Here is a 43608-nt window from a genome sequence, read left to right as displayed (position 1 = left end):
GGGCGCGCGGCGGCCGGCGGGGGGGCCCCGGGGGCCGCCGCCGCGCCCCCCCCGGGGGGGGGGCGGGGCGCCCCGCCCCCCCCCCCCCCGGGGGGGGGGGGGGGGGCCCCGGCGCCCCCCCCCGCCTCCCGTCCGTCGTGTGGACGCCTCAGCGACGCAGCGTCGCCCTGGCGAGCCGGTTGCCGATGAACTGCCCGAGCTGGACGATCACCACGATCGCCGCCACCGACACGTAGACGATCCACCAGTCGTACCGCTGCGAGCCGTACACGATCGCGTACTCGCCCAGGCCGCCGCCACCGATCAGGGCACCCTGCGCCGTCATGTCGACGATGCCCACGAAGATGAACGTGTAGCCGAGGATGAGCGGTCCGACGCCCTCGGGGATGAGGACCGTCAGCAGGATCGACACCGGGTGCGCACCGGATGCCCGTGCGGCCTCGACCACCCCGGGGTCGACCGCGAGCAGGTTCTGCTCGACGATCCGGGACACCGCGAAGGACGCCGCGAGCGAGATCGCGAAGGTCACCGCGGGGACGCCGATGGTGGTCTGCACGGCGACGCGGGACAGCGGGGCGATCGCGGCCAGGAAGATCACGAACGGGATCGGGCGCACGATGTTCACGAGCACGTTGACGATCGTGTAGACCGCCCGGTTGCCGAGCAGGTTGCCCGGACGGGTCGCGTACAGGACCAGTCCGAGCGCCAGGCCGATCACACCGGCGAACACCAGGGAGACCAGGGTCATCACGAGGGTGTCGCGGATCGCGGCGAAGAACACGTCGGACGTGTCGATCACGCTCTGGAAGCCGTTGCCGTTCACGCTGCAGCCTCCTCGTCGACGGTGATCCGTCCGTCGCGCAGGGCACCGAGCGCGCGGTCGACGGCCGCGGGGTCGTCCGCGGTGAGCTCGTAGGTGAGCGAGCCGATGCGGCGTTCGCGGATCTCGCCGACCCCGCCGAACACGAGTTCGGCGGACACGCCTGCCGTGCGGAACGCGGCGTCGATCCGGTTCTGCAGGCCGACCTCGTCGGTGATCTGCACCGTGACCAGCCGGCCGCGGTGGTGCTGGCGCAGCCGGGCGAGCTGCTCGCCGGACGGGCGGTCGTGCAGGGCCGTGCGCACGAAGCGCTGGGCCGCCTGCGTCTGCGGCGAGGCGAACACGTCGTAGACGTCACCGACCTCGACCACGCGGCCGTTCTCCATGACGGCGACGCGGTCGGCGATCTGCCGGACGGCGTCCATCTCGTGCGTGATGACGACGATGGTGACGCCGAGCTCGCGGTTGACGCGACGGAGGAGCGCGAGGACCTCGGAGGTGGTGTCCGGGTCGAGGGCGCTCGTGGCCTCGTCGGCGAGCAGCAGCTCCGGGTTCGAGGCGAGCGCACGGGCGATGCCGACGCGCTGCTTCTGCCCGCCGGACAGCTGCTCGGGAAAGGCGTGGGCGCGCTCGAGCAGCCCGACGAAGTCGAGGAGCTCGGCCACGCGGCGGTCGCGCTCGGCCTTCGCGACCCCCGCGACCTTGAGCGGGTACGCGACGTTCCCGGCGATGGTGCGGGAGCGGAACAGGTTGAACTGCTGGAAGATCATGCCGATCTTCCGACGCGCCAGACGCCGTTCCTTCTCCGGGATCGCGGTGAGTTCCCGGCCACCCACCGTGACGCTGCCCGACGAGGGCAGCTCGAGGGCGTTGACGAGGCGGACCAGGGTGGACTTGCCGGCGCCGGAGTACCCGATGACGCCGAGGACCTCTCCCTGGTGCACGTCCAGGGAGACGTCCTCGACGGCCACCACGGTCTCGCCGGTGTCGGCGCGGCGGTAGTGCTTCGAGACGCCGCGGAGTTCGACGAGGGCGGGCACTACTGCTTGGCCGCCTTCGCGTCCTGCTCGACCTTCGCGAGCTCGTCCTGGAGCTTCGTGGCGCTCTCGTCGCGTGCGACGGCCTCGGGCAGGTCCTTCTTGAAGGCCTGCTGCACGGCGTCGTCCTGGAACAGCTTCGCCAGGTCGAGGTACGTCTCGTTGTCCTTGTCGGCGTCGCGGACCGCGAAGACGTTCACGTAGGGGGCGGCGCTCGCGCTGGCCGGGTCGTCCTGGAAGACGATGTCGCTGGTGGGGAGCTTCGCGGCGGTGGCGAAGTTGTTGTTCACGACGGCGGCGGCGACGGAGCCCTGCTGCAGCGCGTTCGCGGTCTGCGAGGCGTCGAGCGGCTGGACGTCGACCTTGGACGACTCGATGTCGGTCGTGGTCGAGAAGGCGGACCCGCCGTCCTTGAGTTCGAGCAGCTTCGCCGACTGCAGGATGAGGAGTGCACGCGCCTGGTTGATCGAGTCGTTCGGGATCGCGACCTTCGCGCCCTCGGGCAGCTCGCTCGGCTTCGAGTACTCCGTGGCGTACAGCGGCAGCGGGTACACGGCGGTGGAGCCGATCGGCTGCAGGTCGTCGTTCGAGGTGACGTTGTAGTCCGCCAGGTACTGGATGTGCTGGAACTGGTTGATGTCCAGCTGGCCGTCCTTGAGCGCGGGGTTCGGCAGCGAGTAGTCGGAGAAGTTGGTGAGCTTGACCGTGACGCCGAGCTCGTCCTTCGCGAGCTTCGTGTAGGTGCTCCAGTAGCCGAGCGACTTGTCGGCGACACCGATCGTCACGGTCTTGCCGGCGCCGTCACCGGAGGCAGCGCCGTCGGACCCGCCGGAGCGGACGGCCGCGACGACGACGGCGACGACGATCGCGACCACGACGACCACGGCGGCGATGATCCAGCCGACGGGACGCCTGCCCTTCGGCTTCTCGGGCAGGACGGGTGCTACGGACATGGGTGCTCCTCGTGGGGGACGTGCCCGGACGGGTGGCGCGGGACCGGGCGTGGCGGGCCCGGACGTCGGCGTGCACGGGCGGTGCGGTGGGGTGCCGCGGGCTGCGCGGCCAGGTTCCGAGTGTGGCTGCCCGCGGCGCGACACGCACGATGCGTTCCGCCGTGTTACATCTCCGCCGCCGTCCACGGGCGCCGCGTGGCGAGCGCGCGACCCTGCGCGGCTTGGTTGACTCGGAGCGTGCGCAGCATCGAACTCGTCCTCGACCCCGACTCCGACGCCGCCGTGCGCGCCGCGTGGGACGCCCTGACGGCAGCCGACCTGCCGAGCCTCGGCCGGTCGGGGACGAACGACCCGCACGTCACGCTCGCCGCGGGCGACGCGCTGCCGGTCCCGCAGGGCTTCGACGCACCCGTGCCGACGACGCTCCGGCTCGGCGGTCTCCTGCTGTTCCCCGCGGGTGCCGGACGGTCCGTGCTCGTCCGGGCCGTCGTCGCGGACCCGGTGCTGTCGGCCTTCCACACCGCGGTCCACCGGGTCGCACCGGACGCCGTGGAGACCTCGCTGCCCGGTGCCTGGTCGCCGCACGTCTCCTTCGCCCGTCGGGTGCGCGACGAGGACCTGCCCGCCGCCGTCGCGACGCTCCGGGCGACCCCGCTGCCCGAGACCCTGACGGTCGGCGGTGTCCGCCACTGGGACGGCGTGACGAAGACGGTGACGCCCGTCGGGTGATCGGTGGTCGCGCCCGTCGCGTGGTCCGCGGAGCGTGCGGATCCGGCCGGGAGGCGCGGCTCAGGTCCGCAGGACCCGCTCGCCGAACGCGGACGCGAACCGCCGCTCCGGGTCGGCCGCCGCCACCAGCCGCCGGAAGTCGGCCAGGCGCGGCCAGAGTGCCTCGACCGCGTCGGCGTCGAGCGAGCTCGTCTTGCCCCAGTGCGGTCGCCCGTCGAAGGGCGCGAGGCGTGCCTCGAGGTCCGGCAGCAGCGCTGCGACGGCCTCCGGGTGCTTCCGCCAGGTGAAGGCGATGCAGAGCACGTCCTCGCCCTGGGTGGGGCTGAGCCAGAACGGGTCGGCGGCCATCGTCCGGAGCTCGCAGACGTGCAGGTGCGGCTGGATGCGGTCGGCGAGCCCGCGGAAGGCGTCGAGTGCGGCGGCCGCGTGCCGCAGCGGGACGAAGTGCTCGCTCTGCACCTCGGACCCGACGCTCGGCACCGCGTCGATCGGGAAGTGCGGCAGCCGGTCCCACCACGGTCCCACCGTGCCGTCGCGGGCCGTGACGTGGCCGTCCGCCGGACGTCCCGGCAGCCTGGGCGCGCCGAGCAGTGCCTCCGGGACGTCGACGTCGTCGGCCCCGTCCGGTACGCGGGACTTCAGCAGCACCTCGCTGATCGCGTCCCCGAACACGGTGTACGAGCACACCGAGTAGGCGGCGGCGTGCACGTCGGCCACGTGCGCGACGAACCGGTCCCAGGGGATCGGTCCGTAGGAGTCCTGCCGCATCCGGTAGGACGGTTCGACGTCGACCTCGACGCGTGTGACGATACCGAGCAGCCCGAGGTGCAGCACGGCGCCGTCGAAGTCGTCGTCCCCGCGTCGGATCGTCCGCACCGTACCGTCCGCGCCGAGGAGCTCGAAGGACCGGACGGCGGTGCTGAGCGACCCGAGCGTCGTGCCGGAGCCGTGCGTGCCCGTGGCGATCGCGCCGCCCAGCGAGATGTGCGGCAACGAGCCGGTGTTGTGCAGGGCGACCCCGGCGGCGTCGAGGCGCGGCGCGACCACCCCGTACCGGGTGCCCGCACCCATCGAGGCCGTGCCGGCCGCGGTGTCCACGACCAGGTCGGTGGGGAGCCCGGTCAGGTCGAGCAGCACTCCGTGGGCGTCGGCGACGTCGTTGAACGAGTGGCGGGTGCCGAGCCCGTGCACCCGGGGTGACCGCGTGACGACGTCGGCGGCTTCCTCGAGGGAGCACGGCCGTTCCACCCGTTCGGCCGAGTAGGTGACCGTGCCGGACCAGTTGACCTCGCGCGCCGTCGACCGCATGCCGTCCACGATGCCACGCCGTCGTCGACGGGGCATCGCGGACCGCGGCCCGGTCCGGTGGTGTCCCGGGTCAGTGCATCGCAGGGGCGCCGGCGGAGGCGCCCTCGGGCGTGGCCGGGCGGCGGACGAACGCCGACGTCAGGATGCCGACGACCGAGATGACACCGCCGACGAGGAACGCGGTCCGCACGCCCGAGGCGGTCGCTGCGGCCACCCCGGCGGCGTCCGCGTCGGCGCCCGCCGTCGCGGCACCGATGGTCAGGAGCGTGACGAAGAGCGCCGTGCCCGCGGCACCGGCCAGCTGCTGCGCCGTGCCGAGCACCGCGCTGCCGTGCGAGTACAGCTTCGGCGGCAGGCCACCGAGCGCGGCGGTGAAGAGCGGCGTGAACGTCAGCGCGAGGCCGATGCTCAGCACGACGTGGGCACCGAGGACGAACCACACGCTCGTGTCGACTCCGACCGTGGAGAGCGCCCAGAGCACGGCACTGATGATGATCGATCCGGGGACGAGCAGCACCCGCGGTCCGCGGCGGTCGTAGATGCGACCGACCACGGGGGAGAGCAGCCCCATCAGCAGACCGCCCGGCAGCAGCAGGAGCCCGACGGTCAGGACCTCGAGCCCGAGCACGCGTTCGAGGTAGATCGGCAGCAGGATCAGCGTGCCGAACATCGCCATGAAGCTGATGCCCATCGCCACGATCGGGACGGTGAAGCCCTTCGTGCGGAAGGTGCGGAGGTCGAGCAGGGCGCTGTCGGTGCGCTGCAGGCGGGTCTGCCGGACGACGAAGAACGCCAGCGCCGCGAAGCCCACGACCAGGGCGAGGACGGGGACGAGCGGACCGGTCGAGCCGGCCTCGCCGAAGCTGGACAGTCCGAAGACGATCCCGCCGAACGCCACGGCGGACACCACGACCGACAGGACGTCGAGCGGCGCACGTCGGGGCGTGGTCACGTTGCGGACCTTGAGCACGCCGAGCACGAGCGCCGCGATCGCGATCGGCAGCACGAACCCGAACAGCCAACGCCACGAGAACGCATTGAGGATCAGGCCGGAGATCGTCGGGCCGACCGCGGGCGCGACCGAGATCACGATCGAGATGTTGCCCATGATCCGGCCGCGGTGGGCCGGCTCGACCAGGTTCAGGACGGTCGTCATGAGCAGCGGCATCATGATCGCGGTGCCGCTCGCCTGGACGATGCGACCGACGAGCAGCACGGGGAAGCCGGGGGCGGCCAGGGCGACGAGCGTGCCGACCGAGAAGAGCGCCATCGCCGTGATGAACACCTGCCGGGTGCTGAAGCGCTGCAGCAGGAACCCGGTGATCGGGATCACGACGGCCATGGTCAGCAGGAAGCCGGTGGTGAGCCACTGCCCGGTCGCCGCGGAGATGTCGAGGTCCTCCATGAGCCGCGGCAGCGCCACGCCCATGATCGTCTCGTTGAGGATGACGACGAACGCCGAGACGAGCAGCAGCCCGATCACGAGCCTGGTCTCGCCGGCGGAGGGCTGCGAGACGCTCCCGGTGCGCGGGGCGGAATCGACGGCCTGGGTCATGCGGGGCTCCTGGGAGTGACGGGGGAGTGACGACGGAGTGAAGGTGCGCACGGGAGTGACGGCGTGCACGACGGCACGGACTGCGCAGACGAGGCAACAGCCTGAACGGATCCGAGTATTCCGCTTCCGTGTGTCGTCCTCGTGAACACCCGACCCCGCGCGTGGTCAGCGCAGGATCGCGAACCCGTCGCCGTCGCCGTGCGGCACGACGTCGCGCCGGGCGACCTCGGTCACGGTGGCCGTCGGCGGGCCGGTGTGCAGGAACGCCAGGAGCGCCTCGACCGACTCGGACGGCCCCTCGGCCTCGACCTCGACCGTCCCGTCGAACAGGTTCCTGGCGTAGCCGTCGAGCTCCAGCCCGTCTGCCTTGCGCGCGGTCCAGTACCGGAAGCCGACCCCCTGCACCGAGCCGGACACCACGGCGTGCACCCTCGTCACCGTCGTCATGCGGTCACTGTAGGCACGCGTGGTCCCGGACACGTTACGGCTCTGTTCCGGTCTCGTGAACGGTGATAGTGTCATCGCAACCCGAACACTTAGAGTCATGATGACACGAACAGATCCCACCAGCATCCGCGTCGCGGTCTCCACCGTGATCGTCGCCCTGCGCCCGCACCCGGACACGGGTGCTCCGGCGCTGTGGATGCCGTTGGTGCGCCGCGTGACCGACCCCTTCGAGGGCTCGTGGGCGCTGCCGGGCGGTTGGGTCGGCCCGGACGAGGGGCTCGAGGACTCCGCCGCCGCGCGCCTCCGCGAGACGACGAACGTGCAGCCGCGCTACCTCGAGCAGCTCTACGCGTTCGGTGACGTCGACCGCTCGCCGAGCCGGGTCGTGTCGATCGTCTACTGGGCGCTCGTGCACCCGGACGAGGCCGAGTCCGTCCCCGACGACTGGAACGTCCGGTGGTTCCTGGCCGACGAGCACCCCGCGCTCGCGTTCGACCACGACCGCATCGTCGAGTACGCCCTGTGGCGCCTGCGCAACAAGATGTCGTACTCGCGCATCGCGCAGGCGTTCCTCGGCGACCGGTTCACCCTCGCCGAGCTCCGTGGCGTCTACGAGGCGGTGCTCGGCCGCACGCTCGACCCGGCGAACTTCCGCCGACAGGTCGCGCAGTCCGACGCCGTCATCGCGACGGACGAGACCACGAGCGGCGACCGGCACCGCCCGGCTCGGCTGTACCGCTCGAACCCCGACCTGGCCTACGCGGACAACGGCCCGCTGCAGCCCGCCCGCCCCCGGCCGTACCACCCGCAGAACCGATAGGAACCACAGTGTCCATCGCCACCACGATCGAGCTCATCTCCAACGGCAAGGCCGACGGCAGCACCTGCACGCCCGACCTCGCGGTGCCGACCTGGGACTTCGACGCCCGCCCCGGCTACGGTCCGGGTTCGTCGATGTCCGACGTCATCCCGACCTCGGCGCCGCGACAGGGACAGCTCCCGGACGAGTACAAGACCGCGAGCGACGACGAGCTGCACGCGCGCATCGAGCGGGCGAAGGCGACCCTGGGGGACCGCGTCGTGGTGCTCGGGCACTTCTACCAGCGCGACGAGGTCGTCCGACACGCCGACTTCCTCGGCGACTCGTTCCAGCTCGCGAACGCCGCCCTGACCAAGCCCGACGCCGAGGCCATCGTGTTCTGCGGGGTGCACTTCATGGCTGAGACGGCGGACGTCCTCGCCCGCGAGGACCAGCGCGTGATCCTGCCGAACCTCGCCGCGGGCTGCTCGATGGCGGACATGGCCGACATCGACAGCGTCGAGGCGGCCTGGGCCGAGCTCACCGCCGTCTACGGCACCGAGCCCGACGCCGACGGCCGCGTGCCGGTGATCCCCGTCACGTACATGAACTCCGCCGCCGACCTCAAGGCGTTCTGCGGCCGGAACGGCGGCATCGTCTGCACGTCGTCGAACGCGTCGACCGTGCTCGAGTGGGCGTTCGAGCGGGGGCAGCGCGTGCTGTTCTTCCCCGACCAGCACCTCGGCCGGAACACCGCGAAGGCCATGGGGATCAGCACCGACCGCATGCCGATGTGGAACCCCCGGAAGGCGCTCGGCGGCAACGACGAGCAGACCCTGCTCGACGCGCAGGTGGTCCTCTGGCACGGCTTCTGCTCGGTGCACCGCCGGTTCACCGTCGAGCAGATCGAGCAGGCCCGGCGTGAGGACCCGGGCGTGCAGGTCATCGTGCACCCCGAGTGCCCGATGGCGGTCGTCGACGCCGCGGACGCCGCCGGCAGCACCGACCTCATCCGCCGCACCGTCGCGGCCGCCACCGAACCGACGTCGTTCGCGATCGGCACCGAGATCAACATGGTGAACCGGCTCGCGGCCGAGTACCCGCAGCACCGGATCACGTGCCTCGACCCCGTCGTCTGCCCGTGCTCGACGATGTACCGGATCCACCCGGGCTACCTCGCCTGGGTGCTCGAGGCACTCGTCCGCGGCGAGGTCCTCAACGAGATCACGGTCCCCGCCGACGTCCAGGCCGACGCCAGGGTCGCGCTCGAGCGCATGCTCGCCGCGAAGCCCCGGGGCTGACGGACCGGCGGCCGAGGACACCGGAGAACGGGGACCGCACCGTGCACGTCGTCATCGTCGGGTCCGGCATCGCCGGGCTCACCACCGCGATCCGCGCCAGCGCCCGCCACGACGTCACACTGGTGACGAAGGGCGCGCTCGCCGACGGCGCCACCGCCGCCGCGCAGGGCGGCGTCGCCGTCGCGCTCGGAGCCGACGACACCGTCGCGCTCCACGAGCACGACACCCACACCGCCGCCGTCGGGAGCGCCGACGCGCGTGCCGTCGCGCTGCTCTGTGCCGACGGGCCGGCCCGGGTGCGCGACCTACTCGCGCTCGGTGTGCCGTTCGACCGGACGACGGATCCCGACTCCCTCGAGCGCCACGGCGACGACCTCGCCCGCGGGCGCGAGGCCGCCCACGGCCGCTGGCGGGTCGTGCACGCCGACGGCGACGCCACCGGTGCCGCGATCGAACGCACCCTGGTCGCCGCCCTGCTCCGCCGTCACGTGACGGTGCTCGAGCGGACGTGCCTCACCGACCTGGTCGTCCGGGACGGCGCGGTCGTCGGCGTCGACGTGCTCGACCTGTTCGGCGAGCCCCGACGCATCGATGCGGACACGGTCGTGCTCGCCTCCGGTGGCGCCGGCCACCTGTACCGCGAGACGACGAACCCGCTGGTCGCCACGGGCGACGGGGTCGCCGCCGCCTGGCGCGCCGGTGCCGTCCTCGCCGACCTGGAGTTCGTCCAGTTCCACCCGACCCGCCTGGCCGTCCCCGACGGCGGACTCCTGTCCGAGGCGGTCCGCGGCGAGGGAGCCGTCCTCCGCGACGCGGCCGGTCGACGGTTCATGACCGCCGTGCACCCGGACGCCGAACTCGCGCCGCGCGACGTCGTCGCCCGTGGCATCGCGGCCGCCGTCCGCGACCAGGGCGGCACCCCCGTGCTCCTGGACGCCACGGGGCTCGGAGCGGACCGGCTCGTCACGCGGTTCCCCGGCCTCACCCGCGCCACCCGTGCGGCCGGCTACGACTGGACCCGCGAGGGCGTCCCCGTCGCCCCGGCCGCGCACTACGCGATGGGCGGGATCGCGACCGACAGCGAGGGCCGCACCAGCCTCCCCGGACTCCTCGCCGTCGGCGAGGCCGCCTGCACCGGCGTCCACGGCGCCAACCGGCTCGCGTCCAACTCGCTGCTCGAGGGACTCGTGTTCGGCGTGCGCACGGCCGACGCCGTCGACACGCCGCGACCCGCCCGGTTGCGCCTGCGCGGCGACGCGGGCCTGCCGGTGCACACCGTGCCCGACGACCGGGTGGGCGTGGCGGCGGACCCGCACCGTGCCTCCCGGCCGGACGGGACTGCACCGGACGGGCCGGAACCGTCGGGATCGGAGCCGTCGGGACCGGACCCGACCCGGCACCGGACGGACGACGAGCGACTGCCTGGAGGCCCGCCCCGCCCCGACCGTGCCACCCACCTCCGGCAGGCGGTGCAGACCGAGATGACGGAGCGGGTCGGGCTGCTCCGTGACGCGGACGGACTGGCGGCCGCGCGTCGCGCGCTCGCCGCGCTCCGGCCGCCGGTGGCGCGCTCCGTGCGGGACCACGAGGACCGCGCCCTGCTCGACCTCGCGCGGATCACGGCGCTCGCCGCCGAGGCCCGCACCGAGTCCCGCGGCGCGCACGCCCGGACCGACCACCCGGACACCGACCCCGCCGCGCCGGTGTCGGTCGGGTGGTCCCGGGCCGTCGGCGACCGACACCCACCGACCGTCCACGCCGCCGCGTCCGACCGTTCCGCCCACGCCCAGCAGGGAGTCCCCGCATGACCGCCACCGTCCCCGCCACCGACACCGACGACGTGTCCGACCACGTGTCCGGCGTCCGGCCCGCCGGACCGTCCGACCCCGGGGCCGTCCCGCCGCACGCCCTGCGCCGGGTGATCGAGACCGCGCTCGAGGAGGACGCTCCGTGGGGAGACGTCACCAGCGAGACCCTCATCCCCGTCGAGGCCCGCGCGACCGCGACCCTGACCGCCCGCGAGCCAGGCGTGCTGTCCGGCGGCGAGGTCTTCGCCGCCGTGATGCAGGCCGTCGACCCCGCCGTGCGGACCGAGCTGCACCTGTCCGACGGTCGGACGTTCGCGGCCGGGCAGGTCCTGGCGACCGTGGAGGGGCCCGCGCGCTCGGTGCTCCGCGCCGAACGGGTCGGGCTCAACCTGGTGCAGCGGATGTCCGGCATCGCGACCGTCACCGCGCAGTACGTCGCGGCGGTCGCGGGGACCGGCACGCGGGTCGCCGACACCCGCAAGACGACGCCGGGCCTCCGCGCCCTCGAGCGCTACGCCGTGCGCTGCGGTGGTGGGCACAACCACCGGAACTCGCTGTCCGACGCCGTCCTCGCCAAGGACAACCACCTGGCCGTGCTGCTCGCCGGCGGCACCTCGATCGGCGACGCCGTCCGCGATGCCCGCGGTCGGCTCGGGCACACCGTCCACCTCGAGGTCGAGGTGGACCGGCTCGACCAGGTCGAACCCGTCGTGTCCGCCGGGGTCGACACGATCATGCTCGACAACTTCACGCCGGAGCAGCTCGTCGAGGGGGTGCGCCTGGTCGCCGGCCGGGCGCTCGTCGAGGCCTCCGGCGGGGTGTCGCTCGAGACCGTGGGCGCGATCGCGCGGACCGGGGTCGACGTGGTGTCGGTCGGGGCGCTCACCCACTCGGCCCGGGCGCTCGACCTCGGGCTCGACATCGACGTCACCGCTGCGCTCGCCGGTGACGGCGCCCGGGTGACCGGCGGCTGACACGGTGTTCTACCTCGACCGCGCCGCGACCACGCCGGTCCGCCGTGAGGTGCTCGAGGCGATGTGGCCGTACCTGACCGGCGTCTTCGGCAACCCGTCCTCCACACACGGGGTGGGCGACGCGGCCGCACGGGGGCTCGCCGACGCCCGAGCGACCATCGCCCGGTTCCTCGGGTGCCGTCCCGGTGAGGTCGTCCTGACCACCGGCGGCACCGAGGGGGCGAACGCCGCCGTGAAGGGGATCGCGCTCGCCTCGCCCCGCGGGCGGCACGTCGTCACGAGTGCGATCGAGCACGAGGCGGTGCTCGAGAGCTGCCGGTACCTGGAGCGGCACCACGGCTTCACGGTGACGCTCGTGCCGGTCGAGCACGACGGTACGGTCACCCCCGAGGCACTCGCGCGAGCCGTCCGTCCGGACACCACGCTCGTCTCGGTGGCGCACGCCGACAACGAGATCGGCACCGTGCAGGACCTCCCGGCGCTCGCTGCGGTCGCGCACGGCGTCGGCGCCCGGTTCCACACCGACGCCGTGCAGAGCGCGCCGTGGCTGCCCCTCGGCCTCGACCTGCTCGGCGTCGACGCGATCTCGTTCTCCGGGCACAAGCTCGGCGCGCCGAAGGGCACCGGTGCCCTGGCCGTGAGGGGCGGGGTACGGCTCGAGCCGCTGCTGCACGGCGGGGGACAGGAGCGGGGGCGGCGATCCGGCACCGAGGACGTCGCGGGCGCCGTCGCCCTCGCCACCGCGGTGTCGCTCGTCGAGGCCTCCCGGGAGGTCGCCGCTGCCCGCGCGACCACGACCAGGGACGCCGTCGTCGAGGGGGTGCTGGCCTCGGTGCCCGGTGCCGTGCTGACCGGAGCCGCATCGTCGGGGACCCGGACGCGCCGGCTCCCGGGACACGCGTCGTTCTGCTTCCCGGGGGTGCCTGGCGGTCCGGCGGCGGTCAACGGCGAGACCGTGCTGCTCGAGCTCGAGGCGCGTGACGTCGTGTCCTCGTCGGGCAGTGCCTGTGCCGCGGGGAGCACCGAGGCCTCCCACGTCCTCACCGCGCTCGGACTCCCGGAGGACACCGCACGCACGGCCCTCCGGCTCACGTTCGACGCCGGCCTGACCGACGCGGACGTCCCCGTGGTGGTGGAGGCGGTCGCCGCGTCGGTCGCCGCCGTCCGCGACCTCGGGAGGGCGTACTAGACGTTCTACTCCATAGTTGGGGTGGTGTCCCCCCTTCTGCGGACAGTGATCTTCCGTCACGATGGGGTCATGGCGAACGCGATCACGACCCGGCACCGACAGGAGGCCCCCTTCCGTGCGGTGCAGCTCCTGCCGGCTCCGGCGACCGTGGTGGCGCTCGCCCTCGCCGCGCAGCACGACCTCGGCACCGCCCCGCTCGGCGCCATCGCGACGGTGGGGGCACTCGCCACCGTCGTGAGTGCCCTGCTCCCGACGGTCGGCACCGCGGCACTCCGTCGAGCCATGCCCGCACCCAGCGAGACGGACCGGTACCGAGGAGACACCGAACGACCCTGAGGATCACCCGAGGCCAGCACCGCGCCGCCCCGTCCCCCCGCTGGGGCCCGCGGTGCTCCTGACCGGACGCAGTACCCCTGACCGTGTCCGGCGCCGGACACGACATCCCCTGTCGTCGTGTCCGAGCGGCCACCGCGCCCGTCGTGGACGTGGCGCCGGACCCTGACCGGCGCCACACCCCCCTGTCAGTCCACGGCGGGCTGCGGTGGCGTCGCGCTCCTCGGGTCAGTGCGTCGGCGCGGGCGGCTCCGGGACACCCGGCCAGACGTAGTCCAGGTCGTCGGGCACGTCGGGGAACAGCGGTCGGTAGTGCTCCGGTGCCTTCTGCACGAGCTTCGACCGGTGCGACTCGTGCACCGCCGGGTCGGTGTTCCACGCGGGGACGGCGAACTCGCCGCGCTCGTACGCCACCAGGTCCTCGGGCACCAGGCCGAGGTCGGCGAGCGTCTTCTCCAGGCAGGTGTCCGCGTGCCCGCGCTCGAGCCACACCCGGCACGTCGCGTCCTGGTACGCCATGAGCGCCGGACGGTACCCCCGCCACATCGCGACGACCGGGTGGTGCTGCCAGCCGTAGTCCGGCAGGGTCAGTGCCCGCATCACCTGCAGGGTCTCGACGCGCTGCTTCCCGAGCCGCTTGTCGTCGAGCACCTCGGCCGAGGCGCGGAAGTCGGCGTACGGCAGGAACGTCTGCATCACCCGGACGGTACCCGCGGGCGCTGGACCGCGACACAAGTCGTCACACCCGGGCAGGCCCTCCGACGACGTGTGAGCATCGACCGCATGGACGGAGCACTCGTCGTCGGCGTCAGCGGCAGCCCATCGGACCCCTCGCGTACCTCGACCCTGGTCGCGGCGACGGTGGCGCGCCTGGCGGAGGACCTGCCCGACGCCCGGACCGCACAGGTCGAGATCGGGCCCCTGCTCGCGGACCTCGGCGCCGCACCCTCGCGCGAGGCGATGTCGGCCGGGACCCGCCGGGCACTCGAGACCGTCGAGGCCGCGGACGTGCTCGTCGTCGGCAGCCCGGCGTTCCGCGCGGCGTACTCCGGTGCCTTCAAGCTCTTCTTCGACTGGGTCGGGCAGTACGACCTGGTCGACACCCCCGTGCTCCTCACCGCCACGGGCGGCAGCGACCGGCACGCACTCCTCGTCGAGCACCAGATGCGGCCGCTGTTCGGCTTCTTCCAGTCGACGACCCTGCCCCTCGGCGTGTTCGGCAACGAACGGGACTTCACCAAGCGCGAGGGCGGCTACGACATCGCGAGCGTGGACCTCGAGCTGCGCATCGACCAGGCCGTCCGGCGAGCGCTGCCGATCGTCCGCGGCGGGTTCGCCGCCGTCGGTGCCGACGACGTCCGGCGTCCCGCCGACTTCTAGCCGCCGCACGCCCGCCGCCCCGCGCCCCCGGTCGCACGACGTGCCGCCGGCGGTCGTCCAGGTCGCAGGACTTGCCGTCGTGGGAGAAGGTGAGCGGCAAGTCGTGCGACCGGAGGGATCCGGACCGGACGGGGCGGACGGGAGGCGCGGGGCGGGCGGGTGCCGCGCCTCCAGGCCGTCAGTCGGTGGGGTCGGCCACCAGGGACGCGACGTGGGCGACCGCCAGGCGGTAGCCGTCGGCGCCCGCGCCGGCGATGACCGCGGTCGCCGCGGTCGCGACGTGGTCGACGTGCCGGAACGGCTCGCGCTTCCACGTGTTCGACAGGTGCACCTCGACGACGGGGACGCTCAGCGCCTCGACCGCGTCGTGGAGTGCGACCGAGGTGTGCGCGTAGGCGGCGGGGTTGATGACCACCCCGACGAAGTCGTCGAGCGCCTCGTGGAGCCACTCGACGAGCTCGCCCTCGCGGTTGGTCTGTCGGAAGTCCGCCTCGAGCTCATGGACCGCCGCCTCGGTGTGCACGATGGCCTCGAGCTCGGCGAGCGACACCGTGCCGTACTGGGCCGGGTCGCGCCGTCCGAGGATGTCGAGGTTGGGCCCGTTCAGGACGAGGATCCGCCGCGGGCGTGTCGTGGTGTCGGTGGCCGGCTCGCTCATGGGGGAGAGCCTACCGAGCGACGGGGCGGCGGCAACGGCGACGGATGCGTCGGGTGTGTGAACGGTCACATCGCGGTGTAACGTTCCCGCTCGGGTCGGCGCAGTTGCCGACTGCAACACACTGATGTGGAGATCGCATGGTTCTCGCTGCGGCGACCAACGGGATCCGGCTCGAACTGGGCTGGGTCGACTACTTGATGATCATCGTGTACTTCGCGGTGGTCATCGGCATCGGGTTCACCGCCCGCAAGCAGGTGCGGACGAGCATGGACTTCTTCCTGTCCGGCCGCTCGATGCCGGCCTGGATCACCGGCCTGGCGTTCGTGTCGGCGAACCTCGGTGCGACCGAGATCCTCGGCATGGCGGCGAACGGCGCGCAGATCGGCATGGCGACGCTGCACTACTACCTCATCGGTGCCGTGCCCGCGATGGTGTTCCTCGGCCTCGTGATGATGCCCTTCTACTACGGGTCCAAGGTCCGGTCGGTGCCGGAGTTCATGCTCCGCCGCTTCGGCAAGGCGCCGCACCTGGTGAACTCGATCGCGTTCGCGGTGTCGAACGTGCTCATCGCCGGCATCAACCTCTACGCGATGGCGATCGTCATCGAGGCCATGCTCGGCTGGCCGGAGTGGCTCGCCATCCTGGTGTCCGCCGCGTTCGTGCTCGCGTACATCACCCTCGGTGGCCTGAGCAGCGCGATCTACAACGAGGTCATGCAGTTCTTCGTGATCATCGCCGGCCTCGTGCCGCTGACGATCGTCGGCCTGCACCGCGTCGGCGGCTGGGGTGGCCTGACCGAGGCGATCAAGCAGACCCAGGGCGTGCAGCACCTGCAGGCCTGGACGGGCACCGGCATCGGCGACGTGACGAACCCGATCGGGGCGAACTGGCTCGCCATCGTGCTCGGCCTCGGTTTCGTGCTCTCCTTCGGCTACTGGACGACGAACTTCACCGAGGTGCAGCGTGCGTTCTCGGCGAAGAACATGTCGGCCGCCCGCCGGACCCCGCTCATCGCGGCGATCCCGAAGCTCTTCATCCCGTTCATCGTCGTCGTGCCGGGTCTCATCGCCGCGGCCGTCGTGGGCAACCAGTTCGCCTCGGGGGAGCTGACCTACAACGACGCCATCCCGAAGCTCATCCAGATGTACCTGCCGACCGGTGTGCTCGGCATCGCGGTGACGGGTCTGCTCGCCTCGTTCATGGCGGGCATGGCGGCGAACGTGTCCTCGTTCAACACCGTCTTCACGTACGACATCTGGCAGCGCTACATCAAGCCGAACATGCCCGACCTGCACTACCTGAAGACCGGCCGCTGGGTCACGGTCGTCGGCGTGGTCGTCGGCATCGGCACGGCGTTCCTCGCCGCGCAGGCCGGCAACATCATGACCTACATGCAGACGCTGTTCTCGTTCTTCAACGCCCCGCTGTTCGGCGTCTTCATCCTCGGACTGCTCTGGAAGCGGATGACCACCCAGGGCGCGCTCTGGGGCTACGTGCTCGGCATCGTCACGCCGACGATCACCTGGATCGCCTACCTGGTGAACCCGTCGCTCTTCTCGACCGCGACCGCGGAGACGATGTACGGCGCGATCATCTCGTTCGTCACGGTGCTCGTCGTGGGCGTGCTCGTCTCGCTCGCCACGAAGCCGAAGGACGTGTCGGAGCTCGGCGGCCTCGTGTACGGCGTCGGCAAGATCGACATGACAGCCGGGGCCGTCGCGACGGACACCGCCTGGTACCGCTCGCCCGCGCTGCTCGGCACCGTCGCGCTCGTGCTCTGCGTCGCCCTCTACCTGCCGTTCCTCTAGGCCCGGACCCGAAGGAGTACTCCCATGCGTGAGGACACCACGAAGCTCACCGAGGAGCAGGCGGCCCTCGTCCGCTCCACCCGCCGACTCGACCTGCGCCGCATCCTCGGCGGCCTGTTCGTGCTCTACGGCGTGATCACCACCATCGTCGGGATCGTCCACTGGGACACCGACCCCGAGAAGACCGGCGGCATCCACATCAACCTGTGGGTCGGGTTGTCGCTGCTCGTCGGCGGGCTGCTCTTCTTCCTGTGGGACCGGTTGAACCCGGTGCCGGCGGAGGACATCGTCGGCCAGGCCGAGGCCGAGGCCGACCAGCGCGCCGCGGGCGAGGGGCGCGAGCGGGTCTGAGCTCGCCCCTGCGGGAACGGGCACACCTGCTGAGAACGGGCGTACCTGGTCGGTCGATCCGACCAGGTACGCCCGTTCTCGCTTCCCACTTCAAGCGTTCTGGGGGACACCGGGCGCCCCGGAGGCCCATGGGGCTTGACGGTGTCGTTCGGCATGCCCAGCATTGACATGTCGGTCGGGTGCTGCTCGGCCGGAAGTGAGCCCCGGAGTTTCCTGCAGCCAGCGCGGGACCGGGGTTTTGCGCTGTCCTGGGCTGGTAAACGACCACGAGGACGTCGTCGGCGCGGGCCGGCAGCAACCCGCGAGCATGCGCACCGCATGCGATGTCCGCGAGTGCAAGGAATGGCTCATCGACAGGTTGACGGCCGCGGCTGGCCGTCAATAGCATCGACATGTCGGCGGAGTGTTCTCCGTCGGAAGTGATCCCCGGATTACCTGCAGCCAGCGCGGGGCCCGGGGATCTGCGCTGTCGAGACCGCTCGCCCCGTCGACCCCGCCGTAGCGTACGACATTCCAGTGCCCGTGCGGCCCGGACAGTTGCGGACCGCGCACCGCAGGGCCAGGTTGGTGATGACGAAGGGAACCACCGTGGAACAGATGGTGTTCATCAACCTGCCGGTCGCCGACCTCGACCGAGCAGTCGGCTTCTACGAGGCGCTCGGGTACACGGTGAACCCGGAGTTCACCGACGAGACCGCCGCGTGCATCGTCGTCAGCAGCACCGTGTACGTGATGCTCCTCACCCACGCGAAGTTCGGTGAGTTCACGGACAAGACGATCGCCGACCCGAGCACGATCGAGGTCATCAACTCGCTGAGCGCAGCCTCGAAGGACGAGGTGCACCGCATCGTCGACGCCGCCGTCACGAGCGGCGGGAACGAGGACCGCCCCGAGACGGACCTGGGGTTCATGTACCAGCGCAGCTTCACCGACCCGGACGGCCACCGGTGGGAGTACGTCTGGATGGACCAGGCCGCGATGACGGGCGACGAGACCGAAGGGTGACCAGCGTCGTCGGTGCGTTCGGCCAGGATGGACGGGTGAGCGACGACTCGACGGCGACCCCCGACGACCCGACGGCGACCCCCGACGGCCTGGTGACGGGTGAGGACGGCCTCGCACGTCCGGTCTGGGCCGCGACCGACCCGATGCTCCGCGAGTACTACGACACCGAGTGGGGCATGCCGGTCCGCGACGAACGGGGGGTGTTCGAGCGGCTGTCGCTCGAGGCCTTCCAGTCCGGACTGTCCTGGCGAACGATCCTGGCCAAGCGCCCCGCCTTCCGAGCGGCCTTCGCGGACTTCGACCCGGACGTGGTCGCGACCTTCGGCGACGACGACGTCGAGCGTCTGATGGGGGACGCCGGCATCGTCCGGAACCGGGCGAAGATCCGCGCGACGATCATGAACGCGAACGCGACGATCGCCCTGCGTGCCGACGGCGGCCTCGCCGACCTCGTGTGGTCCTTCCGGCCGGACGCGACACCGGCGCCGCGGACGATCGCCGAGGTCCCGACGACGAGCGACGCGTCCGTGGCCCTGTCGAAGGCCCTGCGGAAGCGCGGGTTCGCGTTCGTCGGGCCCACGACGATGCACGCCCTGATGGAGGCACTCGGCATCGTCGACACGCACCTCCTCGGCAGTCACCGTCGCGGCACGTCCGGCGTCTGGGCCTGACGGAGACCGAGCCCGACGACGCGGCCGAGGCGGACGGCGTCTCGGGCCCGCGTCGACCCTGCTCAGTCGAGCGGGAGCTGCATCTGCGTCGCCGTGACGCGGTAGCCGAGGGAGGCGTACAGGTCCTGCGCGCCGGTGTTGTACCCGAACACGTTGAGCCCGATGCTCGCGGCGCCGTGCTCGCGGGCGACACGCTGTCCGGCCTCGAGCGCTCGACGGGCGTGGCCGCGGCGGCGGTGCTGTTCCTCGACCTCGACGTCGAAGACCCACCACTCGGTGCTGCCCGGCGAGAACGGTCCGATCCAGAGGTAGCCCACGACGGTGTCCTCGTCGTCGACCAGGTCCCAGACGAAGTGGTCGGGCAGGGGCGCCCCGTCCGGGAACCACTGGTCGAGCGACCGCTGCTTGTTCGCCTCGGCCTGCTCGCGGGTCTCGCCGGCCCGCATCCGCGAGTCCACGTACTCCGCCATCGTGCGGTCCAGCCAGGCCGGGAGGCGCGTGGCCGGCATCGGGACGAGCCGCGTGTCCGTCACCGGTTGCCCTTGGACCCGCGCTTCGGCTTGCCGTTGCCGAGCCGCTGGGTGCCCGGTCGTCCCGACCCGCGCGGCTTGCGGGCGTTCTTGCCGCCCGCCTTGCCGCCGGCGCTCTGCTTCGCGGTGGCCTTGCCGCCGCCGGAGCGGACTCCGCTGCCGGAGCCGCGGCCGGCTCCGGAGCCGTCCCGTGCACCGCGCGAGCCGCTGTCGTCGGCGTCCGTCGCGCCTCCCGGGCGGTCCGCGGCGTTCCGCGAGCTGTTGGCGGTGCGGCCACGGACCACGCCGATGAACTCCTCGGTCGTGTCGGACGCGTCGGCGTCGCGCCACACGAGGGCGATCCGGGTGCCCGCAGCGCCGTCGAGCGGCTTCGCCACGAGGTCCTTGCGGCTGGCCGCGCGGAAGAGGGACTGCGGGAGCACGACGACGCCGACGTTCGCCTCGACGAGGTCGAGGGCAGCGGTCACGTCCTCCGGCACCGGGCCGGCGTCGACGACGTGCACGCCGTCCAGGTCGGCCTCGGCCACGACGTCGGAGGAGGCGAGGGGTGCGTCCTTCGGCATCGCGACGACGGCGGTCTCGGTCCACAGCGGGATGGCGTTGAGGTGCGCGCCGACGGGCATCCGCGCGAAGGCCATGTCCGCCTCGCCGGTGAGTGCCTCGTCGACCTCGGTCGGGCCGATCGGCAGCAGGCCGAGCTCGGCGTCCGGGAAGCGTTCCCGCCAGACCCGGACCCACTTCGCGGGGGAGACCCCCGGGACGAAGGCGATGGTGAGGGCCGCGGTCATGCAACCGAGTGTAGGGGCCGTACCCTGGTACGCATGGCGCAGGAACAGACGATGAAGCCCGAGACGGCTGCGAAGAAGCTCGGCATCCTGCTGGCGGCAGCCCCGGAGTCGTTCCGCGCGGAGCCGGTCACCCGGACCGCCTTCGACGAGCTCCGCACGCAGCCGCCGGCGTGGCTCGAGGAACTCCGTCGCGACGGGCCGCACCCGCGTCCGGTCGTCGCGCAGAAGCTCGGCGTGTCGATCTCCGGCCTCGTGCGTGCCGGCGTCGACGAGCCCCTGACCACCGCCGAGGTCAAGGCGCTGCTGCAGGAGATGCCCGAGTGGCTGGTGCGCGAGCGTGCGACGCAGGCCGAGGTGCACGCCGAGAACGCCCGCGTGAAGCAGGAGCGCGCCGACAAGGCCGCTGCCCGCGCCCAGGACTGACCGACCGGACCCACCCCGGACGCAGCTCGCCATGACCGCCGTGCACGAGACCGTCGCCGACGCGATGCTCGTCGTGCCGCAGTTCGCGTCGGTGTGCTGCATCGTGGGGGACCGCTACCGGCCCCGTCCCGCCGTGATCGTCCCCGCCGCCGTGATGCTCGTGGCGATGGTGCTCCCCGTCGTGCAGGCCGGCCCGTCGTGGACGCTGCTCGCCGCCACCGCGCTGCTGCTGCTGGCGCCGCTGCCGGTGCTGCGGCGCCGGCGCCCCGACGGACGCCGGGCGGAGCCGATGGACGTGCACCGGGCGCTGTCCTCGGTCGTCATGGCCGGCATGCTGCTGATGGGGCACGCCGCCGGTCTCGCCGACGGGCACGCCGGCCACGGGATCGCGCTGTCCGCGGTGCTCGGCGCCGGGGTGATCGGCTACTGCGGGTTCAGCGGCTGGCTGCTCCGGTACGAGTGGGCGCGCGAGGACCGTCGTGCCGTCCGCAGCGGTGAGGTCTTCGCGATGACGGTGGCCGTGGTCGGGATGACCCTGGCGATGTAGCGCGGGCGCGGAGTGCCGCGACCCGACGCCGGGGCCCTCCGGCGGTAACGTTCGGGGCGTGTCCGACCGAACCGTCCGTCGCCCCGACCCCGCGCCGCGCCTCGACGAGGTCGACGAGCGCATCCTCTGGACCCTCGCGGCCGATGCCCGGATCCCCAACAACCGGTTGGCCGCTGCGGTCGGGGTCGCGCCGTCCACCTGCCTCACGCGCGTGCGGGCACTCGAGGACGCCGGGATCATCCGCGGCTACCGGGCGGACGTCGACGTCGCCGGGCTCGGGTTCGCGATCGAGGCGATGGTGTCCGTCCGGGTGCACGCCGCGGCCCGGCACGAGCTCCGCGACTTCGCGAAGCGCCTGCTCCGGGTGCCCGTCGTGCAGGACGTCTCGTTCCTCGCCGGTGACAAGGACTTCCTGGTGCACATCGCGTGCACCTCGACCGAGCAGCTGCGGGACTTCGTCGCCGACGAGCTGAGCGGGGACCCGGCGGTGGCGACGACGCAGACGAACATCGTCTTCGAACGGCTCGTCGCGGACCGGGCGCACCAGGGTCGGTCGTTCGACGAGCTGCGGCGCTGGCGCGCCTGACCCCGACCGACGACGCCCGCGCCCGGCCCCGCCCGGACCGACCACGTCCCGCCCGCGCGGGATCCGGACGGCAGGACGACTAGCGAGTGCGCGTCATCGGGACGTGTGGGATGGCGTCCTCGAGGAAGTCGTCACCGGACCGCACGAACCCGAAGCGGCCGTACCACTGCTCGAGGTGCGCCTGGGCGTTGATCGCGATCGACGACGAGCGGGACTCCGCGATCGCCGCTTCCATGAGCTGCGCTCCGAGCCCCTGCGACCGGGCGTGCCGGGCGGTGGCGACGCGACCGATGCGCTCCGTGCCGTCGTCCTCGCGCAGCAGTCGGAGCGTGGCGTCGACCGAGCCCTGACCGGCCCAGAACTGCACCGTGCCCGGCTCGAGGTCGCGGCCGTCGATGTCCGGGTAGGCGCACTCCTGCTCGACGACGAAGACGTCCTGCCGGAGCCGGAGGATCTCGTGCAGCGTCACGATGTCGAGGTTGCGCGTCGGGGCGGAGAAGATCGAGACCACGTGCGGCCTTTCCTGAGAATTCCTTCCGAGACCGGTTCCGGTCCGGGATCGATCGGCGTACAGTGCCGGTCAACCACTCTACGTGCGCAGCCGAGATCAGGAGGTGAGCGCATGGACCAGCCGTTGCGCGACCCCTGGCGCGCGCTGCTCCGGACCGTCGGCGTCGGCGTCGGTGTCGCCGCTGCGCTCGTGCTGCTCTCGCTGCTCCTCGGCGCCCGTCCGGCCGCAGCGGCCGAGGGTGCTCCCCAGCAACGCGGGCTGGTCGGCGGGCTGGTCCAGGAAGTCGGTGGGACGGTGCAGGGCGCCGCGGACGGTGTCCGCGAGGTCGTCGACCGTGCGGTCGCCCCCGCCCGCACGGCCGTCGCTCCGCCCGCCGTGGCTCCGGCTCCTGCGCCGGTTCCGGCTGCTCCCGCTCCCGCGCGACCGGTCCCGGCCGCGCCGCCGGTGCAGCACGCCGCGCCGGCCGCCCCCGCGGCACCGGCCGCCCAGCAGGCTCCGGCCCCGCAGCCGGCCCCGGCCCCGCAGCATGTCCCCGCCGTCCCGCAGACTGCGCCGGCTCCGGCGCCCCTCCCGACCGGCGCCGCCGCGGTCCCGGCCACGCCGACGACCGCCGGCGAGGCGACCGAGGCGAGCAGTGCCTCCCGGCCGCTCACCGGCACCCTCACCGGCGTCCTCCAGCCCGTCACCGAGACGGTGCAGTCGGTCTCCGACGCCCGCCCCGTGGCGGGCGTCGTCGACGCCGTCGACGGCGTGGTCGGTGCGCTCCCGGTGACCCGCGACCTGCTCGGCGGCGACACCGTCGGCAGCGTGACCGCACCGGTCACCGGCATCGTCGACGACGTGGTCGGTGGTGTCGGGTCGACCGTCGGCTCGCTGCCCGGGACGGTCGAGCAGGTCCTCCCGCCGGTCGAGGACGCACTCCCGCCCCTCCTGCCGCTCCCCGTGACGCCGGCCCTGCCGCCCCTCCTGCCGGGAGGCGCGCTGCCCGTCCCGGAGACCGCGCCGACTCCGGTGGGTGGCTCGGTCGGACTCCCCGGGGACACCCGGCCGAGCGCACCCGCTGCCGCCTCGTCCACCGCCGCCACGGCTGCTCCGGACGCCGCGCGCGCTGCGCTGGTCGCGACCGCCGCTGCTCCGGCACCGGCCGACGGGGCACGTGACCGCGGCATCGTCGCCGACCGCTCCACGGCCGCGACCGTCGTCGGTGCCGCCGCCCCGGTCGCGGCGACGGTCGGCGGCGCAGCACTCCGCGTCCCGGCGGACGGTGACGGCCACGACGGCCTCCCGTCCGGCCCGGGTGTCTCGGGCACCACCGGCGGTGCCTCCTCCGGGTCCGCGGGCGCTGCGCCCGTCGCACTCGACGGCACGTCCGGTGTCCGGTTCTCCCTCGCCGCGGGGTCGCGCGGCAACCTCGCCGACGACGTGGTCCCCGCGTCCGTCGTCGGCGACCACGACGTCGCTCCTGACTGAGATCGGTGCGCCTGTCCGGCACGGCAGGCACGCACCACCCGACCGCCATCGCGGTCGGACGACAGATCTCGATCAGCAGAGGAACGAACGACCATGAACAAGTACGTCTCGAGAGGGCTCTGGTTCACCCTCTTCGTCGGCGGCCTGACGCTCGGAGGGGCGTGCGCGGCGAACGCTGCCACGACCTCCGGTGACGACGGCCTCCTGTCCGGCACCCAGGTCGCACCGTCGATCAGTGCGCCGGTGTCCGTCTCCGGGAACGCCCTCGGGGTGCTCGGCGACGCCGTCTCCACCGCCGCACCGGCTCCGGCGGCTCCGGCCGCGTCCGCCCCGACGGCACCTGCACTGGCCCCGGCGCCGGTCACCTCGGGCTCGGACGGCATCGCCTCCGGGACCCAGGTCGCACCCGTCGTCACGGCGCCGGTCCAGGCGACCGGGAACGCGGTCGCCGTCGCGGGCGACGCCGCTGCGACCGCGCCGACGCCGGCACCCGCTCCGGCTGCGTCTCCGGCTGTGACGACGTCCGGCTCGGACGGTGTCGCGTCGGGCACCCAGGTCGTCGGTGACGTCACCGCTCCGGTGTCGGTCTCCGGCAACGCCGTCGGGGTCGTCGGTGATGCGGAAGCCGCTCCGGCGACCGCTCCGGCCCCGGCGCCCGCTCCGGCCCCGGCGACGAGCAGCCCGGCGGCAGCGGCCGCTGAGCCGGTGACGTCCGGGTCGGACGGCATCGCCTCCGGGACGCAGGTCGCCCCGGTGGTGTCCGTCCCGGTGACCGTCAGCGGCAACGGCATCGGCGTGCTCGGTGACGGGTCCGCGACGGGCACGGCGCCGACCGCCGGTACAGGCTCGGCTCCGGCCCCGACCTCGGGTGGCACGACGTCGGGTGACGACGCGGTGCTGGGTGGCACGCAGGTGTCGCCGGTCGTCGACCTGCCGATCACGATCGGTGGGAACGGCATCGGCGTCGTCGGTGACGGCACCAGCACCTCGATGCCCGGTACCGGCACCAATCCGGGCGCCGGCTCGGCTCCGGCCCCGACCTCGGGTGGCACGACGTCGGGTGACGACGGCGTGGGTTCCGGGACGCAGGTCGCCCCGGTCGTGTCCGTCCCGGTCACGATCGGTGGGAACGGCATCGGCATCGTCGGTGACGGCACCAGCACCACGACCCCGGGCGCGGGCTCGGGCACGGGTTCGGGCACGACCCCGACCGCGGGTGGCACGACCTCCGGTGACGGCGGCCTGCTCGGTGGGACGCAGGTCATCCCGGTGATCAGCGTGCCGATCACGATCGGCGGGAACGGCATCGGCATCGTCGGTGACGGCACCAGCACCACGACCCCGGGCACGGACCCGGGTACCGACCCCGGAACGGACCCGGGTACTGACCCGGGTACCGACCCCGGCACAGACCCGGGTACCGACCCCGGAACGGACCCGGGTACGGACCCGGGTACCGACCCCGGCACGGACCCGGGCACGGACCCTGGAACTGACCCGGGCACCGACCCCGGCACGACCGTGCCCGGCGGCACCACTCCCGGCACCTCCCTGCCCGGCGTGACCACCGTCCCGGTCGCGACCACGGACGTCACCGCGGCCGGCGCGGTCGTGGCGACCGGTGCCTCCCGGCCGACCGTGTCGGCATCGACGGGTACGGCGACCGCTCCTGCGGCGGCTGCGCAGCCCGGGCTCGCGTACACCGGGGCCGGCTCGCAGACGGTCCCCGCGGGCATCGCGTTCCTGCTCCTGCTCCTGGGCGCTGGCATGCTCCTGCTCCGCAAGCGCACCGCCTGACACCAGGGGGTCGGAGGGGCGTCGTCCGCGGCGCCCCTCCGACCCGTGTCCGCCGACCGGGCGCGACTGTGGACGGACTGGAGCATCCCTGGGAGTGATCAGTGCCCAACCTGTGTGCAGTGGAAGCGGTTCCGAGGCTGTGCGGCAGTGGTGCGGGGCCACGATGAACCCGTGCTCCACGAACTCCTCCGCGTCCCGATCACCGGCAGCAGTCTGCTCGTCCCGGTGTACGTCATCGCAGCCGTCCTCGCCGGATGGGTGCTGATCGGTCCGCGGCGGGAGCGACACCGACTCCGCCGCGCCGCGGTGCGCGTCGGGGGAGCCGCGGTCGGAGCCGCCGTCGGCCTCGCCGCGGTGTGGTGGACCGGCGACGTGCAGGACGACTTCGGCGTGCAGTTCACCCCCGTCACCCGGATGTGGATCGCCTTCGCGTTCGCCGGTGTGGCACTGCTGCTCGTCGTGGCGGTCCAGGGCGGGTGGCTCGCGCGGGTCCTCGCCGTCGCCGCCGCCGGTGCACTCGTGCTGTCGGCGGGTCTCGGCGTCAACGTGGACTTCGGCTTCTACAAGAACATCGAGCAGGCCGTCGCCACCAACCCCTACCCGACGCGGGACCTGCGGACAGTGGACGGTACCGGCTCGCACCTCGAGGTGGACGCGGCGGACTGGCACGCCCCGGCCGGCATGCCGTCCAAGGGCGAGACGATCAGCGTGAAGATCCCCGGCACGGTTTCGCACTTCCGGGCGCGCAAGGCGGTGGTCTGGCTCCCGCCGGCCGCGCAGGTGGCCGACCCGCCACGGCTGCCCGTCATCGTCGCGCTCTCCGGGCAGCCCGGGCAGCCGGCCGACATGTTCCAGACGGGCGACCTCGGGAGCTTCCTCGACCGCTACGCCGCCGCGCACCACGGCCTCGCACCGATCGTCGTCTCGCCGGACCAGCTGGCGGCGCCGAACCGCAACCCGATGTGCGTCGACTCCCGCCGCCTCGGCCGGAGCGCGACCTACGTGATGACCGACACGGTGCACTGGATCGAGCACCACCTGCCGGTCGCCACCGGCCCCGGAGCCTGGGGCATCCTCGGGTTCTCCCAGGGTGCGACCTGCACGATGCAGTTCTCCACCGAGCACCCCGACGTGTTCGGGACCGCCCTCGCGATCTCGAGCGAGCTCGCCCCCGTGACGGGCAACGCGCACACGAGCACCGAGCTGGCCTTCGGCGGCTCGACGGCGGCGTACCGCGCCGCGGCACCGGTCGCGATCATGGCGGCACACGGGCAGTACCACGACCACCTCACCGTCTTCGGTTACGGTTCGATGGACGCCCCCTACCGGGCGTCGACCGAGACCCTGCACGCAGCAGCGGTCCGCGCGGGCATGCAGACGCAGGTCATCGTGTCGCCGGGATCGGCCCACGACTGGAACACCGTCCGGTACGTGCTCGCGCACGGACTGCCGGTCGTCCTGGCACACCTCGGTCTCCCGCAACAGGACGGTGCGCTGTGAGCAGGATCGGATCAGGAGCGGCCGCCGTGTGGTCGCGTGTCGTGCGGTCGGTCCGGCGGTACCCGGTCACCGCCGTCGTCTTCGTCCTCGTGCTCCTCACCTCGGTCGCCGGTCTCGTCGTCCGCGTCGTCGGGCGCACCGGAACCCTCGACGCGGTGCCCTTCGGGCCCTTCCGGGTCTTCGCCGTCACCACCGGGGTGCTGGCACTCGTGCTCACCCTCGCCGGGGTCGTCGTGCTCGTCGGGGCGTCGGAGCGACTCATGGGCGGCCGGAGGACGGCGCTCGCGTTCGTCGTGACTACCGTCGTCGGCACGGGTCTCGGCGCCCTGACCGCGCTCGTCGACCAGGACGGCCGCCAGGTCGGGAGCCTGCTGCTCGGACGCGCCACGAGCTTCGATCCCTGGACCGCGCTGGTCGGGACGATCGTCACCGCGAGCGCCTTCGCCGGTCCGCTCTGGCGCCGACGGATCCGCGTCAACGCCGTGGCCGTCGTCGCCGCGCTGCTGCTCTACGCCGGACACGCCTCCGACCTCTACGCCACGCTCGCTACCGCGGCGGGCTGGCTGCTCGGTGACCTGCTCCGTCGCGGTCCCGCCCGGCTCGGGTGGACCCGGAGCTCGCACCGCGAGACGCGCGTCCTGCTCGGCACCGTCGTCCTGGTGTCCGCGGTCGGACCGGTCATCGCGCTCGTCTCCCGCGCCCGGGTCGGGCTCCTCGCCCCGCTCGCGGCCGTCGTCGGCACCGGGCCGGTCACCCCGGTCCACGGCTGCCACGCGGACAGTGCGTCGGGCGAGTGCCTCCGGGGACTCCTGGCGTACCGGGCCACCGACCCGTGGACGCTCGTGCTCGCGGTCGCGCCGCTCCTCGTGCTCCTCGTCGCCGGACTCGGGCTGTTCCGGGGGAGCCGGTTCGCGGTCTGGCTCGCGGTGGTCGTCGACGTGGTGCTCGCCGTCGCGGCCGCGGTGACGTACGGGCTCCTGCCCGCCGGGGCCGCGAAGCTGCACGGCGCCGAGAACCGCTTCGTGGTCACCGTCTCCGTGATCGCGTCGGTCGTCGTCCCGCTCGCGACCGCACTCGTGCTCGTGCTGCTCCGCCGGTCCTTCACGGTGCTGCCGGCACGCCGACGCGTCGTCACCTTCGCCGTCGTCGTCCTCGGCGCGCTCGTCGTCGTGACGACCGTCGTGCTCGTCACCGCGGCCTCGACCCGCGAGACGGTCGCAGACCCGCTGCGGCTCGTCGTCGCCGCGCTCGGCCCGCTGTCACCCGTGGTGTTCTGGGACCGGCTGGCCACCCTCGACCCCGCACTGCGCTTCGTGCTCGGGGCCGCGGGACCGGTGCTCTGGCTGGTCGTCGCCGGCGCCGCCGTCCGGCCGACCGGCGCCGTGGAACCCGACGCGGACGCCGACGGGCTGCGCGAGAGCCGGCTCCGCGCCCGGACGCTGCTCGAGGCCGCCGGCGGTGACACCTTCGGGTGGATGACGACCTGGCAGGGCAACGCGTACTGGTTCAGCGACGACGGCCGCGCCGGCGTGGCCTTCCGCCGCAACGGTCGGGTCGCGGTGACGGTCGGTGGTCCCTTCGGGTGGCCGGACGCGCGCGACGCGGCGATGGTCGACTTCGCCCGGTGGTGCGACGACAACGGCTGGACGGCCGTGTTCTACGGGATCGGCGCCGAGGCCGCCGGCACGCTCACCGCGCAGGGCTGGGAGACGCTGCCGGTCGCGGAGGACGCCGACCTCGACCCCCGCACCTGGACCACGAGCGGCAAGAAGAAGCAGGACGTCCGCACCGCCGTGAACAAGGCGGACCGCGAGGGCATCACCGCACTGTGGTCCTCGTGGCAGGACCTGCCCCCGGCGACTGTGCGGCAGATCGAGGCGATCTCCGAGGAGTGGGTCTCCGAGCGGGAGCTGCCCGAGATGGGCTTCACGCTCGGCGGTGTCGACGAGATGCGGGACCCTGCCGTCCGGACGCTCGTCGCACTCGACCCCGAGGGCACCGTCCTCGCGGTCACGAGCTGGCTGCCGAGCCACCGCGCCGGCAGGGTCGTCGGGTGGACGCTCGACGTCATGCGCCGCACGGCCGCCGCGCCGAACGGCACGATGGAGTTCCTCGTCGCCAGCGCCGCACAGCGCATGCGGGAGGACGGTGTCGAACGGCTCAGCCTGTCCGCGGCACCGCTCGCGCAGTCCGCCGAGGGTGCCCCCGCCGGCGAGGGCGTGCAGGACCTGCTCGACCTGGTCGGTGGCGTGCTCGAGCCGGTCTACGGCTTCCGCTCGCTGCTGCGCTTCAAGGCGAAGTTCGGCCCCGAGCTGCACCCGCTCGTGCTCGCCTACCCGGACCCGGTGGCGCTCCCGGCGATCGGGGTCGCGGTCGTGCGGGCCTACCTGCCGGACCTGTCGCTGCGGCAGGCGGTGGCGCTGGTGCGCGGCCGGAGCTGACGCCGGTCAGGACGGGTGCGCCCGTCGCGCACCGCACCCCAGGGCGGACGGGAGGCTCGACGCGCCTCCGCCACGCGCCTCCCGTCCGCCCCGTGGTCGGCCCCGGGCCGCTCCTCCGTCACCGGGCGCAACACCCCGGACGGACGTCCGACGTGTGGGGTATCATTTCAGTCACGCAAGCGCTCCGGGGTCGGTGCAAGTCCGAACCGGTGGTGACAGTCCACGAGCTGACGCAGGGTGCGAACCCCGCCTATGTTGACCCGGCGGAACTCCGGGACCGACGGTGAGAGTCCGGACGGGAGGAAGCGCTGGCGGACAGGACGTGCCCTCGTACGCGGGGTGCCACGGCCCGTCCGTCCATGCCGACGACCGTCGAGCACCCCCGGAGTCCCGTTGAGAGGACACCAGTGTTCACCGGCATCATCGAGGAACTCGGCACCGTCACCGCCGTCGAGCAGCACGGCGACTCCGTCGCGCTCACCGTCCGCGGCCCGAAGATCGTCGCCGACGCGCGGCACGGCGACTCCATCGCCACGAGCGGCGTCTGCCTGACCGTGGTCGAGCAGACCGACGAGACCTTCACCGCCTTCGTCATGAAGCAGACCCTCGACATGAGCGCGCACGGAGCGCTCACCGTGGGGGACCGACTGAACCTCGAGCGCGCAGCCTCGGTCGGTGACCGACTCGGCGGCCACATCGTGCAGGGGCACGTCGACGGCACGGCCACCGTGCTCGAGACCGCCGACGGTGACGGCTGGCGGCGTGTCCGGTTCTCGCTCGCCCCCGACCTCAGCCCGCTCGTCGTCGACAAGGGCTCCGTCGCGATCGACGGCGTCTCGCTCACGGTCAGTGCGGTCTCCGCCGAGGACACCCCGCCCTCCGACGCCTGGTTCGAGGTCAGTCTCATCCCGGAGACGCTCGAGGCCACCACGCTCGGCTCCCGTGTGCCCGGCGACCGGGTCAACATCGAGACCGACGTCCTCGCACGGCACGTCCGCCGGATGCTCCGGCTCGACGCCGCGACCGCACCCGTCGTGGAAGCCCGGTGAGCGCCGTCGACGTCCCGCACGCCGAGCAGGCGGCCGGGCCGATCCTGTCGAGCATCGAGGACGCGGTCGCGGCGATCGCCGCGGGTCGCCCGGTCATCGTCGCCGACGACGAGCACCGCGAGAACGAGGGCGACGTGATCCTGGCCGCCGAGACGGCCAGTCCGGAGTGGGTCGCGTGGACGGTCGCGCACTCGTCCGGGTTCATCTGCGCCCCGGTCAGCGCCGAGATCGCCGACGCGCTCGACCTCCCACCGATGGTCGCGCACAACGAGGACGTCCGCGGCACCGCCTACACCGTGACCGTCGACGCCGCCGTCGGGGTCACGACCGGCATCAGCGCGCACGACCGGGCACGCACGCTGCGGGTGCTCGCCGACCCGACCTCGGTCCGTGACGACCTGCACCGCCCGGGACACGTCGTCCCGCTGCGGGCCCGACCCGGCGGCGTCCGTGAACGTGCCGGGCACACCGAAGCCGCGATCGAACTGGTCACCGCAGCCGGGCTCCGGCCCGCGGCGGCGATCTGCGAGATCGTCGGCGAGGACGGCGAGATGATGCGTCTGCCGGGTCTCGTCGAACTCGGGGCGCGCGAGGGCGTGCCCGTCATCACCATCGCCGCGCTCGTCGAGTGGCTCGACGCGGCAGACCGGGCGGCGGCGGAGTCCGCACCCCAGGAGGGAACGACACGATGAGCGGAGCAGGAGCCGCCGAGCGCGACCACGTCGACGGATCGGGGATCCGGGTGGCGATCGTGACCGGGCAGTGGCACGAGACGATCGCCGGGGGTCTCCTTGCCGGAGCCCAACGCGAGGTGCAGCGCCTCGGTGCCACCGCGCAGGTCGTCCCGGTGCCGGGGAGCTTCGAGCTGCCGGTGGTCGCCAAGGCCGCGCTCGAGAGCGGGTTCGACGCGGTCGTCGCCCTCGGGGTGATCATCCGCGGGGGCACGCCGCACTTCGAGTACGTCTCGAGCGCTGCGACGGACGGCCTGACGACCGTCGCACTCGAGACCGGCAAGCCCGTCGGGTTCGGCGTGCTGACCCTGGACGACGAGCAGCAGGGCATCGACCGCGCCGGTCTGCCCGGCTCGAAGGAGGACAAGGGCGCCGAGGCTGCGCACGCCGCGGTCGCCACCGCCGTGTCGATCCGGAGCCTGCGCCAGATGGCCTGACCGGTTCGGTCGCGGGAGGCCGGACGCGAGCACGCCGCACAACCCGAAGCACCTTGCACCACCGATTTCCGTGGCGCGAGGTGCTTCTGGTTGTGCTGCAGCAGCCGAAACCACGAACCGCCCGCCCGCCGGCTCGGGCGACGCGCAGCGCCCGCACCGACGACGACGGCCCCGCATCTCGTCGTGAGGTGCGGGGCCGTCGTGGTACGGCTGGTGTTACTTCTTGCCGAAGACGTGGATCGGCAGGAAGAACGAGAGGCTCATGAGGACGAGGCCGCCCATGAAGACGAACGCCTGGCCCGACTGCACCTGGAACGCGAACCCGAACAGGTACATCGACACCAGCAGCAGCAGGATCGAGAAGAAAGCGGCGATGACGCGGCCCACGGTGGTACCTCCGGTTCGAGCGGGTGGATCGTGACCAGTCTATCCCCAGGAAGGAGCGGACCGGTTCACGGACGGCCGGGAGACGCCGAGGTCAGGCAGCGGGCCGCGTCGCGATGAGCCGGTCGACGACCGCGAGCAGGGCGTCCATGTCGACGGTGCCGCGGTTCGGGCGGACGTCGGTGGCGATCGCCGCACCGAGGGACGCCTGGTGGTAGAGCCCGTCGCCGAGCAGCTTGACCGCCTGTGCCGTGGGGACGTCGCCGAGGGCGTCGACCAGGGTCTCCAGCCATGCGTTCTCGGTCTCGTCCAGGGTGCGACCGGCCTCCTCGTACCCGGCCTGCTGCAGCCGGCTGGCCGCGAGGAGGGCGAGGTCGAGCTCGCTCCCGACGTAGAGGCAGTTGCGCACGAAGTACCGCGCGGCACCGTCCTCGGCGTCGCGCATGCGGTCCACGTCGATGGCGGACAGGTCGGACAGCCGCTCGCAGAGTCCCTCGACCAGGGCGGCCTTCGACCCGAAGTGGTAGAGCAGTCCGCCCTTCGAGACACCGGCGCGCGCGGCGACGGCGTCGAGGGTCGCCGGACGCTCGCCCTCCTCGCACACGATGGCGACGAAGCTGTCCAGGACACGGTCTCGGGCACTTGCCATGCGGACGAGTCTAGGGAACCGTCCGGACCGTGACGACCGCGGTGTTCCGTGAACGTTCACGAACGGCTTGTCCGGCAGCATCCGCGCGGCTAGCGTCGCCGTGACCGTGAAGGTTCACGACAGGAACAGGATCCGCATGTCAGCGCAGACCGCGACCCCCGCCAGCACGCCCGACGACCGCACCGGGACGGACGGCTCGGCGACCCCGGCCCCGACCGCAGCGGGCTGGGCCGTCCTCGGCCCTGGCGGCATCGCCCGCCGCTTCCTCTCCCAGCTGCCCGCGAGCACCGGCACCCTCGTGGCCACCGGGAGCTCGTCGACCGACCGGGCGCAGGCGTTCGCCGACGAGGCCGTCGACCACGGCTTCGCCGACGTCCGTGCGGGGGAGTACGACGCCGTGCTCGCCGACGCCGCCGTCGACGCGGTGTACGTGTCGACCGTGCACACCGGCCACGCCGACCTGGTGCTCCGCGCCCTCGACGCCGGCAAGGCCGTGCTCTGCGAGAAGCCCCTCGCGCCGAACCACGGCACCGCGATGGCCCTGGTCGACGCGGCACGCCAGGCCGGACTGCCGCTGGTCGAGGCGTACATGTACCGCTTCCACCCGCAGACCGCGGCCCTGCTCGACCTCGTGCGCGAGGGCGTCGTGGGTGAGGTCGTGCACGTCGACGCGTCCTTCGCGTTCCGCAGCGGGGAGCGCAGCGGTCGGCTGTTCGACGTCGCCACCGCGGGCGGTGGGATCCTCGACGTCGGCGGGTACCCGGTGACCATGGCCGCCGCGGTCGTGCAGGCCGCCACGGGCGTCGCCGTCGCCGAGCCCGTCGAGCTGACCGCCACCGGCACCCTCGGGCCGACCGGCGTCGACGAGTGGACGGTCGCGCACCTGACGTACCGCGACGGCACCACCGCGAGCGTCCGCACCGGCGTCCGCGTGCAGGACGAGAACACCGTCACCGTGCACGGCACCCGTGGGCGCATCGTGCTGACCGACCCGTGGACGCTGTCGGCCGACCCGAGCATCACCGTGCACACCGTCGACGAGGACCCCCGCACGCTGTCCTTCGCCGGCGCGCAGCCCTACGCCCTCGAGGCCGACGCGACCACGGCGGCGCTGGCGTCGGGCGCGGTCGAGGCCGCGCAGATGACCCTCGACGAGACCCTCGCCACCGCCCGCACCCTCGACCGCTGGCGCGCCGCGATCGGCCTGCGCTACCCGTTCGAGGCCGAGACCGCCGACGTGCCGACGGTCAGCGGACGACCCCTGCGCGTCCGCGACGACGCCCCGATGCGCTACGGCGAGGTCCCCGGCGTCGGCAAGCGCATGTCCCGCCTGGTGATGGGCGTCGACAACCAGCCCGACCTCGCCCACGCGAGCGCGATCTTCGACATGTTCGTCGAGCAGGGCGGCAACGTCTTCGACACCGGCTACATCTACGGCGGCGGGGTCCTCGAGGGGCGGCTCGGCCGGTGGATCCAGAACCGCGGCATCCGCGACGACGTGGTCGTCATCACGAAGGGTGCGCACACCCCGTACTGCGACCCGGAGTCGTTGACCCGGCAGCTGCTGGAGAGCCTGGAGCGCCAGGGCACCGACCACGCGGACATCTACATGATGCACCGCGACAACCCGGACGTCCCCGTCGGGGAGTTCGTCGACGTCCTCGACGAGCACCGCCGTGCCGGCCGGATCCGCGTCTTCGGCGGCTCGAACTGGACCCCGGCGCGCTTCGACGAGGCGAACGCCTACGCGGCGGCGAACGGCAAGCACGGCTTCGAGGTCCTCAGCAACCACTTCGGCCTGGCCGAGGCGTACGACGTGCCGTGGGACGGCTGCGAGCACGCGACCGACCCGTCGTCGAAGCGCTGGCTCGAGGAGCGCCAGGTCCCGCTGCTGCCGTGGTCGTCGCAGGCCCGCGGGTTCTTCACGGGTCGCGCCGCCCCGGACGACACGAGCGACGCCGAGCTGGTGCGTTGCTACTACTCGGACGACAACTTCGAGCGCCTCCGTCGCGCGCGGGAGCTCGGCGAGCAGTACGGCGTCCCGGCGACGGCGATCGCCCTGGCGTACGTGCTGCACCAGCCGTTCCCGACCTTCCCGCTCTTCGGACCGCGCACGATCGCCGAGGCACGGTCCTCGATGACGGGGCTGTCCGTCGAGCTCAGCCCGGAGCAGGTGGCGTGGCTGGACCTGCGCGCCTGAGCCGCACCGTCGGCCCGGCCCCGGCCCGCGCCACGATCCACGACGTCGCGGCCGCGGCCGGGGTCTCCCGTCAGACGGTCACCCGGGCCGTGAACGGCCTGTACGGCATCAGCCCGGCGACGAAGGAGCGCGTGCTCGCGGCGGCCGCGGCGCTCGACTACCGTCCGTCGCGCTTCGGCCGGGGGCTCGTCACGGGCGGGGACCGGCAGCTCGGGCTCGTCGTCGACGACCTGCGGAACCCCTACTCGCCGGAGCTCGCGGCTGCGGTGCTCCGGCTCGCCGCCGGGCGCGGGTGGGACGTCATGCTGGCCGACGCCGGGCTCGCCGGCGACTCCGACCGCGCGGTCCGGGCGCTCGGGGTGCAGACGGACGTGGTGATCGGCTACCTCGGTGCCCGGGCGCCCGAGCTCGTCGAGCACCTGGGGTCCGTCCCGGTGGTGGAGCTCGACCCCGCGGGCGAGGTGCTCCGCGGGGCGGTCCGGATCGACCCGACCCAGGCCGTCGAGGACCTCGCCGACCACCTGGTGGAGACGGGGGTCCGGCACCCGGTGATCGTCGACGCGTCGGACACCGGACGACCGAGCGGTCGTGGTCGGCTCATGCTCGAGGCCCTCCGGCGTCGCGGGTACCTGCCCGAGATCGCGATCGCCGAGGCCCCGACCTCGGAGTTCGGCGCGGCGATGACGACGAGGGCACTCGAGCGGTTCCGTCGCGTCGACGCGGTGCTCGCCTTCAACGACCTCATGGCGCTCGGGGTCCTGGGCGCCTGCCGACGCGCCGGGGCGGACGTGCCGGGGAACGTGCGCGTGGTCGGTGTCGACGGTCTCGCGCTCGGCACGCTGGTCGCCCCGACCCTCACGACCCTCGCGGTGGACCTCGACGCCGTCGCGCGCGAGGCCCTCGACCTGGCCACCGGCATGCTCGCCGGCGACCTGCCGCGCTCCGGCCCGACCGTGCAGCGCACGGTGCGCCACCGGTTGCTGGTGCGCGAGTCCGCCTGAGCGACCCGGGCCCGTCGGGGGGAGCGCAGCCGGACGGGAGGCCCGTGGCGACGCCGCCACGGGCCTCCCGTCCGGCCGTTGGTTGCACTTGCAACCACAACCGTCCAGACGGTACACTTACGGAGTCCTGACGGGGCGCGTGACCACTTCCGCGTCCCGTCTCGTCTGCCCCACCGAAAGTGTCCGCCGTCGACCTGGTCCGGCTCGTTCCCCAGGGAGTCACCGTGTCCGCTCTGCTCACCAGCCCCGTCGCCACCGCCGTCACCGGCAGCCGCGCCCGACGGTTCGCGGCCCTCGCCGTGCTGATGCTCCCGGTGCTGCTCATCTCCGTCGACAACACCGTGCTGAGCTTCGCGCTGCCGACCATCGCGCGCGCCCTCGACCCGAGCGCGACGACCCAGCTCTGGATCGTCGACGCCTACCCGCTCGTGCTCGCCGGTCTGCTCGTCGTGATGGGCAGCATCGGCGACCGCATCGGGCGTCGCCGAATCCTCGTCGTCGGTGCGACCGGCTTCGCGCTGCTCTCCGTCGCCGCGGCCTTCGCGACCGAGGCCTGGATGCTCGTGGCCGCCCGCGCCGTTATGGGCGTCTTCGGGGCGATGCTCATGCCCGCCACGCTGTCGATCATCCGCAACGTCTTCGTCGACGCGGGGGAGCGGCGCATGGCGCTCGCCGTCTGGTCGACGATGTTCGCGGCCGGCAACGCCCTCGGCCCGCTCGTCGGCGGTGTGCTGCTCGCGCACTTCCACTGGGGTGCGGTGTTCCTCGTCGCGGTGCCGATCCTCGTCGTCATGCTCGTGGCCGTGCCGTTCACCGTGCCGGAGTCGCGCGACCCGCAGCCCGGTCCGGTGGACGTCCCGAGCATGCTCCTGTCGCTCGGTACCCTCGCCCCGACCGCCTGGGCGATCAAGTCGGTCGTGCACCCGGAGGAACGCGGCTTCGCGATCGCGGCCCTCGCGGTCGGCGTGCTCTGCGGCATCGCCTTCATCCGCCGGCAGCTCCGCTCCCGCACCCCGATGCTCGACCTCCGGCTCTTCCGGAGCACCGCGTTCACGGGCAGCGTGCTCATGAACATGGCGGCGATGTTCTCGCTCACCGGGTTCCTGTTCTTCATCGCGCAGCACCTGCAGCTGGTCGCCGGGCTCGACCCGTTCACGTCCGGCCTGGTGCTCGTGCCCGGATCGGTGCTCACCATCGTCGCCGGACTCGTCGTCGTGCCGATCGTCGCCCGGGTCGCCCCGCGGTGGGTCGTCGCCGTCTCCCTGACGTTCTCGGCCGCCGCGTACGCGATGGTCTCGGTCCTGGGACACCACGCGTCGATCGTCGCGCTGGCGTTCGCGTTCGTGCTGCTCGGCATCGGCATCGGTGCGTCGGAAACCGTCACGAACGACCTCATCATCTCGACGGCGCCCGCGGACAAGGCCGGTGCGGCGTCGGCCGTGTCCGAGACCGCGTACGAGATCGGTGCCGTGCTCGGCACCGCCGTGCTCGGGACGATCCTGGCGACCGCGTACCGGACGCACGTGGTGGTGCCGGACGCCCTCGCCGGCTCGGCGCGGACGGCTGCGCAGGAGACCCTCGGCGGCGCGGTGTCGGCGGCGGCGGACCTCGGTGGCACCGCCGGGCAGGCACTGCTCGACAGTGCCCGTGCCGCGTTCGACTCCGGCGTGACGATCACCGGCGCGGTGGCGGCGGCGCTCATGCTCGTCGCGGCGGCCGCCTCGGTCGTGATGCTCAAGCGCGACTGAGCCGGTCGTCCGGCGCGCCCGGGATCGGACGAACCTGGGAATCGCTGACCGGAACCCCGGTCGAGGTCCTACGTTGGGAGGTGGCCGCGCAGCCGCGGCCGGACCCACCCGGAGGAACACCACGACTGCCATGCCCGACGACACCCCGGCCACCATCGCCGACGCGTACAAGGCCGCCTTCCGCGGACACCCCGCCGGTGTCGCGGTCATCACCGCCGAGGGGCCCGACGGTCCGACGGGCCTGACCGCCTCGAGCGTCGCGAGCGTCGCGGTCGACCCGCCCGTCCTCGTCTTCTCGCTCTCGACGAAGTCCGGCTCCGCCGGTGTCGTGCTCGGCGCCGAGGTCTTCGTGGTGCACCTCGTCGACTCGCTCAGCGTCGGCCTCGCCAAGCGGTTCGCCGCGACCGGCAGCCCCGCCGCCGACGACCCGATGTGGGGCACGCTGCCGACCGGTGAGCGGTACCTGCCCGCCGCCGCGACCGCACTGCGCTGCCGCCCCCGCTCGACGACCGAGATCGGCTCGTCGACGGTCGTCGTGGCCGAGGTGCTCGACATCGCCACCGGGACCGACCGCGGCGAGCCGCTGGTCTACCACAACCGGGAATTCCACTCCCTCTCCGACCGTTCCCGGCTCTCGTGAGCCGCGGAGCACCGTTCCGCCAACCACCGATCGAAAGGACCTCAGATGGCTGAGTACACCCTGCCGGAGCTGCCGTACGACTACGCAGCGCTCGAGCCGCACATCAGCGGCAAGATCATGCAGCTGCACCACGACAAGCACCACCAGACCTACGTCACGGGTGCGAACACCGCGCTCGAGCAGCTCGCCGAGGCCCGCGAGTCGGGCAACCTGGCGAACGTGAACAAGCTCGAGAAGGACCTCGCGTTCAACCTCGGTGGCCACGTCAACCACTCGATCTTCTGGACCAACCTCGGCCCGGACACGAAGGTCCCCGAGGGTGAGCTCGCCGCGGCCATCGACGAGTTCTTCGGCTCGTTCGAGAAGTTCCAGGCCCAGTTCACCGCCGTCGCCACGGGCATCCAGGGTTCCGGCTGGTCGGTGCTGGCGTGGGACCAGGTCGGCCAGAAGCTCACCACGTTCCAGCTCTTCGACCAGCAGGCCAACGTGCCGCTGGGCGTCGTGCCGATCTTCATGCTCGACATGTGGGAGCACGCGTTCTACCTCGACTACCTCAACGTCAAGGCGGACTACGTCAAGGCCGTGTGGAACATCGTCGACTGGGAGAACGTCGCGGCTCGCTTCGCGAACGCCAAGTCGCAGTCGTTCGTCACCCTGTGACGCGGCTGCCGGTCACGTGGTGACCGGCTGACGGACGGGAGGCGCGGTGCCGGCTGGCACCGCGCCTCCCGTCCGTCGTCGTGCGGGTCCGGTCCGTCGTGGCGGGGGCCAGCCGCGGTGGCCGGCCGTCGTGTGCGACCGGTCAGGCGGCGGCGAAGCGGACGGCCGACGCGAGGTCCTGTGCGATCGCGCGCAACGCGCCGTCGACGTCCGACCGGTCCGGGTCGACGAGGGCACTCCACTGGGCACCGCGAGCCGCGGCCACCGCGGCGCGTGCGGTCCGGTCCGCGTCCGCCTCGCACCGACCGTGTGCTCGGCACCACGCCGCGAGCTCGTCGACCCGGCGACGGTGCAGCCGCAGCTGACGGTCGCGGCCGTCGAGCCCCTCGACGCACCCGAGCTCGAACGTCAGTCGGGCGGCGAGGCGCCGCTCCGGGGTGTCGAGTCCGCCGAAGACGGCGAGCAGGTGCTCGGTGAGTCCGCACGGGTCGGTGGTCGGGTCCAGCGAGCGGTCGTGCGCGGCGGAGAGGTGGTCCACGACGGCGTCGATCAGCGCCTCGCGCGAGCCGAAGTGGTACACGATCGGGTACGCACTCGTGCCGAGCACGCGGCCGAGGCTCCGGACCGAGGCGTCCTCGAGCTTGGTGTCCTGCAGGTGCCGGGCGACCTTCGCGACGATCGCGGGCTTCAGGGTCGGGTCGGGTCTCCTGGGCATGGTGTCTCCGGCGGGGTCGAGTGATCGGTCGGCGACCGTGCGGACACGATCACCTGAAATGTTAGCGGATCACCCGCCTACGCGCCCGAAGTCACTGCTCGGCGCGCTCCGGTGTGACCATCAGGGTCTGCACACGGCCGGCCGCGAGCGGGGCGAGCCGGATCTCGACCCGCAGGCGTCCGGCGCTGCCGGGGATCCACCAGCGGAGGTGCGACGGCACCGCGGACAGCTCGTCCACCGGAGCGGCGGCGAGGTCGGCACCGACGGCCTGTGCTCCCTCGACCACGGCGCGGCGCCGGACGACCCACGGCCGGTCGAGGGGGACGTTCGGCGTGCAGACGGCCGCGCCGAGGTCTGCTGCGGTGTCGTCGTCGACGGTCGGGTCCGCCCAGGCCCGCAGCAGCGTGGTGACGGCCTGCCGCGCGGTGTGCGTGGCAGCCGCGGTCCGACGGACGCCCGGTGCCGCTGCCGTCGCGCTCGTCGCGGTCGCGGTGGTGCTCGTGTCGGTCGCCGTCGCGCTCGTTGCGGTCGCCCGGGCGTCGAGTGCCTCGCCGAGCAGCAGGTCGAGCGCCCGTTCGGCCGGCGCCGACACCTTCGCCTGCGTGGCGTTCTCGAACGCGACCACCCCGAGGCCGTGCTCCGTCGACCACCGGACGTGTGCGGAGAACCCCGGGTAGCCGCCGGAGTGCGAGACGATCTCGCCGGCGCGGTCGTCCTGTTCCACGAACAGCCCGAATCCGTACGCCGTCGGTCGCGTCGCCGTGGGCACCACCGTGGGCGGTACGATCCGCATCGCCTGCTGCATCGCGCGGCGGTCGGCGGGGGAGACCGGCCCGTCCTCGGGGGCGGTGGTGGACGCCGAGGCGAGGAACCGCGCCCAGCGCGCCAGGTCACGCACCGTCGAGAAGAGTCCGCCGATCGGCGAGAAGGCACCAGGCCCGGTCATCGGCTGCGGGGTCCACGCCTCGTCGTCGTGGCGCTGACCGGTGACGACGAAGCCGCGCGCCTCGGCGGCGCTGAACACGGTGTCCGTGAGCCCGAGCGGCCGGAGCACGCGGTCCGACACCACCCGGGTGTACGGCGCGTCGGCGGCGTGTGCGATCGCGCGGCCGAGCAGGGCGTACCCGGTGTTCGAGTAGGCGAAGCGGGTGCCGGGCACGGAGTCGAACAGCAGTCCCGCTCGGAGCACGGCGTCGAACGCGTCGTCGTCGATCGACTCCTGCCGGTCTGCCCACGGGTCGTCGGTCGGCAGCCCGCCGGACATGGTCAGGAGCATCCGGAGGGTCGGCACCGGCGAGTCGGGCGACGGCAGGTCGACCTCGGCGAAGGCGGGGACGGACGTGGTGATCGGGTCGTCGAGGGCGACCCGACCGTCGGCCACCAGGGTCAGCAGCGTCGCGGCCGTCACGCTCTTCGTGCACGAGGCGATCCGGTACACCGTGTCGGCGTCGGGCGCGCGGCCGTCACCGCGGTCGCCGTGCCCGCCGGTGGCCACCAGACCGTGCCGGTCGAACACGCCCCACACGCTGCTCGGGGCCACCCCGTCGGCGACGCGCGCGGCGAACAGGGCGTCGACCTCGGCGAGGACCCCGGTCGAGGGCGTCATGCCCGGCGCATCCGGTCGTAGGCGTCGAGCGCACGCTGCCGCGAGGCCTTGAGGTCGACCATCGGTTCCGGACGCTCCTCGTCCGCGGGCACCCAGCGGCGGACGTACTCCTTGTGCGGGTCGAAGCGCTCCATCTGCCGGTCGGGGTTGAACACGCGGAAGTACGGCGCGGCGTCGAAGCCGGAGCCCGCCACCCACTGCCAGTTGCCCGCGTTGTTCGCCGGGTCGGCGTCCACCAGGGTGTCCCAGAACCACTGCTCGCCGATGCGCCAGTCGACGAGCAGGTTCTTCACGAGGAAGCTCGCCGCCGCCAACCGGACGCGGTTGTGCATCGCCCCCGAGTGCCAGAGCTCCCGCATGCCGGCGTCGACGAGGTCGAAACCGGTCCGGCCGTGGCGCCAGCGGTCGAGCTCGTCCTCGTCGACGTCACGCCACGGGAACGCGTCGAACTCGCGACGCACGTTGACGGTGGCGATGTCGTCGCAGTGGAAGTACTCGTTCCAGTTGAACTCCCGCCACGCGAGCTGGCGGAGGAACGCCGGGGCCTGACGGCGCTGCTCGGGCTCGAGCTCGCCGTGCAGGCGGTGCCACACCTGGTAGGGGCTGACCTCGCCCCAGCGCAGGTGCGGGGACAGGTCGCTGGTGGCCGCCATCGCGGGCTCGTCGCGCTGGTCGTAGTCCTCGAGCGCGTCGTGCACGAACTGCTCGAGCTTCCGGTGCGCACCCGCCTCGCCGGGCTCCCACGCGTCGCGGAGTCCACCGGCCCAGTCGGGCTTCGTCGGCAGCAGGGCCCAGTCGTCGAGGTCGTCGGAGTCGACGTCCGCGGTTGCCGGCAGGTCGCGCGGCTTCGGCAGCGGGTGCCGCGGCTCGGGCATCGCCTGCGCCGCACGCCAGAACGGGGTGAAGACCTTGAACGGTTCGCCCTGTCCGGTGAGGACCGTCCAGGGTTCCCAGAGCAGGTTCGCCGCGAAGCTGTGCGCCTCGGTGCCGTCGTCGGTCAGGGCGCTCTTGATGCCCGCGTCGAGGTCGCGCTCGACCCTGCCGTACCGCCGGTTCCAGTAGACCGCGTCGGCGTCGGCCTGCGCGACGAGCTCGGGGATCACCCGCGCAGCACCGCCGCGGCGCAGGACGAGCCGCGAGTCGCGGTCCCGCAGTTCGGCGTCGAGGGCGGCGAGCGAGTGGTGGAGCCACCAGCGGCTGGCGGCGCCGACGGGGCGGATGCCCGGTGACTCCTCGTCGAGCACGACGACGACCGTGACCGGTCCACCGTGGTCGATCGCCGCACGCAGGGCGGGGTTGTCGGCGAGCCGGAGGTCCTCGCGCAGCCAGACCAGTGCGCCGCTCACGCGGACACCGCCTGGGTCGCGCGGGGGCGTCGGTCCGAGGCTCCGGCCGCAGTGCGCAGCTTGGTGCAGAGCTCCGTCAGGGTGCGGAGCTCGTCGTCGTCCAGCCCCGCACCGACCTGGTCGGCGATGGTCTGCGCGTGCTGCACCGCGACCGAGCGGTAGACGTCGAAGCCGTGCGCCGTCAGGGCGACGATCACGCCGCGCGCATCGGACGGGTCCGGCTGCTTCTCGACGATGCCCCGTGAGGCCAGGCGGTCCACCAGGCGGCTGACGCTCGGCTGCGTCAGGAGCAGGTGCCCGGTCAGGTCGCGCATGCGGCAGCGTCGTCCGGGCTGCGTCGACAGGTTGAAGCAGACGTCGTACTCGTTGAAGGAGATCTCACCGCCCGGGAAGTCGGCGTTGAGTGCGCGCATCACGGTCACCTGCGCCCGGAACAGGGCCTCCCATGCCGCGACGGCGGTCGCCTTGTCGCTGCGGCGTGCGTCGTCCACGGTCGTCGTCCCTCCGGTCGTACGGTCAACCCACACTACCGACGGCGTGCGACGCCGGACTCGGGTCGGGGGCCGAACGCGCTGCCGGGACGCAACGAGGGCCGGTCGCCTTCTGAGCGACCGGCCCTCTCCCTTGCACCAAGAGTGTCCTGCAATCACATTCCGCAGACGGTGCCACAGCAAACACTGCCTGCACCAACGACTGTATAACGGCGAGGTAACGGCGCGCCAG

43 protein-coding genes, 1 pseudogene and 1 riboswitch are annotated in these 43608 nt (G+C 73.0%); of the genes and pseudogenes, 27 read left to right on the top strand and 17 right to left on the bottom strand.

Annotated features, from left to right (window positions below; translation table 11 throughout):
* Window positions 1-148: 148 nt before the first annotated feature.
* The 3 genes from ACIPEQ_RS09830 to ACIPEQ_RS09820 are packed head-to-tail and all read right to left on the bottom strand — an operon-like array spanning window position 149 to window position 2810.
* Window positions 149-823: a methionine ABC transporter permease gene (locus ACIPEQ_RS09830; protein WP_402714984.1), complete on the bottom strand. Its 675-nt coding sequence runs from the start codon at window positions 821-823 to the stop codon at window positions 149-151.
* Complete coding sequence (locus tag ACIPEQ_RS09825) at window positions 820-1860, bottom strand: methionine ABC transporter ATP-binding protein (protein ID WP_402714983.1); 1041 nt, start codon at window positions 1858-1860, stop codon at window positions 820-822. Before ACIPEQ_RS09825 ends, ACIPEQ_RS09830 begins: the two co-directional genes overlap by 4 nt.
* Window positions 1860-2810, bottom strand: coding sequence for a MetQ/NlpA family ABC transporter substrate-binding protein (locus tag ACIPEQ_RS09820; RefSeq protein WP_402714982.1), 951 nt, complete (start codon window positions 2808-2810; stop codon window positions 1860-1862). The genes ACIPEQ_RS09825 and ACIPEQ_RS09820 overlap by 1 nt, the downstream gene beginning before the upstream one ends.
* 237 nt (window positions 2811-3047) lie before the next feature.
* Here ACIPEQ_RS09820 and ACIPEQ_RS09815 point away from each other — a divergent pair, with 237 nt between their 5' ends.
* Entirely contained in the window at window positions 3048-3539 is a 492-nt protein-coding gene (locus ACIPEQ_RS09815) for a 2'-5' RNA ligase family protein (RefSeq protein WP_402714981.1), read from the top strand.
* Window positions 3540-3599: 60 nt separating this feature from the next.
* Here the strand turns inward: ACIPEQ_RS09815 and ACIPEQ_RS09810 are convergent, their stop codons facing one another.
* The 3 genes from ACIPEQ_RS09810 to ACIPEQ_RS09800 form a co-directional block, all read right to left on the bottom strand.
* Window positions 3600-4847: a D-arabinono-1,4-lactone oxidase gene (locus tag ACIPEQ_RS09810; protein WP_402714980.1), complete on the bottom strand. Its 1248-nt coding sequence runs from the start codon at window positions 4845-4847 to the stop codon at window positions 3600-3602.
* Between the two features lie 70 nt (window positions 4848-4917).
* Entirely contained in the window at window positions 4918-6402 is a 1485-nt protein-coding gene (locus ACIPEQ_RS09805) for an MDR family MFS transporter (protein ID WP_402714979.1), read from the bottom strand.
* Window positions 6403-6567: 165 nt separating this feature from the next.
* Window positions 6568-6849 (bottom strand): acylphosphatase, encoded by a 282-nt coding sequence (locus tag ACIPEQ_RS09800; protein ID WP_174234739.1) that lies wholly within the window; start codon window positions 6847-6849, stop codon window positions 6568-6570.
* A 97-nt stretch (window positions 6850-6946) separates the two neighbouring features.
* Between ACIPEQ_RS09800 and ACIPEQ_RS09795 the strand changes: the two genes are divergently transcribed.
* The 6 genes from ACIPEQ_RS09795 to ACIPEQ_RS09770 all read left to right on the top strand — a co-directional run bounded on the left by ACIPEQ_RS09795 (window position 6947) and on the right by ACIPEQ_RS09770 (window position 13256).
* The gene (locus tag ACIPEQ_RS09795) at window positions 6947-7669 is read left to right on the top strand and encodes an NrtR DNA-binding winged helix domain-containing protein (protein WP_402714978.1); all 723 of its coding nucleotides are present in this window, start codon (window positions 6947-6949) and stop codon (window positions 7667-7669) included.
* An 8-nt stretch (window positions 7670-7677) separates the two neighbouring features.
* Window positions 7678-8949, top strand: coding sequence for a quinolinate synthase NadA (gene nadA / locus ACIPEQ_RS09790; protein WP_402714977.1), 1272 nt, complete (start codon window positions 7678-7680; stop codon window positions 8947-8949).
* A 41-nt stretch (window positions 8950-8990) separates the two neighbouring features.
* Entirely contained in the window at window positions 8991-10757 is a 1767-nt protein-coding gene (locus ACIPEQ_RS09785; RefSeq protein ID WP_402714976.1) for an L-aspartate oxidase, read from the top strand.
* On the top strand, window positions 10754-11731 hold the full coding sequence (gene nadC, locus ACIPEQ_RS09780) for a carboxylating nicotinate-nucleotide diphosphorylase (RefSeq protein ID WP_402714975.1): 978 nt from the start codon (window positions 10754-10756) through the stop codon (window positions 11729-11731). Before ACIPEQ_RS09785 ends, nadC begins: the two co-directional genes overlap by 4 nt.
* A gap of 4 nt (window positions 11732-11735) precedes the next feature.
* The gene (locus tag ACIPEQ_RS09775; protein ID WP_402714974.1) at window positions 11736-12920 is read left to right on the top strand and encodes a cysteine desulfurase family protein; all 1185 of its coding nucleotides are present in this window, start codon (window positions 11736-11738) and stop codon (window positions 12918-12920) included.
* Window positions 12921-12989: 69 nt separating this feature from the next.
* Window positions 12990-13256: a hypothetical protein gene (locus ACIPEQ_RS09770; RefSeq protein WP_126892220.1), complete on the top strand. Its 267-nt coding sequence runs from the start codon at window positions 12990-12992 to the stop codon at window positions 13254-13256.
* A 225-nt stretch (window positions 13257-13481) separates the two neighbouring features.
* On the opposite strand, the gene ACIPEQ_RS09765 is transcribed toward ACIPEQ_RS09770, so the two are convergent.
* Window positions 13482-13949 (bottom strand): MSMEG_6728 family protein, encoded by a 468-nt coding sequence (locus tag ACIPEQ_RS09765; RefSeq protein WP_250368292.1) that lies wholly within the window; start codon window positions 13947-13949, stop codon window positions 13482-13484.
* A gap of 87 nt (window positions 13950-14036) precedes the next feature.
* On the opposite strand from ACIPEQ_RS09765, the gene ACIPEQ_RS09760 reads away from it, so the two are divergent.
* Entirely contained in the window at window positions 14037-14633 is a 597-nt protein-coding gene (locus ACIPEQ_RS09760) for an NAD(P)H-dependent oxidoreductase (protein ID WP_126892222.1), read from the top strand.
* Window positions 14634-14811: 178 nt separating this feature from the next.
* On the opposite strand, the gene aroQ is transcribed toward ACIPEQ_RS09760, so the two are convergent.
* Window positions 14812-15291, bottom strand: coding sequence for a type II 3-dehydroquinate dehydratase (aroQ, locus tag ACIPEQ_RS09755; protein WP_402714973.1), 480 nt, complete (start codon window positions 15289-15291; stop codon window positions 14812-14814).
* Between the two features lie 137 nt (window positions 15292-15428).
* Between aroQ and ACIPEQ_RS09750 the strand changes: the two genes are divergently transcribed.
* From ACIPEQ_RS09750 to ACIPEQ_RS09735, 4 genes are all read left to right on the top strand, one after another.
* On the top strand, window positions 15429-17099 hold the full coding sequence (locus tag ACIPEQ_RS09750) for a sodium:solute symporter family protein (RefSeq protein ID WP_066655354.1): 1671 nt from the start codon (window positions 15429-15431) through the stop codon (window positions 17097-17099).
* Between the two features lie 24 nt (window positions 17100-17123).
* On the top strand, window positions 17124-17450 hold the full coding sequence (locus ACIPEQ_RS09745) for a hypothetical protein (RefSeq protein ID WP_194074877.1): 327 nt from the start codon (window positions 17124-17126) through the stop codon (window positions 17448-17450).
* Between the two features lie 570 nt (window positions 17451-18020).
* Complete coding sequence (locus ACIPEQ_RS09740; RefSeq protein ID WP_402714972.1) at window positions 18021-18455, top strand: VOC family protein; 435 nt, start codon at window positions 18021-18023, stop codon at window positions 18453-18455.
* Window positions 18456-18490: 35 nt separating this feature from the next.
* Window positions 18491-19126 carry a DNA-3-methyladenine glycosylase I gene (locus ACIPEQ_RS09735; RefSeq protein WP_402714971.1) on the top strand — a complete coding sequence of 212 codons (636 nt, stop codon included), beginning with the start codon at window positions 18491-18493 and terminating at the stop codon, window positions 19124-19126.
* A gap of 62 nt (window positions 19127-19188) precedes the next feature.
* Here the strand turns inward: ACIPEQ_RS09735 and ACIPEQ_RS09730 are convergent, their stop codons facing one another.
* Entirely contained in the window at window positions 19189-19659 is a 471-nt protein-coding gene (locus ACIPEQ_RS09730; protein ID WP_402714970.1) for a GNAT family N-acetyltransferase, read from the bottom strand.
* Window positions 19656-20444 (bottom strand): LysR family substrate-binding domain-containing protein, encoded by a 789-nt coding sequence (locus tag ACIPEQ_RS09725; protein WP_402714969.1) that lies wholly within the window; start codon window positions 20442-20444, stop codon window positions 19656-19658. Before ACIPEQ_RS09725 ends, ACIPEQ_RS09730 begins: the two co-directional genes overlap by 4 nt.
* 33 nt (window positions 20445-20477) lie before the next feature.
* On the opposite strand from ACIPEQ_RS09725, the gene ACIPEQ_RS09720 reads away from it, so the two are divergent.
* From ACIPEQ_RS09720 to ACIPEQ_RS09710, 3 genes are read left to right on the top strand one after another with little or no spacing between them, the layout of a single operon-like run.
* Window positions 20478-20867 (top strand): DUF5997 family protein, encoded by a 390-nt coding sequence (locus ACIPEQ_RS09720; RefSeq protein ID WP_250368287.1) that lies wholly within the window; start codon window positions 20478-20480, stop codon window positions 20865-20867.
* A 31-nt stretch (window positions 20868-20898) separates the two neighbouring features.
* Window positions 20899-21414: a hypothetical protein gene (locus ACIPEQ_RS09715; protein ID WP_402714968.1), complete on the top strand. Its 516-nt coding sequence runs from the start codon at window positions 20899-20901 to the stop codon at window positions 21412-21414.
* A gap of 58 nt (window positions 21415-21472) precedes the next feature.
* Entirely contained in the window at window positions 21473-22000 is a 528-nt protein-coding gene (locus tag ACIPEQ_RS09710; RefSeq protein ID WP_126892229.1) for an Lrp/AsnC family transcriptional regulator, read from the top strand.
* A gap of 79 nt (window positions 22001-22079) precedes the next feature.
* Here ACIPEQ_RS09710 and ACIPEQ_RS09705 read toward each other — a convergent pair whose 3' ends face one another.
* Window positions 22080-22511 (bottom strand): GNAT family N-acetyltransferase, encoded by a 432-nt coding sequence (locus tag ACIPEQ_RS09705; RefSeq protein ID WP_126892230.1) that lies wholly within the window; start codon window positions 22509-22511, stop codon window positions 22080-22082.
* 111 nt (window positions 22512-22622) lie between these two features.
* On the opposite strand from ACIPEQ_RS09705, the gene ACIPEQ_RS09700 reads away from it, so the two are divergent.
* From ACIPEQ_RS09700 to ribH, 7 genes and pseudogenes are all read left to right on the top strand, one after another.
* Entirely contained in the window at window positions 22623-23981 is a 1359-nt protein-coding gene (locus ACIPEQ_RS09700) for a hypothetical protein (RefSeq protein ID WP_402714967.1), read from the top strand.
* A gap of 93 nt (window positions 23982-24074) precedes the next feature.
* Window positions 24075-25778, top strand: coding sequence for a hypothetical protein (locus ACIPEQ_RS09695; protein ID WP_402714966.1), 1704 nt, complete (start codon window positions 24075-24077; stop codon window positions 25776-25778).
* Window positions 25779-25949: 171 nt separating this feature from the next.
* Window positions 25950-27278, top strand: coding sequence for an alpha/beta hydrolase (locus tag ACIPEQ_RS09690; RefSeq protein ID WP_402714965.1), 1329 nt, complete (start codon window positions 25950-25952; stop codon window positions 27276-27278).
* Complete coding sequence (locus ACIPEQ_RS09685; RefSeq protein ID WP_402714964.1) at window positions 27275-29719, top strand: bifunctional lysylphosphatidylglycerol flippase/synthetase MprF; 2445 nt, start codon at window positions 27275-27277, stop codon at window positions 29717-29719. The genes ACIPEQ_RS09690 and ACIPEQ_RS09685 overlap by 4 nt, the downstream gene beginning before the upstream one ends.
* A 177-nt stretch (window positions 29720-29896) precedes the next feature.
* Window positions 29897-30030: riboswitch (FMN riboswitch) on the top strand.
* 96 nt (window positions 30031-30126) lie between these two features.
* Window positions 30127-30768, top strand: a complete 642-nt coding sequence (locus ACIPEQ_RS09680) for a riboflavin synthase (protein WP_402714963.1) — start codon at window positions 30127-30129, stop codon at window positions 30766-30768.
* Window positions 30769-30809: 41 nt separating this feature from the next.
* Window positions 30810-31436: pseudogene (gene ribB, locus ACIPEQ_RS09675) on the top strand (3,4-dihydroxy-2-butanone-4-phosphate synthase); the annotation flags it as partial.
* A 20-nt stretch (window positions 31437-31456) separates the two neighbouring features.
* Window positions 31457-31936, top strand: a complete 480-nt coding sequence (ribH, locus tag ACIPEQ_RS09670; RefSeq protein WP_402714962.1) for a 6,7-dimethyl-8-ribityllumazine synthase — start codon at window positions 31457-31459, stop codon at window positions 31934-31936.
* A 216-nt stretch (window positions 31937-32152) separates the two neighbouring features.
* On the opposite strand, the gene ACIPEQ_RS09665 is transcribed toward ribH, so the two are convergent.
* Window positions 32153-32323 (bottom strand): hypothetical protein, encoded by a 171-nt coding sequence (locus ACIPEQ_RS09665; protein ID WP_153257430.1) that lies wholly within the window; start codon window positions 32321-32323, stop codon window positions 32153-32155.
* A gap of 91 nt (window positions 32324-32414) precedes the next feature.
* The gene (locus tag ACIPEQ_RS09660) at window positions 32415-32969 is read right to left on the bottom strand and encodes a TetR/AcrR family transcriptional regulator (protein ID WP_209678596.1); all 555 of its coding nucleotides are present in this window, start codon (window positions 32967-32969) and stop codon (window positions 32415-32417) included.
* 136 nt (window positions 32970-33105) lie between these two features.
* Between ACIPEQ_RS09660 and ACIPEQ_RS09655 the strand changes: the two genes are divergently transcribed.
* The 5 genes from ACIPEQ_RS09655 to ACIPEQ_RS09635 all read left to right on the top strand — a co-directional run bounded on the left by ACIPEQ_RS09655 (window position 33106) and on the right by ACIPEQ_RS09635 (window position 39218).
* Window positions 33106-35169 carry an aldo/keto reductase gene (locus tag ACIPEQ_RS09655; protein WP_402714961.1) on the top strand — a complete coding sequence of 688 codons (2064 nt, stop codon included), beginning with the start codon at window positions 33106-33108 and terminating at the stop codon, window positions 35167-35169.
* On the top strand, window positions 35148-36170 hold the full coding sequence (locus ACIPEQ_RS09650) for a LacI family DNA-binding transcriptional regulator (protein ID WP_402714960.1): 1023 nt from the start codon (window positions 35148-35150) through the stop codon (window positions 36168-36170). The genes ACIPEQ_RS09655 and ACIPEQ_RS09650 overlap by 22 nt, the downstream gene beginning before the upstream one ends.
* 224 nt (window positions 36171-36394) lie before the next feature.
* A complete protein-coding gene (locus ACIPEQ_RS09645) occupies window positions 36395-37918 on the top strand; it encodes an MFS transporter (protein WP_126890909.1) in 1524 nt (507 codons plus the stop codon).
* Window positions 37919-38048: 130 nt separating this feature from the next.
* A complete protein-coding gene (locus ACIPEQ_RS09640; protein ID WP_250368276.1) occupies window positions 38049-38558 on the top strand; it encodes a flavin reductase family protein in 510 nt (169 codons plus the stop codon).
* A gap of 45 nt (window positions 38559-38603) precedes the next feature.
* Complete coding sequence (locus tag ACIPEQ_RS09635; RefSeq protein ID WP_058725055.1) at window positions 38604-39218, top strand: superoxide dismutase; 615 nt, start codon at window positions 38604-38606, stop codon at window positions 39216-39218.
* Between the two features lie 142 nt (window positions 39219-39360).
* Here the strand turns inward: ACIPEQ_RS09635 and ACIPEQ_RS09630 are convergent, their stop codons facing one another.
* From ACIPEQ_RS09630 to ACIPEQ_RS09615, 4 genes are all read right to left on the bottom strand, one after another.
* On the bottom strand, window positions 39361-39933 hold the full coding sequence (locus tag ACIPEQ_RS09630; RefSeq protein ID WP_402714959.1) for a hypothetical protein: 573 nt from the start codon (window positions 39931-39933) through the stop codon (window positions 39361-39363).
* Between the two features lie 91 nt (window positions 39934-40024).
* Window positions 40025-41539 (bottom strand): serine hydrolase domain-containing protein, encoded by a 1515-nt coding sequence (locus tag ACIPEQ_RS09625; RefSeq protein WP_402714958.1) that lies wholly within the window; start codon window positions 41537-41539, stop codon window positions 40025-40027.
* Window positions 41536-42885, bottom strand: a complete 1350-nt coding sequence (locus ACIPEQ_RS09620) for a cryptochrome/photolyase family protein (RefSeq protein WP_402714957.1) — start codon at window positions 42883-42885, stop codon at window positions 41536-41538. Before ACIPEQ_RS09620 ends, ACIPEQ_RS09625 begins: the two co-directional genes overlap by 4 nt.
* A complete protein-coding gene (locus tag ACIPEQ_RS09615) occupies window positions 42882-43376 on the bottom strand; it encodes a MarR family winged helix-turn-helix transcriptional regulator (RefSeq protein ID WP_250368558.1) in 495 nt (164 codons plus the stop codon). Before ACIPEQ_RS09615 ends, ACIPEQ_RS09620 begins: the two co-directional genes overlap by 4 nt.
* Window positions 43377-43608: the final 232 nt, after the last annotated feature.

Source organism: Curtobacterium sp. NPDC087080, from assembly GCF_044745105.1.
Lineage (GTDB): Bacteria > Actinomycetota > Actinomycetes > Actinomycetales > Microbacteriaceae > Curtobacterium.
This window is presented reverse-complemented; position numbering and strand designations above follow the sequence as displayed.

Coding starts and splice junctions, on each gene's coding strand:
- ACIPEQ_RS09820 (WP_402714982.1), bottom strand. CDS start 2,810: ATGTCCGTAGCACCCGTCCTGCCCGAGAAGCCGAAGGGCAGGCGTCCC.
- ACIPEQ_RS09810 (WP_402714980.1), bottom strand. CDS start 4,847: ATGCGGTCGACGGCGCGCGAGGTCAACTGGTCCGGCACGGTCACCTAC.
- ACIPEQ_RS09805 (WP_402714979.1), bottom strand. CDS start 6,402: ATGACCCAGGCCGTCGATTCCGCCCCGCGCACCGGGAGCGTCTCGCAG.
- ACIPEQ_RS09800 (WP_174234739.1), bottom strand. CDS start 6,849: ATGACGACGGTGACGAGGGTGCACGCCGTGGTGTCCGGCTCGGTGCAG.
- ACIPEQ_RS09795 (WP_402714978.1), top strand. CDS start 6,947: ATGATGACACGAACAGATCCCACCAGCATCCGCGTCGCGGTCTCCACC.
- nadC (WP_402714975.1), top strand. CDS start 10,754: ATGACCGCCACCGTCCCCGCCACCGACACCGACGACGTGTCCGACCAC.
- ACIPEQ_RS09770 (WP_126892220.1), top strand. CDS start 12,990: ATGGCGAACGCGATCACGACCCGGCACCGACAGGAGGCCCCCTTCCGT.
- ACIPEQ_RS09765 (WP_250368292.1), bottom strand. CDS start 13,949: ATGCAGACGTTCCTGCCGTACGCCGACTTCCGCGCCTCGGCCGAGGTG.
- ACIPEQ_RS09760 (WP_126892222.1), top strand. CDS start 14,037: ATGGACGGAGCACTCGTCGTCGGCGTCAGCGGCAGCCCATCGGACCCC.
- aroQ (WP_402714973.1), bottom strand. CDS start 15,291: ATGAGCGAGCCGGCCACCGACACCACGACACGCCCGCGGCGGATCCTC.
- ACIPEQ_RS09750 (WP_066655354.1), top strand. CDS start 15,429: ATGGTTCTCGCTGCGGCGACCAACGGGATCCGGCTCGAACTGGGCTGG.
- ACIPEQ_RS09745 (WP_194074877.1), top strand. CDS start 17,124: ATGCGTGAGGACACCACGAAGCTCACCGAGGAGCAGGCGGCCCTCGTC.
- ACIPEQ_RS09740 (WP_402714972.1), top strand. CDS start 18,021: ATGACGAAGGGAACCACCGTGGAACAGATGGTGTTCATCAACCTGCCG.
- ACIPEQ_RS09725 (WP_402714969.1), bottom strand. CDS start 20,444: ATGACCGCGGCCCTCACCATCGCCTTCGTCCCGGGGGTCTCCCCCGCG.
- ACIPEQ_RS09720 (WP_250368287.1), top strand. CDS start 20,478: ATGGCGCAGGAACAGACGATGAAGCCCGAGACGGCTGCGAAGAAGCTC.
- ACIPEQ_RS09715 (WP_402714968.1), top strand. CDS start 20,899: ATGACCGCCGTGCACGAGACCGTCGCCGACGCGATGCTCGTCGTGCCG.
- ACIPEQ_RS09700 (WP_402714967.1), top strand. CDS start 22,623: ATGGACCAGCCGTTGCGCGACCCCTGGCGCGCGCTGCTCCGGACCGTC.
- ACIPEQ_RS09695 (WP_402714966.1), top strand. CDS start 24,075: ATGAACAAGTACGTCTCGAGAGGGCTCTGGTTCACCCTCTTCGTCGGC.
- ribH (WP_402714962.1), top strand. CDS start 31,457: ATGAGCGGAGCAGGAGCCGCCGAGCGCGACCACGTCGACGGATCGGGG.
- ACIPEQ_RS09660 (WP_209678596.1), bottom strand. CDS start 32,969: ATGGCAAGTGCCCGAGACCGTGTCCTGGACAGCTTCGTCGCCATCGTG.
- ACIPEQ_RS09655 (WP_402714961.1), top strand. CDS start 33,106: ATGTCAGCGCAGACCGCGACCCCCGCCAGCACGCCCGACGACCGCACC.
- ACIPEQ_RS09640 (WP_250368276.1), top strand. CDS start 38,049: ATGCCCGACGACACCCCGGCCACCATCGCCGACGCGTACAAGGCCGCC.
- ACIPEQ_RS09635 (WP_058725055.1), top strand. CDS start 38,604: ATGGCTGAGTACACCCTGCCGGAGCTGCCGTACGACTACGCAGCGCTC.
- ACIPEQ_RS09630 (WP_402714959.1), bottom strand. CDS start 39,933: ATGCCCAGGAGACCCGACCCGACCCTGAAGCCCGCGATCGTCGCGAAG.
- ACIPEQ_RS09625 (WP_402714958.1), bottom strand. CDS start 41,539: ATGACGCCCTCGACCGGGGTCCTCGCCGAGGTCGACGCCCTGTTCGCC.